This window comes from Sciscionella sediminilitoris (assembly GCF_000737195.2).
GTDB classification, from domain to species: domain Bacteria; phylum Actinomycetota; class Actinomycetes; order Mycobacteriales; family Pseudonocardiaceae; genus Sciscionella; species Sciscionella sediminilitoris.
Genome location: NZ_JALM01000003.1, coordinates 56,614 through 111,947 on the forward strand (window position 1 = coordinate 56,614; position 55,334 = coordinate 111,947).

Below are 55,334 nucleotides of genomic sequence, written 5' to 3' on the forward strand. Positions count from 1 at the left end.
GCTCGACGCGCTGGAAGCGTTCTACGTCCGGATCTCGGGCATCCTCGCCGCGGTCCAGGCCGACCCCCAGCTGCACGCCGAGTTCGCCGGCCGCCAGTCCGGGCCGCAGCGCGCGCTCGGTCCGCTGATCGACTATCTGAGCGAGGAACGCGCCCGCGGGCGGGTGCGCGCCGGGCTCGACGTGGATTCGGCCGCGCTGCTGCTGCTCGGTGCCGCGCACCAGCGGGCGCTGCTGGGCCATCTCGGCGGCACCCGGCTCGACGCGCTGCCCAGCACCGCCTCGATCGCGGACACCCTCGCCGCCTCGATCACCCCGTGATCCCTGTGTATGCTGGCCACATATTTACTGAGTCCGTGCTCAGTAAAACCGTTCCGAACGAAAGACCACCATGCGCAAACTGTTCTTCGCCGCCCTGACCTACACCGTTCTCGGCCTGCTCGCCGGAATCTACTACCGCGAGCTCACCAAGGCCTATGACTTCACCGGGGACACCCAGCTCAGCACCCTGCACACGCATCTGCTCGCGCTGGGCATGCTCGCTTTCCTGATCGTGCTGGCCCTGGAGAAGGTCTTCACCCTGAGCGCCAGCCGCTGGTTCCGGTACTTCTTCTGGTTCTACAACGCCGGACTGCTGATCACCGTGGCACTGATGACCGTGCACGGCACCCTCACGGTGGTCGGTTCCACCTCCGGTGCGGCCATCGCGGGAATCGCCGGGCTCGGCCACATCGTGATCACCGTGGGCATCGCATTCCTGTTCGCCTGCCTGTACGCCCGGCTGCGGCACGCCGGATCGGATACCGGCGCGAAGAAGAACTGAGCATTACGCCACAGCGGCCCGGATCACGCCAGCCAGCCGTGGTAGTCGGGAAGTTTGACCGTGTGTTCGGCATGACCACCGGCCAGATCGCCGGCCGAGTTCCCGATATTGGCCACGATCGTATAGCCGCGGTTTTCCAGGCCTTCCCTCGCGTGCTGTTTGAACGCCTGGAGTGATTCGGTGCTGAGCAAGGGATGCAGCACCAGCCCGTCGACCGGATACCCCACCGCGCGCAGGTTGTTCCGGGTGGCCTCGCGCAGTGGTTCCGGGCGCCCGGTGATGAAGAAAACGCCGAATCCGCGATGCTTCGCGGCTTCGACCAGCCGCTGGACCGGTTCGATCGCCGGAATGTCCGGCAGCCGGAAGTGGTACTGCGTCTCCAGGCTCGTGTTGTCGATGTCGAGCACGATCGCGGGTTTCTCGCCGGGCTCGATCGGCACCGATCCGAGATAGCCCGTGGCGGGTGCGGTGGCTTTCGTCACGTCGCCGATCCAGGTCCGGTAGTCCGGCAGCCACGGCGGCACCGCACCCGCCGTCCGCGCGGAAGCGGGCGCGGGATCGGGTGCCGCCGTCGCCGTGGTTCCGGCGAGCAGCGTGCCGGAAACGGCAAGCGAGAGAGCCAAAGCGGTGGATTTCGCCCAGCCGCGCGGAAGACGAGGATGCATTGACGCGGAACCTCCTTGCTGTCCGCGCAGCACTCTGCTGCAGAACCACCGCGCTGGCAACCACCGGATCGGTTCCGTAGCGGGAAACTCCCCTCAGCCGGCGGTCGCCGCCCGCAGCACCGGGGCGCGCGGATTCAGTTTCCGGTCGAGGGCGAACCGCCCGCCGCAGAATCCGAGTGCGAGCGAGGTGAGCGCGAGCACCAGGACGTATTCGAAACCGCCGTCGGTGGCGAAGAAACCCGAACCGATGTGCGCGATCAGCCCGGCACCGACCATGTCCGCGGCGAGCAGCACACCGAACACCGGAAGCAGCAGCCCGAGGATCAGCGAGACCCCGCCGAGCAGTTCGATCAGCGCGGCCACCCAGGCCGAAAGGGTCGGCAGCGGAACACCCATCTCCACGAATCCGGCCGCCGTCGCACTCATTCCGTCGATGGCCAGCTTCTGCAGTCCGTGCGCGATGAACACCACGCCGATGCCGATTCTCGCGATGAGCAGCAGTACATCTCTGGTCTTTGTCATGGTTTCTCCCCTCGTGAGGTCGATGTCGCCCATGACTGTACCTGATGATTGAACGCTCAACCACTTTACCGGGAGCTCACAGCCGATCGAGCACCATGCCGCTCAGGTGTAGAGGCTGAATTCGGGGACGGCGCCGGTGAGGTAGTGGGCGCCGAGTTCACGCCGCTTGTAGGCGACCGGGTCGTGCAGCGTGTGCGTGCGCACGTTGCGCCAGAACCGATCGAAGCCGTGTTTGCTCGCGGTGGCCCGCGCCCCGGTCACCTCGAAGACCCGTTCGGTCACCTCGAGCGCGGTCTCGGTGGCCACGATCTTGAGCGCGGTGATCTGCTCGGCGAGTTCCCCGCGCCCGGCCCAGGTGAGCGCGGAACCTTCCGCGTCCACCGCGACGAGCGCCGCCGCGGCCCGGTCCGCGAGCGCGCCGAGCGCGGCCAGCTTCGCCGCGAGTTCCCCGTAGGTGGCCAGCACGTACGGATCCGCGGTCACCGAGTCCAGTCCGGAGTGGATCCACGGCCGGGAGGTGGTTCTGGTGTACTCCCGCGCGGTCCGCAGTGCGCCCTCGGCGATCCCCAGGTACAGGTGCCCGAACACCGCCTGGATGGCCGGGGTGAGCAGGGTGGCGCGCGGGGTTATCCGTTCCGGGGCAAGGGATCCGAGCACGTTCTCGGTCGCGACCGGTGCCCGCTCGAAGGTCACGCTCCCGCTCGCGGACAGCCGCTGGCCGATGTTGTCCCAGTCCCCGCCGAAGCTGATTCCCTCGCCGGTGCTGGGAATCGCGGCCAGCAGTGGTTCCCCGGTCGTGGTCAGGCTGGCTCCGATGACGATGATGTCCCCGGAACTCGTCCCGGTGGCGAAGCGCTTGGTGCCGTCCAGCAGATAACCCTCGCCGTCCGGGGTCAACAGCAGCTCGGGATCGGTCGGATTGACCGCGTCACCCCAGAGCCACTGCCGCCGCGCGCTTTCCCCGCCGAGCCGTGCGGCGACCTCTTCCGGTGCGGTGAACCAGAGGTTGTACTGGTTCACGTAGTGGTACCCGATCAGCTGGGCGACCGAACCGTCCGCGGCGGCGATCTCGCGCACCACGGCGAGCGCGGTGCCCCAGTCCTGCCCGGCACCGCCCTGTGCGGCGGGTACGAGCAGGGCCGGGAGTTCGGCCTTGCGCAACAGTTCCGCCTCGGCGAGCGGTTCGGCCCCGGCCGCGTCCCGCTCGACCGCGTCCACGGCCAGGGTTTCGGCGACCTCGCGGGCGCGTTCGATCCAGTCGGTCATGCTCGGGCTCCTTGTCCTGCGTACCGGTACGCGGCACCGGGATGGTCGGCGCGCAGCTGCCGCTGTCCGGCGCCGTAGAGGGTTTCGCGCAGTGTGCTGCCCGGATATCCGGTGCGCACCAGTCCCCTGCCGCGCAGTTCGGGGACCACGTACTCGACGATGTCGGCGAAGGTGCCCGGTGTGATGGCGTAGGCGAGATTGAATCCGTCCACATCGGACTCTTCGACCCAGCGCTCCAGTTCATCGGCCACCGTGTGCGGCCCGCCGACCAGAACCGGTCCCATCCCGCCGATTCCCACCCAGTCGGCGATCTCCCTCGGGGTCCATTCCCGATCCGGGTCCGCGCTGGAGAACGCCTCGACCGCGCTGCGCACCGCCTCGGTCTCCACATAGCGCAGCGGGGTGTCCGGGTCGTAGCTGGACAGGTCGAGACCACTCCAGCCACCGTAGAGGCTCAGCGCACCGTCATAGCTGGCGTACCGCGCCAGATCCCGGTATTTCACCTGCGCGTGCTCATCGTTCTCCCCGGTGATGATCGTCAGCAGCGCGAAGAACTTCAGGCTGCGCGGATCACGCCCGTACTCCTCGGCGCGCCGCCTGGTGTCCGCGACCAGCGGAGCCAGTACCTCCGGGCGGGTGCCGGTGACGAAGACGGCCTCGGCGTGCCGGGCGGCGAAATCCCTTCCCCGCGGCGAGGCACCCGCCTGGAACAGCACCGGGGTGCGCTGCGGCGAGGGTTCGGCGAGGAAGATCCCGGGTACCTCGAAGTGCTCTCCCTTGTGCGCGACGGGATGCACCTTCGCCGGATCGGTGTACAGGCCGCGCTCCGGATCGCGCAGCACGGCGCCGGGTTCCCAGGAGTACTCCCAGAGTTTGTACACCACCTCCATGAACTCCTCGCCGAGTTCGTAGCGGCTGTCGTGGCCGATCTGGCCCGCCCGCCCGAGATTGCGCGCCGCACTGTCCAAATAGGAGGTCACGATGTTCCACGCGACCCGGCCCTTGGTCAGGTGATCCAGGGTGGTCATGGTGCGCGCGAAGGAGTACGGCTGCTCGTAGGTCGCGGACACGGTGATCCCGAACCCGAGATGCTCGGTCACCGCGCCCATGGCGGCGACCGCGGGCAGCGGATCGGTGAGCGGAACCTGGGCGCCTTCGGTGATGGCCGGTTCCGCACCGCCCCGGTACACGTCGTAGACCCCGAGCACATCGGCGATGAACAGGCTGTCGAACCCACCGCGTTCCAGCAATCGCGCGAGATCGGTCCAGTAGTCGAGATCGGTGTAGCGGTGCGACTGGTCCTCGGGATGCCGCCACAGTCCGGGCGACTGGTGCCCGGAACAGCTCATGTCGAAAGCGTTCAGGTGAATCTGCTTGGTCATCGAACCTCCTGGCTCACCGGATCGGGATGGGCGGATTCCGCGTCGGCGTCGTGCCCGACCGGTTCCCAGCGGCCGATCAGCAACGCCGCGCCGCCGAGCACCGGGGCGATCGCGATCACCCAGAACACGCCCGTGGACAGTGCCGAGGACAGCACCGGGAACAGGAACAGCGTCACCGCGGTCGCGATCGCATCGCTGCCCCTGCTGAACCCGACACCGGTGCCGCGCAGCGAGGTCGGGTAACTCAGTGCCGCGAAGGTCATCAGGTTCGCGCCGGGCCCACTGCCTTGCGCGAACAGATACAGCCCGAGCATGGCCAGGGCCGCGACGATGGCCACCGTGCTCGTCGGGGTGCCGATCAGCGCGAGCGTGACGAAAGCCAGCAGCTGTGCGGTGAACCCGATCAGGGTCATCGGCCAGGCACCGAGCCGCCGGGAGAACGTGATACCGAACAATCCGCCGGTGAACGCGAACGCCACGTTCAGCAGCAGCGAGGCGATGATCGTCGTCAGGCTGCCCTGGGCGAGAAAGGTCGAGATGATCACCGGGAGCCCGAAGGCCACCGAGTTGTAGCCGAAGTTCTGCGCCGCGCAGACGATCAGGTTCTGCACGGTTCGCCTGCGGTACACCCCGCGGAACAGTTCCCGGTAGCCGCGCGGTGCCGCGGTAGTGCCCGCGGACGCGCCCGGCCGCACCTCGACGGCGAGCCCGTAGGTCTCCCGCAGAATCCGCGCCGCACCCTCCAGATCGCCCTGATTCGCCGCCCAGGACGGCGATTCGCTGATGTAGCGCTTCCGGACCAGGATGATCAGCAGCGCGGGTACCGCGCCGAACCCGACCGCGAACCGCCACAACAGGCCGTGCTGCTCGCCCGGAAGTATCGCGTACAACCCGAGAATGAGCAGATAACAGGCACTCGTCGCGGCGTACCAAGCTGGGCACCAGGCCGCGGTGCGGTCGCTTTTCCCGCGCCTGCCCCGCAATCGGGAGAACTCCGCGAGAAACGCCATCGCGACCGGGAGATCCATGCCCACTCCGATCCCCATCACGAACCGGAAGAACACCAGCATCTCCGCGTTCACCGCGCAGGCGGCACCGATCGCGGCGAACACGAAGAAGAACATGTCCGCCATGAACACCCGGTACCGGCCGATCCGGTCGACGAGCCAGCCGCCGAAGAAAGAACCGAACAGCACCCCGAAGGAGATCGAGGCCACCACGATCCCCAGTCCGGCCGGGCCGAGCCCGAATTCCCGCGCCACATCGGTTTCCCCGTAGGCGAGCGAGGTCAGATCATAGGCGTCCAGGAACACCCCGCCGAGCGCGATGAACACGATCATCCTGGCATGCCTGGTGTTCGCGCCGAGCCGGTTCACCACGCCCGCGACATCCGCCGCCGAGCCGACGATGGTGGAGATCTGCGCTGCCATGGGCTCAGCTAAGCGGTGCGACCGCGGCCCTGTCAGTATCTCCCGTGCGGTGAGAACATCGCGGACACCGAACTTGTCGATGTGCGGCGCTTGCTGGTACCAGCCTTCGGCCCGGTTCTGGAGCCTCCGTACCGGGCCACGCATCGGTACCCTGGCCCGCGTGCCGGGAACCGTATGGGAACTGTCGTGGTTGCCGCTGGCCGAAGTGGTGGCGGCGATACTCGTCGGCGGGTTCGTGCGGGGTTTCGGCGGTTTCGGGGCGTCCATGGTGTGGGTTGTCGGAATGTCGCTGGTGCTACCGCCCGCCACGGCGATTCCCACCTCGCTGATGCTGGAGGTTCTCGCCAGCCTGCAGCTGCTCCCCCGGATCTGGCGGGACACGCACTGGCGCTCACTGCGCTGGCTGCTCGCCGGTGTCGTGCTCGGGCTCCCGCTCGGGACCTGGGCGCTGACCGCGGTCGCCGAACGTCCGATGCGGCTACTGATCGGGATTGTCGTCCTGGCGACGGCGATCATCATGGCGTGCGGGTGGCACCTCGAAGACCTTCCCGGCCCGGTGGGGGCGACGACGACGGGAGTGGTGTCCGGCGCCCTCAACGGCGCGTTCGCGATGGGTGGCCCACCGGCGATCCTGATGTACTTCTCCGCACCACAGCACGTGGCCGTCGGCCGCGCCTCGCTGATCGCCTTCTTTCTGTGCACCGACCTGCTGGGGACCGGTTCGGCTGCCGTCGGCGGACTGGTGACGTGGCCCTTGCTGGCTCAGGTCGCGGTGCTCTTACCGGTGTCCCTGGCCGGCGTCGGCCTCGGCGCTCTGTGGTTCCGCCGCACCCGTGCCACCGACTTTCGCCGCTATGTGCTGTGGCTGCTCGCCGCGCTGTCCTGCCTGACGTTGACGCAGACCATCTTCAGCTAACTTGCCGGGCCGTTGTTTGCCGCCCTTGGGCGTGATCCTCCGATCAGGCGATTTTCCATGAAGTAGCGGGAATTCGGCCTGCGTCTTGGTAAGATAGATGTTATGAGCACTGGGGAATTCGGTGCGATATTGTCGAGTCGGGGGCGGTTGGACCGGTTCATCGAGCAGGCTGTTGTGGTGCGGCGTGCGGAGGCGGAGTTGTTGTCTCAGCTTGCCGAGTTGGATAAGGAGGGTGCGCCGGTCGAGTTCGGGTACTGTGGTTCGGCGGTGACTTTGGTCCAGGATGTGTTGCGGATCCCTCGTGCCGAGGCGCGCCGGATGGCCGAGCGGGCGCGGGTGTTGTTTGGTGCGCTGAGGGTTTAGTGGGGAACCGTTGTTCCCGGATTTGCCGAATATCGCGGAGGCGTATTCGTGTGGTGAGGTCGCTGTTGAGCAGGTGGATCGGATTCGTACATTTGCCGCTGAGTTTCCGGCGGAGGTGCTGATCGGGGGTGCGTGGCCGGTCGCGGAGCAATGCGCTTGCCGAGATCGCTGGTGAGGTGGGTCCGCGTGGGCTCGTTCGGCCTATTCGGGAACTGTGGGCGCGCCTCGATCCGGAGGGGCACCCACCGACCGCTCGTGAACCATCACGCCAACGGCGGCTACACCACCCAAAACAACATGGTGCTGCTCTGCGCCCACCACCACCGCCTCATCCACCACACCGAATGGCAAGTCCACATCCACCACGGAAAGCCCGAATTCACCCCACCCGAATACCGGCCATCGATCCGCTGCTAAGCCGTCACGGTTCTCGGGCCGATCCGTCACAGCGCGGCGGGCGGGTTCAGTTCGGATTCCCGCACCCCGCCGCCGACACCCCACTTGCGCAGAATCCGACCGTATTGGCCGGTGGTGATCAGGTGGTTCACCGCGTCCCGCAGCGCGGGGGCGAGCGGGGACCCTTTGGCGGTCACGAAACCGACCGGGGTGGAACTGTACTCACCGGCCAGCCGGGTGCCCGGGATGTGCGCGGCGTCGTACCGCAAACTCAGGCTCGGCCCGAAGTAGACATCGACCTTTCCGTTGGCCAGCCCGAGAAAGATCGGTCCGGTGTCCGGAAAGTACTGCGCGGTATAAGGTTCCTTGCCGTGCGCCGCGCAGACACCTGTGCCCCGGTCCAGGATCTGCTGGAAAGTGGAGCCCGGACTGGTCGCCACGGTGTACCCGCACAGGTCAGCCAGGCCCCGGATCCGCGCGGCCCGGACCCCGGCACTGACCAGGAAGGACTGGCCGTCGTGCAGATAGGTCGCGAAGTCGACCGCGCGCTCGCGCGCCCTGGTCACGGCGAAATTTCCTTGCCCCACATCGTATTTCCCGTTCTGCACCCCGGGCACGATGGTGGCGAAGGTGCCACGGGCGACGGTGAGCCGCACACCGAGCACCTTCGCCACGGCCATCCGCAGATCCACGTCGAGCCCGACATCGCGGCCGTGCACCCGACCTCCGTGCGGCAGTGAGGAGGTGCCCGGCGTCGGCGGGGTGCCGAGCAGCAGGGTGCCCCGGGCACGCAGCCCGGCGGGCAGTTCCGCGTGCAGCGCGGGAACGGCGCGGACCGCGGTGAGCACGTCCTCGTCCGGGACCGCGGCGGTGCGGCTGTCCGGGGTGACCGCGCAACCGGCCAGCAGCAGGAGCACGGCCAGCAGACCGAGGCTTCGCGGCATCAGTGGTCCTCCGGTTCAGCGGACCGCGGCGAGAAAGGCGCGCGCCCGTTCGTGGCGTGGATTGGCCAGGGTCTCGGCGGGCGGCCCGGCCTCGAGGATCCGGCCGCCGTCCAGGAACACGGTGGTATCGGCGACTTCCCTGGCGAATCCCATCTCGTGGGTGACCACGATCATCGTCATCCCGGAGTCGGCGAGATCCTTCAGCACCGCGAGCACCTCCCCGACCAGTTCCGGATCGAGTGCCGAGGTGGGCTCGTCGAACAGCAGCAGCCGGGGCCGCATCGCCATGGCCCGCGCGATGGCGACCCGCTGTTGCTGGCCGCCGGACAGCTCGCGCGGATAGGCGTTCTCCCGACCGGCGAGCCCCACCCGGTCGAGCAGTTCGCGCGCATGTGCCACGACAGTCTCCCGCCCGCTGCCGTGCGTGATCGGCGCCTCGATCAGGTTCTCCAGCACGGTGAACTGCCCGAACAGGTTGAACTGCTGGAACACCATGCCGATCCGGGCCCGCTGCGCCGCGATCGTTTTCGGCCCGAGCTCGTGCAGCGTGCCCCGCCGATACCGGTAGCCGATCAGCTCGCCGCCGATCTCCACGAACCCGGTATCCGGTTTCTCCAGATGGTTGACGCAGCGCAGCAGCGTGGACTTGCCCGCGCCGGACGGGCCCAGCAGCACCGTAACCTCGCCCTCGGCCACGTCCAGATCGATCCCGTCCAATACCGGGCGCACCGAATCCCTTGCGCAACCCGCGAATCCGCACCAGTGGCGCGGTCATGACAGCCTCGCGAGGTCGGTGCGCAACCTGCCGAACAGCGGCAGGTTCTCCCTGGCGAGCTGCACCAGGCCACGGGCCCGTCTGCCCCGGCCGCGGGCATAGTGGCGTTCGATGTAGTACTGGCCGATCGAGAGCAGCGTGGTGAGCACGATGTACCAGATGGTCGCCACCAGCAGCAGCGGCATGATCAGATAGTTCTGGTTGTAGACCAGCTGCACCGAATAGAGCAGATCCTGCACGGCGATCACGCTGACGATCGAGGTCGCCTTCAGCATCCCGATGAGCATGTTCCCCGAGGCCGGGATGATCGCGGGCATCGCCTGCGGTAGCACGATCCGCCGCAGGATCCGCGCCCGGGAAAGCCCGAGTGCGTTCGCCGCCTCGGTCTGTCCCGCGTCGACCGAGAGGATCCCGCCGCGCACGATCTCGGCGGAGAACGCGGCCACGTCGATGGTGAGCGCGATGAACGCGGCGAGCACCCCGTTGAACAGATGCGCGGTGTTGAAGCTCAGGAATTCCGGGCCGAACGGGATCCCCAGGGACAGCCGCGGATACAGCGAGGCGAGCTCGTACCAGAACAGAAGCTGCACCAGCGGGGGCACCGACCGCACCAGCCACACGTAGCCGAAGCTCAGCGAACGCAGGATCACGTTGCCGGACAACCGCAGCACCGCGAGCACGATCCCCAGCAGGTACCCGCACACCAGGACCGCGGCGGTCAGCCACAGGGTCAGCCCGAGCCCGCCGAGGATGTCGATCCGCAGGAAATACCGGGCGACCACATCCCATTGGAATCGCGGATTCGCGATCAGGGTGTGCACGAGCATCGCGAACAGCACCAGGATCACCGCCGCGGCGACCCACTGGCCCGGCCGCCTGCGCGGGCTCAGCCGCGCGGCGAGCAGATCGGCATCGCGTGCGGTTTCCGAATCAGTCAGGAACACGGATCCAGGCTAGGACAGCCGGAACCTCGGCCGCCGAGATTTGCCCGGTCACTGGGAAACCGGAAAATTCCCGGGTTTTCCGCCGTAATCTGATCCGGTGCGATTCCTCATCATGACCCTGATCCCGCACACCGGCGAGACCCCGGCCGCAGACCGGTTCCGGCAGGTGGTCGAGCGCGCCGAGACGGCCGAACGGCTGGGTTTCGACGGATTCGGGGTCGGCGAACGGCATGAGCGGCCGTTCCTCTCCTCCGCTCCCCCGGTGGTACTGAGCCATATCGCCGCGCGCACCGGCCGGATCCGGCTGTTCACCACGGTGACCACGCTCAGCCTGCTCGATCCGGTACGCGCCTACGAGGACTACGCGACCCTGGACAACCTGTCCCGGGGCCGCCTGGAACTGGTCATCGGCAAGGGGAACGGGTCCGCGCAACGGGAACTGTTCCAGGTGACACCCGAGGACCAGTGGGACCGCAACGCGGAATCCTATGCGCTGCTGCGCCGGTTCTGGCGTGAGGAACGGGTGAGCGCGAATCCGCGGTTCCGTCCGGCGCTGCACGAGGCGGAGGTGCTGCCCCGGCCGTTCCAGCTGCCCGTCCGGGTCTGGCACGGCAGCGCCACGAGCGAAGCCTCCGCCGATCTGGCCGCACGCTACGGGGATCCGCTGTTCTCCGCGAACGTCACCAATCCGATCGAGCCCTACGCCGCGCTGGTGCGCCACTACCGGGAGCGCTTCGCGGCCTACGGGCACGATCCGGCACTGGCCGCGGTCGGCGCGGGCACCGCGGGGTTTCATGTGCGGCGCAACTCCCAGGACGCGATCGCCGACTACCGGCCCGCGTTCGCCGCGCACCTCGCGTTGCAGCAACGACTCGGAGTGTCACCGGTATTCCCGACCCTGGAGGACTTCGCGGCCCGCAGTTCGGCACTGATCGGCAGCCCGGAACAGATCCTCGACAAGGTGCACCGCTACCACGAACAGCTCGGGCACACCGTACTGCACCTGCCCGCCGAGACCAGCGGAATCGGGGAAGCCGCTCAACTCGAGGCGCTGGAACTCTTCCAGGACGCGATCGCCCCGGCACTGCGCCGGGACATTCCCGATCCGCCCTGGGAATGGGGACCGGCGCAGCCGGAAAACCTCGGATCCGGATCAGCTCGGAAACCCTGACATATTCCCGAGCGCGCGGCGTTCCCGATTCCTGGGACGGCGGAAACGCACCGCCCCGCGCGCGGCTACCGTGATTTCAACGGCTCTGGCGAAAGGAACCCACCATGGCCGAACCACCACTGCATCTCGGCGTCGCGCTCGATCGGGCCGGTCATCATCCCGCCGCGTGGCGGGAACCGGATGCCCGCCCGGCGGAACTGTTCTCCCCCGATTACTGGGCCGGGCAACTCGCCGAGGCCGAACGCGGGCTGCTCGATCTGGTCACGATCGAGGACTCGTTCGGCGAGGACGGCGCGGGCGAGGTGACCGGAAGGCTGGACGCGGTGCTCATCGCCTCCCGGGTAGCGCCACTGACCCGGAACATCGGGATCGTGCCCACGGCGGTGGTGACCCACACCGAACCGTTCCACCTCTCGAAGGCGATCGCCACGCTCGACTACGTGAGCGGCGGGCGCGCCGGGATCCAGGTACAGATCTCCGCGGGGACCGAGGAGGCCGCACTGTTCGGCCGCCGCGCCGGAACCGAGAGCACCGCGCGACTGTTGGCCGAGGCCGCCGACTACGTCGAGGTGGTGCGCCGGTTGTGGGATTCCTGGGAGGACGGGGCCGAGATCCGGGACGCGGCAACCGGGCGGTTCATCGACCGGGACCGGCTGCACTACATCGATTTCACCGGGGAATGGTTCAGCGTGCGGGGACCCTCGATCACCCCGCGCCCGCCCCAGGGCCAGCCCCTCGTGGCGAGCCGGACCGGATCCCTCGGCGCGGCAACGGATCTGGCCTTTCTCACCCCCGCCGATCGCGCGGAGGCCGAACAGTGGATCGCCGGACTCGGCGCCGAGCGACCGGCCCACGTGTTCGCCGATCTGCTGGTGTTCCTCGACGAGGACGCGGAAACGGCCCGGGAACGGCGGTCCCGGCTGGACGCGCTCGCCGGGCCCGCGCACACCGAGGCGGCCACGTTCACCGGAACCCCGGCGGAACTGGCCGGGCTGCTGCTCGACTGGCGCACCGCCGGGCTGTCCGGGTTCCGGCTGCTGCCGGCGAGCATCCCGCACGATCTGCACCGGATCACCCGGGAGCTCGTCCCGGAACTGCAGCGGCGCGGGGCGTTCCGCACCGCCTACGAAGCGAGCACGCTGCGCGGGCTGCTCGGCCTGTCCCGCCCGGCGAACCGGTACGCGGCCTGAATCCCACCAAGGAGCGAGCATGCCGAAACAGATCCATCTCGCCGCGCATTTCCCCGGCGTGAACAACACGACCGTGTGGAGCGATCCCGCATCGGGCAGCCACATCGAGTTCGATTCCTTCGCCCGGTTCGCGAAAACGGCGGAACGGGCCAAGTTCGATTTCCTGTTCCTCGCCGAGGGATTGCGGCTGCGCGAGCATCACGGCCGGATCCACGACCTCGATGTGGTCGGGCGCCCGGACACGTTCACCGTGCTCGCCGCGCTGGCCGCGGTGACCGAACGGCTTGGCCTCGCGGGCACCATCAATTCCACGTTCAACGAGCCCTACGAGGTGGCCCGCCAGTTCGCCTCGCTCGATCACCTCTCCGCGGGCCGGGCCGCGTGGAACGTCGTCACCTCCTGGGACGCGTTCACCGGGGAGAACTTCCGGCGCGGTGGTTACCTTCCCTATGAACAACGGTATGCCCGCGCCGAGCTGTTCCTGCGCACCGCATGGGAGCTGTTCGACTCCTGGCGGGACGGGGATGTGCTGGCGGACAAGGCAAGCGGCCGGTTCCTGCGCCGACCCGATGCGGGAACCTTCGCGCACACCGATGAGCAGTTCGAGATCTCCGGACGGTTCCCGGTCCCCCGCGGCCCACAGGGGAGGCCGGTGATCTTCCAGGCCGGTGATTCCGAGCAGGGCAGGGAATTCGCCGCGGCGACCGCGGACGCGATCTTCTCCCGGCACGGCGAATTCGCGCAGGGCAAGGCCTTCTACGCCGATGTGAAGGCGCGGCTGGCCAACTACGGCCGCCGCCCGGAGCAGCTGCTGATCCTGCCCGCGGCCACGTTCGCGCTCGGGGACACCGACGCCGAGGCACGCGAACTCGCCCACGAAGTGCGGCAGGCCCAGGTCAGCGGGGCCACCGCGATCCACTTCCTGGAACAGCTGTGGAACCGGGACCTTTCCGGCTACGACCCGGACGGCCCGCTCCCGGCGATCGATCCGGACCCGGGGGAACCCAAGATCAGCAAGGGCAGCGCGGCCGCGCGGCGGTTCACCGACCGGCTGGAGACGGCACGGCAGTGGCGGGAACTCGCCGAGGCCAAGGGATTCTCCATCCGGGAACTGATCATCGAGGTCACCGGGCGGCAGAGCTTCATCGGCTCCCCCGCCACGGTGGCCACCGAGATCGACCGCTTCGTGCAGGCCGACGCCAGTGACGGGTTCATCCTCGTCCCGCACCTCACTCCGGGCGGGCTGGACGAGTTCGCCGACAAGGTGGTGCCGCTGCTGCAGGAACGCGGCGTGTTCCGCACCGAGTACCAGGGAACCACGCTGCGCGAACACCTCGGTATCGACGCCCCGGTGGCGGTGCGGTCGTGAACACTCCGCTGACGGTGCTGGATCTGGTGCCGATCCCCTCCGGTGGTACTGCGGCACAGGCGCTGCGGAACAGCATCGACCTCGCCCGGCAGGCCGAACGCCTCGGCTACGCGCGGTACTGGTTCGCCGAGCACCACCTCAATCCCGGGGTCGCGGGCACCTCACCGGCCGTGGTGCTCGCCCTCACCGCCTCGGCGACCAGCAGCATCCGCCTCGGTGCCGGTGCGGTGCAGCTCGGCCACCGCACCGCACTGTCCACAGTGGAGGAGTTCGGCCTGCTGGACGCGCTGCATCCGGGCCGGTTCGATCTCGGGCTCGGCCGCTCCGGGGGCAAGCCGAGCGGAACCACCGCGCAGACGCCACCGGAACCCGCACCGAACGGGCTGCTCATCCCAGCCCGGTTCGATCCGGCGCCACTGCTGGGATCGCCGCGGTTCGCTGTGCAGCGCGCCCTGTTGCGTCAGCCGGGCGCCGAAGCACAGGACTACGGCGAGCAGATCGACGACATCCTCGCCCTGCTCGCCGGGACCTACCGGGGCCCCGACGGCACCGAGGTGCACGCGATCCCCGGGCAGGACGCCGATGTGCAGCTGTGGATCCTGGGCAGCAGCGGCGGGCAGAGCGCGGAAGTGGCCGGGCGCAACGGTTTGCGATTCGCCGCCAACTATCACGTCAGCCCGGCCACGGTGCTCGAGGCGACACACGGTTACCGCGCGGCCTTCCGCCCTTCCGCGGAGCTGGATCGCCCGCACGTCAGTGTTTCCGCCGATGTGGTGGTCGCCGAGGACGAGGACACCGCGCGCGAGCTCGCCGCCGGGTATGGCCTGTGGGTGCGCGGCATCCGGGACGGCAGCGGGGCGATCCCCTACCCGAGCGCGAAGGAGGCGGCCGCGCACCGGTGGACCGAGCAGGATCGGGCGCTGGTCGCCGACCGGGTGGACACCCAGTTCGTCGGCACCCCGGGGCAGGTCGCCGACCAGCTCGAGCTGCTGCGGGAGGCCACCTGGGCCGATGAGCTGATCATCACGACGATCACCCACGAGCACACCGACCGGGTGCGCTCCTACGAACTGCTCGCCGCGGAGTGGCACCGGCGCTGAACGGCTATCCTGGGGTTTCATGGAACCCGTGGAGAACCGGCCGCCCCTGTCCGAGGTCCGCACCGCACAGCACCGGTTCGTCCGGGAATGCGCGAACCTGGACGAGACACGGATCCGGGAGCCTTCGGAGCTGCCGGGCTGGACCCGCGCACACGTCATCGCCCACGTCACGGACAACGCGCGCGCCTTCGCCCGGCTGGCCGAGCGCGCGCTGCTGCGCGAACGGGTCGACCTGTACGAGGGCGGCCAGCGGGAACGCGACGCGATCATCGAGGAGCTCGCACTGCTGCCCGGCGCCGAACTGCTCGAGCGGCTGCGCACCGAATGCGCGCGGTTCGAACAGGTGTACTCCCGGGCGAGCACCGCGGACCTGGCATTCCCGGTGCGGTTCCGCAATCGCGAACTCGGCTTCACCGTGTACACCCGCTGGCGCGAGGTGTGGATCCACCTGGTCGACGCCCGACTCGGGGTCACCCCCGCGGACTGGCCCGCCGCACTCGCCGCGCACATCGTGGATTTCCTGCTGGAACGCGTCCCCGCGGGCACCGAGCTGTGGGCGAGCGACACCGGGCAGCGCTGGCGCAGCGGGGATCCGGACCACCTGGTGCGCGGGGATCTGCGCGATCTGGCCGCGTGGATCTCCGGGCGCGCCCCGCTCGGCGAACTGAGCGGGGCGGACCTGGAGCTCGGCGGCTGGCCCCGGCACCCGGAGCCGATCCGCTGAGTCACTCCGTGGCCAGCACCGCCTCGATCCGTTCGGTGAGCCGGTCGAGCTGGGCACGGTACGCGCCGGGCATTCCCGGGGCAGTGCGAGCGGCGACGGCCTGTTCGGCGCTCGGTGCCTCGAACCGTTCCCCGGCGGCGACCCGCGCTGCCACGGCATGGTGCGCGTCGCGGAAGGTGGCGCCCGCGGTGACCATGCCTTCGGCGACATCGGTGGCCACGGTGCGCCCGTCATCGGCGGCCGCGCCCATGGCCTCCGCGTCGAAGCCGAGCGTGGCATAGGCCAGCGCCATGACCGCGGCGGCCTCGGTGACCGCGTCGAACTGTTCGTAGGCCTGCGGCCGGGTGTCCTGCAGATCCCGGTTGTAGGCCAGCGGAATCCCCTTGATCAGGCTGAGCAGACCGGTCAGCCGGCCGATCGCGATACCGGCCCTGCCACGCACCAGTTCGGCGACATCCGGGTTCTTCTTCTGCGGCATCATGCTCGATCCGGTGGCCACCGCATCGGAGAGTTCCGCGAAACCGAACTCCTGCGAGGTCCACAGCACCAGTTCCTCGGCCATCCGGGAAAGGTGCACCATGGTCACCGTGGCCGCGTAGCAGAAGTCCAGCAGGAAATCCCGGTCGGACACCGCGTCGATGCTGTTCTCGAACGCCGCGTCCATACCCAGTTCGGCGGCGCTGTACCCGGGATCGAGGCCGAGGCTGCTTCCCGCGAGCGCACCCGCACCGAGCGGGGACACGTTCGCGGCCTCCCGCGCGGCGGCGAACCGCCCGGCATCCCGCAGCAGGGCCGTGGCGTGCGCGGCCAGATGATGCCCGAGCGGAACCGGTTGCGCGCGCTGCAGATGCGTGTACCCGGGCAGCAGCAGATCGCCGTCCACCCGGGCCCGGTCCACCAGGGCGCGCGCCAGCTCGGCCACCGAACGGGCCGCTTGGCTGGCGGCATCCCGGGCCCACAACCGGGTGGCGATGGCGGTCTGGTCGTTACGGGAGCGGCCCGCGTGCACCCGTTTCCCGAGTTCGCCGAGGTGTTCGGTGAGGACGCGCTCGATCATGGAGTGGATGTCCTCGTCCCCGTCCGGCGCGAACTCCACCTCGGCCAGTGCCTCCCGCAGCCGCCGGGCATCGGTCTCCCCCAGCAATCCCTGACGCTCGAGCATCCGCACGTGCACGATCGAGGCCTCCAGATCGTAGGGCAGCAGCCGCCGATCCCGGTCCACGAGCACACTGAACTCGAACACCCGTTGGTCCAGGCCGGTTTCCAGCCGTCCGCTCCACAGTGGACTCATTCGCGTTCCCCTTCTCCGGTGGCCGACAGCGCGGCGATGGCATGGCCGAGCACACCCGTCGGCCAGATGACCGGCAGGCCGGTCCGCGCGGCGGCATCCCGGTCCGCCGCGGTGAATCCCATGCAGTCCAGCAGCAACAGCTCCGCCCCTTCGGCGGCGAGGGTGGCACCGGCCCGCGCGGCATCCGGGCCTTCGCCGTACGGATCCGCCGCGGCGCAGCACACCTCGCCCGCGTACGGCGACCAGCAGTCCCGCGCCGTACCCAGATCCGAGGGCAGGCTGAGCACTCCGAGGCGGCGCCGGTGCGCCAGCGCGCCGACGGTGCCCCGCAGCAGCGCCCCGGAATCCAGCAGCAGCAAGCCTTTCCGGCCGATCGGGGGCATGCTGCCGGTACACAGATAGGCGGCGACCCGGACCCGCGCGGGCAGCCGGTCGACCGCGGCCTGCAGCAACGGGCCGAGCGCGTCGTGGCGCACCAGCACGGTGCTGCCATCCGCCAGCCGGGTTTCGATGCCCGGTTCGCCGGTGACCGCATCGACATCCACTCCGTCGAGGGCCCCGACGCACACCGCGGGAGCGCCGAGGATCGTGGCCAGTCCGGGTTCGATGTCCGGGCGCGGGCTCTGCCCGATGGTCAGCAAGCCGATCACGGGCCCAGCGTCCTTCGCCCGCCGATGACCACCTCGCCGACCCGTGCGGTGCCCATGCTCACGCAGATCTCGTTGGGGTGCGCGCAATCCACGATGGTCAGGTCGCCGCGTTTGCCGGGATCAAGGGAACCGCGGTCGTGTCCGAGCGCGCAGGCGTACGCGGCGTTCAGCGTGGTGGCGGTGATCGCCTCCGCCGGGGTCATCCGGAACCAGCTGGTGCCCAGTGCCAGGCTCAGCAGCGTGGATGTCGGGTGCAGCGCGGAGCAGTAGTCGGTGCCGAGCGCGACCGGGACCTCCTGCTCGATGAACAGGCGGGCGTTGGCCTTGCGCTCGTCGAGGTAGAGCTGTTCGGCGACGGGCAGCAGCACGGCGACCGTCTCGGTGCCGCCTACCGCGCGGATTTCCTCGTCCGGGGTGTAGGTGAGGTGGTCCGCCCCGATCGCGCCCCCGGCCACCGCGGTGGACCAGCCACGTGAGGCCGCGTTCGCATCGGCGTGCACCCGCGCGGGAATCCCGGCCCGCCGGGAGGCTTCGAGTAGTCCGGCCGCGGTCTCCGGTTCGAAAACCCCGCGTTCGCAGACCAGATCGTGCAGCCGCGCGTGCCCCTGGCGCAGCGCGGCGGGCAGCAGTTCGGTGCGCACGAGTTCGGCGTACTCCCCCGCATCCCGCGCCTCCGGCGGGATCACGTGCGCGCCGAGCAGGGTGAGCACCAGTTCCTGCGGGGTGTCCGCGCGGGACCGGTGCAGCAGTTCGAGCGCGCGCAGTTCCTCGGCGACCGACTGCCCGTAACCGGTCTTGACCTCCACGGTGCTCGCCCCGCCACGCAGCAGCGCGCGATAGGTGTCCGCGAGCCCGGCGAGCAGTTCCCCGTCACCCGCCTGCCTGGTGTGTCGCACCGCGGCCGGGATCCCGTGCGGCCCTTCGGATTCGGTGCCCGCGAGCTTGGCCGCGTACTCCTGGTGGCGCTGCCCGCCGAACAGCGGATGGGTGTGCGATTCCACCAGTCCGGGCAGCACGGTGCGCCCGCGCGCGTCGAGTTCCGGTGCCTCACCCGCCACGCGCAGCACCTCCTCCGTGGTGCCGACCGCGGTGATGCGCCCGCCCCGGATCGCCACCGCGCCGTCGGCGAGGATTCGCAGCTCGCCCTGGGCCCGGCCGCGCCGCGGTCCGCCTTCGTCACGCACGAGAGCAAGCGCGCTCGCGTGCGTGACGTTGAGGTCGCTCATTGCCTTCCCTTCAGGTTCAGTTCGGGTCTCGGCAGCGCCGACCCCTGCAGATTCCAGGTCTTCAGCAGCTTCCGGTAGGTTCCGTCGGCGAACAGCTTCCGCGCGGCGGCGAGCACGGCCGCGGTCAGGCGCTTCTTCTGTTTCGCGATCGCCATCGCATACGGCGCGGGGTTGAGCGGTTTGCCGAGCCGGACGAAGGTGCCCGGGGCCTGGGCCATGACGTAGGCGAGGGTTTCCGGTTCCTGTACCGAGGCCTCCACCCGGCCCTGCTGCAGCTGCAGCCGTGCGCTCGCCGAGGAGTCCACGCCGACGATCTCGATGGGGCGCTCCCCGCATTCGGTCGCGCTGTAGTTCTTGATGGTCTCGAAGTTGTCGGTGACCTTGCTCAGCCCGATGGAGTGCCCGCACAGCTGATGCAGGTCCGCGATCGTGCCCGCCTTGCGCGCGGTGGTGAACACCTGTGCCCCGGACTGGAAATAGTCCACCATGTCCAGGGTTTTCTCCCTGGTCACCGAATCCGAGAGCCCGGAGATCACCACATCCACCCGGTTCGTGCTCAGCGAGTTGATCAGCTGGTCGAACGGCGAGACCGAGATGCGCAGCCGCACCCCGAAGGTTTTCGCCAGTGCCCGCGCGAAATCCAGATCGAAGCCGTGGATCTCCTCGGATCCGGGCGGACGGAACTCCATCGGCGCGAAGATCGGGTTCAGCCCCAGCACGAGCTCGCCACGGCCGCGGATGTCCTCCGGCAGCAGGCCGCGCAGTTCCGGATCGGTGCGCACGGCGTCGAGCACCGCCCGGTTCGACGGCGGATGCAGGGCGGCGGTATCGCGCGGGCCGGCGCAGCCACCGAGCAGCAGCGCGGCCACGAGTACCAGGATCACGGGTTTGCCCATCACAGCACCTTCGACAGGAAGGCTTGGCAGCGCTCGGTCTTCGGGTTCCCGAGCACCTCCTCGGGCGCGCCGGACTCGACGACGAGTCCGGCGTCCATGAAGGCCACGGTGTCCGCGACCTCGCGGGCGAAGCCCATCTCGTGGGTCACCACGATCATCGTCATCCGCTGCTCGGCGAGCGTGCGCATCACGTCCAGCACCTCGCCGACCAGTTCCGGATCCAGGGCCGAGGTCGGCTCGTCGAACAGCAGCACGGCCGGTTCCATGGCCAGTGCCCGCGCGATCGCCACCCGCTGCTGCTGTCCGCCGGAGAGCTGGGAGGGATAGTTCCGCTCCTTGCCCGCGAGCCCGACCTGGGCGAGCAGTTCGCGCCCGCGTTCGGCGGCCTCGGTCTTGGGGCGGCCGAGCACCTGGACCGGGCCCTCCATCACGTTCTCCAGCGCGCTCATGTGGCCGAACAGGTTGAAGTGCTGGAAAACCATGCCCACCCGGGCCCGGAACGAGGCCACATCCCGCTCGCGCAACTGGTAGAGCTTGCCGTCGCGTTTGCGGTAACCGACGAATTCCCCCTCCACTTCGAGGATCCCGCCGTCGATCGCCTCGAGCCGGTTGAGGCAGCGCAGAAACGTCGACTTGCCCGAGCCGGACGGACCGATCAGGCAGCACACCTCACCGGCTTCGACCGAGAGCGAGACCCCGCGCAGCACCTCGACGTGCCCGAAGCGCTTGTGCACCCCTTCCGCGAAAACGAGTGGTTCAGCCATTCCGGCCTCCGATCGGGTTGCGGCGCCTGCTGCTGCGCATCGTGGCCCACAGCGTCTCGAGCAGCGTGGCGCGCGATCCCGTGCTGCCCCGGTTGAACCGCCGCTCCAGGAAGTACTGCCCGATGCTGAACACCGAGACCACGACCAGGTACCAGAACGCGGCCACGATCAGCAGTTCCATCACCTTGCTGTTCACGAAATAGATCTGCTGGGCCCGGTTGAGCAGTTCGGTGTAGGAGATCGCGCTGGCCATCGCCGAGGTCTTGAGCAGGTTCACGAAATCGTTGCCCAACGGGGGAACCACCACGCGCATCGCCTGCGGCAGCACGATCCGGCGCATGATCCGCATCGGGCGCATCCCGATCGCCATGGCCGCCTCACGCTGGCCACGGTCCACCGAGGCGATCCCGCCGCGCACGATCTCGGCCACATAGGCGCCCTCGTTGATCCCGAGCCCGAGCACCGCGGCCACGAACGGCGTGATCAGCTCGATCGTCGGCATACTCCCGATTCCGGGGATACCGATCGTGGGCAGCACGATCGCCAGGTTGAACCACATCAGCAGCTGCAGATAGACCGGGGTGCCGCGGAACAGCCACACGTACAGCCAGGCGATGGTCCGGGTCACCGGATTGGCCGAGAGCCGCATCAGCGCGAACAGGACGCCGAGCAGGATCCCGAGCAGCATCGCCACGATCGAGACGAGCACCGTGTTGCCGAGCCCGCTGAGCATCACGCCGACGGTCAGGAACGAGCCGACGGTGCGCCAGTCGATCGCGCTGTCGGTGAACAGCCAGACGATATAGCCGAGCACGAGGAGCGCGACCACGCCGTAGATCCAGCGCCCATAGTGCCGAAGGGGCACCAGCTCCGGTTCCGTGCGCGTGACCGTCTCCGGGGATGCCTGCGACATTGGGGTCCCCTCGGTCGAAGTCGATCTGTCGAAAAGTGATCCGTTCCGGACACTCTCTATCACCCCACGCCGTCCGCGCATGCTCACGCACGAGCGAGACCGGAAGCCGTATTGCTCGTATGCGAGCATGATGTGCGTGATCACGCTCGCCACGCTGGTGCGCCAGCTCGGCCCGGGACGGCTGCGCCCACTCACCGGAGCCACCGATCGCGAGGTGGCCGAACCGGTGTTCGTCTACGAACCGGGACAGACCCCCTCCGGTGGGATCGCGCTGCTCACCGGCCCGCTGCCGGGCGAGGAGGCGATCGGGGAACTGGCCGCTGCCGGGGTCGGCGCGGCCATCGTGCGTGCGCCCGAGGCCGAGGCGGAAGCCCTCGCCGCGCGGCTCGGCGCCGAGGACATCGCGCTACTGCTGCTCACCGGAACGGTCGGCTGGCTCGAACTGGCCGGGCAGTTGCACGCCGTGCTCGCCGGATCACCCGCCCCGGAGGCGAACGGCGGCGGCGACCTGTTCGCGCTGGCGGACATGATCGCGGCCACCGTCGGCGGCGCGGTCACCATCGAGGACCCGCACGAGCGGGTACTCGCCTACTCCAGCCTCGCCGGGCAACCCACCGACCAGGTACGCCGAGCCGCCATCCTGGGCAGGCAGGTGCCCGATCTGCCGTACAACCCGAACTCCTACGAGCGGCTGCTCCAGTCGGCTTCGGTGGTCCGGTTCGCCGGGGCCGAACCAGATCTGTTGCCCCGCCTGGCCGTTGCCGTGCGCGCCGAGGGCGAACTGCTCGGCTCGCTGTGGGCGATCGACGCGCACACCGAACTCGGCAGCCCGGCCGAGGACGCCCTGCTGCGCGCGGCGAACCTCACCGCGGTGCACCTCGTACGCGCACGCCAGGCAAAGGACGCCGAACAACGCAGGCGGACCAGGATGCTCGCCGATATGCTCGGCGGCGCCTATTCCCCCGTGGCCAGCGCGGCACAGCTCGGCGCCGACCCGCGGGACACCGCGGTCGTTCTCGCCTTCGGCCAGGATCAGCCGGCCATCGCGGGCAAGCTCGCCGAAGTGGTGCGCGGCTACTTCGAGGTCTACCACCGGCCCGCGCTCTGCGGTGTCGTGGCGGACCGCGCCTACGCCGTGCTCGCCGAACCGGCCGCGGGCGGCGAACTTCCCGGTCTCGTCCGGCGCACCGTGGCCAGCGCCTCGGCCGCACTCGGCACGACGGTGCGCGCCGGGCTCGGTCACGAGGCGGGCGCCTGGACCGAACTGCCCCGGGCGCGGCGCGACGCCGAACGGGCGCTGCGGGCGATCACCAGCCGCCCGGAACTGGGCCCGGTGGCCAGCCGCACCGAGGTCGCCGATCTGGTCGTGCTCGGCGAACTGGCCGCCGAGCCGGGCGAGGTGCTCGGCGAGCCGGTGCCCGCCGTGGCCGCGATGCTCGAACACGACCGCCGATACGGCACGCACTACGCGCAGACCGTGCGCACCGTGCTCGCCGAGGGACCGCGCGGGGGCACCGCCGCGGAACGGCTCGCCGTGCATCCGACGACTCTGCGCTATCGGCTGCGCCGTGCCGAGCAGCTATTCGGGCTGCGGCTCGACGACGCCGACGCCAGGCTGGTCACCTGGCTGCAACTGCGCCTGCGCTGAGTTCCTCCGCCGGAAAGATCCCCGCCACAGCAGGAATCCGGCCCCGGCGAGCGCGGCGACGAGTACCGCCGCAACGTAGGCGGTCCCGGCGAACGGCCGGGTGAGCACCGCACTCGCGGCGGCGAGCCAGACCGCGGAGCCGAGGTTGAACGCGGTCTCCTGCAGCGCGCCGATCTCCCCGGACCGCGCGAGCCCGGCGTGCGCGAGCACCGTGCCGGTGCACACCGACATCACCACGCCCGACCCGAATCCGAGCAGCACCAGCGCCGGATAGTTCCCCGCGGCCCCGGCGATTCCGAACAGCAGCAGCCCGCACACCAGTAGCGCGAGGGCGAGCCCGGCAACCGTCCGCTCACCCCGGCGCCGGACGAGGACCGGGGCGAGCGCGGAACCGAGCGCGTTCGCCAGCGCGGCGGGAATGAGCTCGAAACCGGCCGTCTGCGGATCCGTCCCACCGCGCTGCCACTGTTGCGCGACAAGGAAAAGGAAGGCCATATAACTGCCGAAGGCGAGCACGATGAACAGCATCGCGGCACTGAACGCTCCGTTGGCGAACACCCGCAACCGAACCAGTGGAACCCGCGCTTTCCGTTGCCGGACAAGGAAAACCACCCCGCCCAGCAGTACGATCCCGAGCAGCGCCACGGTCAGCTGCCACGGGTTCCCGGTGAGGTGGTTGAGCGTGTACAGCAGCAGCCCGAGCACCGCGACCGACAGCAGCGAGCCGGGGACATCCCAGCTCCGGGGCGCCGCCGGGGGCACCCGAACGATCAGCACCGCGCCGAACACGGCTGCCAGTGCCACGACCGGAACGTTGAGCAGGAAGGCGGAACGCCAGCCGAACTGTTCGATCAGCACCCCGCCGAGTACGGGTCCGCAGGCCGCGCCGAGGCTGGAACTGGCGGTCCACAACCCGATCGCGGTGCCGCGGCGCGCCGGATCGGGGAAGCTCGCGCGCAGGATGGTCACCGTGGAGGCGAGCAACAGCGCCTCTCCGATCCCCTGACCGAACCGGGCCAGCACCAGCAGCGCGGATGATCCGGCGAACACGGCGAGCAACGAGGCGAGCCCGAACACCGCCAATCCGCCGCACCACAAGTGTTTGCGGTCCACCCGGTCGGCGAGGGTGCCGATGGTGAGCAGCAGCGCGGCGATCGTCATCGGATAGCTGTCCAGGATCCAGCCACGCGTGCTCGGCGCGGGCGCGAGATCCGCGTCGATCGCGGGCAGCGCGAGGTTGAGCACGGTGAAGTCCACGGCACCGACGAACAGCGTCGCGCACAGCACGGCGAGCGTCAGCCAGGGATGACGAGTGGGCATGTCCCGAAGATCGCGGGCCGCGGCGGGGAATACAAGTACGGTCAATCTTGTCACCGGTGACAGAACCGTCACCACCGAAAGGGAGGCCATGGCGCGCGAACCGATCGCCGAACTGGCACCGTACTGCGCGATCGAGGCCGCGATGTCGGTACTCGGCGGGAAATGGAAGATGGTGATCGTCGAGTACCTGTTACGGGAAACACACCGGTTCGGCGAGCTGCGCAGGCGGTTGCCCGGGATCACCCAGCGCGGACTGGCCAGGGCGCTGCGCGAACTCGAGGAGGACGGCATCGTGGTGCGCACCGACTACGGGGAGAACCCGCCCCGGGTGGAGTACTCGCTGACCGAGGCGGGGCAGCGGCTCGCCCCCGCGGCCGCGCGGCTGCAGGAATGGGGCCGCTGGTACCGGGAGCTGGTCACCGCGCAGGTCCGGGCCCAGTGACTCAGCGCATGAACACCCCGCCGTTGATGTCCATCGTGGCGCCGGTGACATAGCCCGCGTCGGGGCCGCACAGGTAACCGACGAGCCCGGCCACCTCCCCGGCCCGCCCGAAGCGGCCGACCGGGATCGACTCGACCGCCTTGTCCAGCTGGTCCTGCGGCATGTCCGCCATGACCGGGGTGTGCACCGCGGCCGGGGCGACCGCGTTCACCGTGACCCCGGACGCGGCGAGCTCGCGCGCGAAGATCTTGGTGAGCACGATGATCCCGGCCTTGGAGGAGGCGTAGTGCGCCCCCGCGACGAGCCCGCCCTGCTGCCCGGCGAGCGAGGTCAGGTTCACCACCCGGCCCCAGCCGCGCTCGGCCATGGCCGGGGCCAGTTCCCTGGTCAGCAACAGCACGCTGCGCAGATTGGTGGCCAGCACGTCGTCCCATTCGTCGAGTTCGATGTCCCACACCAATTTCGGCACGGTCCGCCCGGCATTGTTGACGAGCACATCCGGGCTGCCGAGCCGTTCGCGCACCTGCTCGAGCGCGGTGCGCACGGCCGCCGGTTCGCGTACATCCGCGGCGACCCCGATCGCGGTCCGCTCCCGAGAATCGAGCCGGGCCGCGGCCGCACTCGCCGCGGCGTGGTCGATGTCGAGCAGCGCCACCCGGAATCCGTTCGCGTGCAGGCGTTCGGCGATCGCGGCACCGATCCCCTGACCAGCCCCGGTCACCAGCGCGATCCCGTGCGACATGGGCACTTGCGACATGGGAGCCCCTACTCGTTACCGAAGAACAGGGCCCTGCCGAGCCGGGCCTCGATGGTGAAGTACTTCCACAGCCGGGCATCGCCGACCGGGTGCTCTCGCAGGATCGAGCAGATCCGGGTGACCGTCTCGTAGTCCGGCACATCCGCGAGGATGTAGGCGGTCCACGGGAATCGGGTGGACGGTCCGACCATCGTCTCGTCATCATCCATGGTGCCGAGCACCCGGACCCCGAACCGTCCGGCGAGATCGGCGAACCCGTTCCGGGATTCCTCGATGACCGAGGCGCGTTCCTCCTCCGCGGCCGCGAAGAACGGATCGCGCACCCCGATGCAGAACAGGGTGCGGATGGCGTCCCGCCCGCCCGAGCGGTAGTCCTCAGTCATCTGCCGTCTCCTTCGCTTTGCTGTCCGGGCCCGTCTCCTCGGGACCGATCGTGGGTGCCAGCTCGATACCGACCGCGGTCGAGCCGATGATCTCGCGCGCGGCGTGATTGGCGAACGGCATGAAGGTGCCCGCCTGCGCATCCCGCCACATCCGCTGGAACGGCAGCTTACGCACGTACGCGGCGCCGCCGACCACTTCCACGAGTTTCTGCAGTACCGCGACGGCATTGTTGGTGCACACGTATTTCACCAGTGCGCAGCGCGCGATCCCCTCCTGCACGTTCAGCTCGGTGAGCAGTGCCCGCGAGTCGACCTCGGCAGCGTGCCGGTAGAGCACCGCACGGGACTGTTCGATCAGGATCTCGGCGTGTGCCAGGGTGTCCACGATCAGCGGCTGCCCGGCGATCCCGCGCCGGATCGCCTGCCGTTTCGCCCAGTCCAGCGCGCCGGCGGCGATCCCGTTGTACACCGCGCCGAAGGCGGGCATCGCCCAGGAGAACACGGTTTCGAGCACCCGCGCGTCCAGGTGCCCGACCGGCAGCGAGTGCACGACCGCCTCGTCCGGCACGAACAGCTCGGCGAACTCGACGTCGTTGCTCTGCGTGCCACGCATGCCGAGCATGTCCCAGGTCTGGTGGATGGTCACGGCCGGATCGTCCAGCGCGATCCGCATCAGCAGCAGCCGCGGCCCGCCCTCGGCTTCCTCGTACCGCGCCGTCGTGGAACAGTGTGTGGCGACCGCGGTGTTGGTGCCGAAGTTCTTGCGCCCGCTGACCAGGAAACCGCCCTCGGTGCGGCGCGCGGTGGTGCGCGCGTCGGTCATCAGGTTCGGGCTGCCGATCTCACTGGTCACCGCGGCCCAGACGAGTTTGTCCTCGGCCGCCTGGGCGAGAAAGCCCGCGAGCCGGGGATCCTTTGTCCTGCGCCAGATCGACGACCACTGGCCGAGCGGGGAAAGGTGCATGTTCACCGCGAGGGCGGTCGCCCCGTCGCCCATCGCCAGCCGCTCGATCACCGGGATCAGTTCCGCCTGGGTCGCCCCGGATCCGCCCAGTTCGGTGGGCAGGGTCAACCGCAGCAGCCCGGCACTGCGCATATCGGTGTAGTTCTCGTACGGGAAGGTGTTCTGCTCATCGTGCTCGGCGGCGCGCTCGGCGAACACATCCGCGAGGCGCCCGGCGAGCTCCACGAACTCCCGCTGCCGTTCGGTATAGCACTGCTTCATGCCGGCCTTCCAATCTCCGGATGGTGTCGCCCGTAACCGCGGTCGCGGTAGGTCAGTCCCTCGGTCTCGCCCGCCCGCGCGGCCCGCACCCGGCCGAACAGCACCAGATGCGTTCCCACGAGCACCGAATCGCTCAGCGCGCAGTCGAACACCGCCGCGCCGTCCCTGCGCACCGGAGCCCCGGTGCACAGGGTCCGCCACGCATCGTCGAACACATAGCGCCGCCCGATGGGTTCACCGCCCGCGAAGATCCGGGACAGCGCACGCTGCTCCGGGGCGAGCACGTTCACCGCGAAGCAGCCGTTGGCCAGCACGGCCTCGGCGATCGCGGTGCGCCGGTAGAGGCAGGCGAGCATGGTCGGCGGATCGGCGGTCACCGAGGTCGCCGCGCTGACCGTCTGCCCGAACCGGCCGGCCAGCCCCGCGGTGGTCACCACGGTCACCGCGGCGGCCGTGCGGGCCATCGCCTCGATGTAGTCGGCTCGCAGTTCGCTCGTGTCCACCGGGTACCTCGCCGTCGGGGTCGTCGCCTGCGCTGGATTCTGGCGAACCGGTGAACCGGCCGACAATCGGAGTTTCTCGCTACTGTGTATCGCATCGTTCGATACAAGGAGGTCGGAACGTGTTCCAGCGGGCCGAATTCACCCTCGCTCAATGGCAGTGTTTCGTGGCGGCCGCGGAGACCGGGAGCATCTCGGCAGCCGCCGGGGAACTGCACATGTCCCAGTCCGCGCTCTCCTCGGCCGTCCAGCGCCTGGAGAAGCAGCTGGGCACCGCCCTGTTCATCCGCCAGCACGCCCGCGGGATCACGCTGAGCTCGGCAGGCGAGCAGCTGCTGGACAAGGCGCGGAACCTGTTGCGGGACGCCGCGGAGCTGGCCGATGCCGGGCGGAATCTGCGGCACGGGGTGAACGGGGAGCTGCGGATCGGCTGCTTCGTCACCCTGGCCCCGTTCTATGTTCCGCCGGTGCTGACCGGCCTGCGGGAGCGGCACCCGGAACTGCGGGTGAATGTGCTCGAATCGGACGGTGCCGGGCTCGCCGCGGCCCTGCGTTCCGCGCGCTGCGATATCGCGCTCGGTTACGGGCTCGAGGTGCCCGAGGACATCCGGTTCCGGCATCTGCTCTCGGTGCGCCCCTACGCCCTCGTCGCCACCGGTCATCCGGCGGCCGGATCGGACTCGGCGAGCCTGCGCGAACTGGCGCGCACCCCGATGGTGCTGCTCGACCTGCCCGAGACCGGGCGGTTCATCCTCGGCATGCTCGAACACGCCGGGGTACCGATTCCGGAGGTCGTGCGCACCACGAACTTCGAGACCATGCGCGGGCTCGTCGCCTCGACCGGCGGGTTCGCGATCCTCAACCAGCGCACCCGGCCCGCACAGGGATCACGCGCGGTGCACATCACCGACGCGGAACCGGTCTCGATCGGCATGCTGTACGCGGGCGGGGTGCCCGCGAATCGGCGGATGGCCGCGTTCACCGAACAGTGCCGCAAGGTGGCCGGGGAACTGCGGTCCGGGTGATCCGGTACCACCGAACGGGTCTTGCCCTCGCAACAACCGCGCAGTTGGATGACATCCATGCGCATCGCCCTGGCACTCGCCGCCCTGCTCGCCGCCGGTTCGCTCACCTCGATCGGCCCGGCACACGGCGAACCGCTCGGCGTGCACCTGGACACGGCGACCATTCCGCAGCTGCAGCGGCGGATGGCGCACGGCTCGCTGACCTCCACCGCGCTCACCGCGGCCTACCTGGAGCGGATCCGTACCGTGGATCCGAAGGTGCATGCCGTGCTGCGCCTCGATCCCACCGCGATGACCCAGGCCGCGGCCAGCGATGCGCGGCACCGTGCGGGAACCGCGATCGGTCCACTGGACGGGATTCCGGTACTCGTCAAGGACAATGTGGACACTCGCGACCTCCCGACCACGGCGGGATCACTCGCGCTTTCCGGACAACCGCCCGCGAAGGACGCGGTGCTGATGGCCAGGCTGCGCGCGGCGGGCGCGGTCCTGCTCGGCAAGGCGAACCTCTCGGAATGGGCCAATTTCCGCGCCGACAAACCGACCTCGGGCTGGTCCGCGGTCGGCGGCCAGACCAACAATCCCTATGTGCTCGACCGGAATCCCTGCGGGTCCTCCGCGGGTTCGGCCGCCGGACTCGCCGCCTCACTCGCCCAGGTCGCGATCGGAAGCGAAACGGACGGATCGATCGTGTGCCCCGCCGGGATGAACGGCGTCGTCGGGCTCAAACCGAGCCTCGGCCTGGTCAGCCGCACCGGAGTGGTGCCGATCTCCGCCGAGCAGGACACCGCGGGACCGATGGCGCGCAACGTCACCGATGTGGCGATCACCCTCTCGGCACTGCAGGGCCGCGATCCAGCCGATCCGGCGACCGCGGGCTATCCGGCGGACCAGCCGAGCGACTACGCCGCGCTGCTGGACCCGAATGCCTTGCGCGGAAAGCGAATCGGCCTGTGGCGGCTGTCCGAACTCGGCCCCGAGGTGGACGCCCTGCTGCGGCGCGCCGCCGGGAAACTCGAAGCCGCGGGCGCCACGGTGGTCGAGGTCGAGCCGCCCTACCAGGACCGCATCGCCGAACTGGAGATTCCCGCGCTGTTGAGCGAATTCCACCGGAACATCGACACCTACCTGAAAACCAGGCAGGCCGGGCCGCGCGATCTCGCGGACCTGATCGAGTTCAACCGGACCCACCCGGCCGAGCGGACCTGTTTCGCCGGACAGGAACTGTTCGAGCGGGCACTCGCCGCCCCGCCGACCACGGATCCCGGCTACCGCGCCCATCGGGAGGAGCTGCGCGAGCTCTCCCGGCGTTCCATCGACGAAACCATGCGCGAGCACCGGCTGGACGCGATCGCCGCGCCGACCAACCCGCCTGCGTGGACGACCGACTGCCGGCGGGGCGACAACGACATCGTGCCGTCCTCCACTCCCGCGGCCGTCGCCGGTTATCCCTCGGTGTCCGTTCCCGCGGGCACCGTCGGCGAACTCCCGGTCGGCATGCTGCTGATGGCCGGGCACTGGCAGGACGGGCAGCTGCTCTCCCTCGCCGGGGCCGCCGAACACCACCTGCACGCCTGGCGCGCGCCACGGTATCTGCCCTCGAGCTGAGCGCTGTTGCGCACACCCCGCCCGGTCACACCAGGAGATCCGCGTCCAGGGCGGCCAGATTCGGCGCCCCGCACAACGCCATGGTCATCGCGAGTTCGTAGCGCAACCGGCGCACGACGTGCCCGACCCCCTGCGCCCCGGCGAGCACCAGACCGTGCAGCGCGGGACGGCCGAGCAGCACCGCGTCCGCGCCGAGGGCAAGCGCTTTCGCGATATCGGCGCCCCGGCGCAGTCCCCCGTCGACGAGTACCGCGGCCCGCCCCCGCACCGCCTCGGCCACCCGGGGCAGCGCCTCGGCGGTACTGAGCACGGAATCGAGATTGCGCGCACCGTGGTTGGACACGATGATCCCGTCCGCACCGGCATCGAGGCAGCGCAGCGCGTCATCGGCGCGCAGGATTCCCTTGACCAGCAATGGAATCCGGGTACTCGACCGCAGCCCGGCCAGGCGTTCCCAGGTGAACGAGGCGTCCAGGGCGGGCCGGTGGATCTCGTACGGCGAGGACGGCGGGCGCACGGGATACGGCGCGGATTCGGTCAGCGCGAAGGAAAGCCCGTCCGGCAGGCTCACCCCGTCCCAGCCCTGGCGTTCCCGTGCCCCGGCGACCGGGGTGTCCACGGTCAGCACGATCCCGGCCGCACCACGTTCGGTGGCCTCGGCGATCAGCTCCCGGGTGAACCCGTCGTCCGGCGCGGCGTTGTACTGCAGCCACCAGGGGCCGCTCGCCGCGCGCTGGACCGCGGCCATCCCGGTGGTGCTGTACCCGCTCAGGCAGAACACCGCGCCCGCCTCCCCCGCACCCCGCGCGGTGGCTTCCTCACCGTCCGGGTGGAACATCCGGTGGCAGGCGGTCGGGCCGATCAGCACCGGATGCGGCAGATCCAGGCCGAGCAGCCGCAGCTCGGTGTCCACTTCGGACACATCCGTGCACACCCGCGGGGCGAACCGGATCCGCCGGAACGCGGCCAGGTTCTCCCGCAGCGCGTCCTCGGTCCCCGCCCCGGAGACCAGATAGTTCCACGCCGCGGGATCGGCCACCCGTTCGGCGAGCCGCTCGACCTCCGCGAGCGGCAGGCTCTCCAGCTCGGGCTTCACACGGACTCCAGGCCCGCATCCGCGAGCGCCGCGGAGATCTCGGCGAGCGAGCGCGTGTCGGTGATCGGCAGCTTCGGTTTCCTCGGGAACCCGCCCGGCTGGCCGAGCAGGTTCATCGCCGCCTTGAGCGAGGCCTGCATGCCGCCATAGCGCCAGTTGTAGCCATCGGTGCCCGGTCCGCGCAGCCGGTGCATCAGCGCATCGGAACGTTCGGCGATGCGCAGCGGCTCCGCGGTCTCCCCGGCCCAGGCCAGCTCGAAAAAGGCCGAGTACCGGGAACCGAGCAGCATGCCGGAACCGAAATGCCCGTCCCCGCCGAACCCGCCGCGCAGCAGCGAGAGCCCGAGCGGGGAGAGCAGGTGCCCGAACACCACCAGCCGGTCACCGACCGCGCGGATGGTGGCCAGCAGATCGTCCAGGCTCGCGGTGCTCTGCTTGACCCCGACCACGTTCGGCAGATCGGCGAGCTCGGCGAACCGCTCGGGCCGGATGTCGGTGGCCGCGTCCTGCGGGAAGTTGTACACCCAGGCCGGGAGGGTGACCGCGCCGAACACGGTCTCGTAGTACCAGCGCAGCTCCTCCGGTGTGGGCCGGGTCGCGGGCGGTGGGGCCGCCATCACCGAATCCGCACCCGCCCGCTCGGCGTGCCTGGCCAGCCGGGCCGCCTCGTGCGGGCGGGAACTGGTCACCCCGATCACCACCGGCACCCGGCCGTTCGACCTGCGCACCGCGGCCTCGGCGAGCCGTTCCCGTTCCTCGAGGCTCTGCGCGGCCCACTCCCCCGTGCTGCCGTTGACCAGCAGCCCGTGCACCCCATCGGCGATGTAGCGCTCGACGATCTCCTCGAACGCGGCGAGATCCAGTTCCCCGGCCTCGGTGAACGGGGTCGGCAAGGCGCTCCAGTATCCACGCCACGTCACGTCCCGGCGATCCATCGGCCACGCACCCTTCGCTGTAGTTCTTGGCTCGCCGATCACCGTAGGCCGCGTTCGATAGTTATCCGTTGCGAAAACCAGGCAGACCGATACCCGATCAGGCATCTTCGGGGCCGAGCTCCAGCAACAGCTCGGAGAGCCTGCGCATCGCGGGCGAGTCCTCACCGCGGCGCCAGGCCAGCATCAGCTCGGAACGCGCGGGCGAACCGGTGAGCGCGGCGAAGTGCACCCCCGGCCGGGGCACCTGCGCGATGGGGCTGGACACCAGCGCGACCCCCTCCCCCGCGGCAACCAGGGTCAGCAGCATCGGCGTGCTCTGCGCCTGGTGCGCGATGTGCGGGCTGAACCCCGCGGCCGCGCAACCGGAAAGGGTCGCGGTGATCATGCCCTGGCCGATCTCGCGGGCGTAGACGATGAAGTCCTCCTCGGCCAGTTCGGCGAGCCCGATCTCCGCGCGCGCCGCCGGGTGCCCGGGCGGTACCGCGGCCACCAGCGGATCCGCGAACAGCGGGGCGAACTCCAGGTCCGGGTCCACATTGGCTGGTGCGCGCAGCACGGCGATATCGATCGCATTGCTGTGCAGCGCCTCGATCTGTTCGTGGGTGTGCAGTTCGTGCAGCCGCAGATCGACATCGGGAAAGGCTTCGCGGAACCGCATCAGCACCCGCGGCAGCAGCTCGATCGCCAGCGGTTCGACGTACCCGAGCGAGATCCGGCCCGCGTGCCCCTCGGCGATCCGGCGGGCGAGTTCCCCGGCCCGGTCCAGCCGCGCCAGCGCCACCGTCGCCTCGGCGAGAAAGGCCGCGCCTGCCTTGGTCAGCGCCACCTTGCGCGAACTGCGCTCCAGCAACTTCGCCCCCACCGCCTGCTCGAGCCCCTGGATGTGCCTGGTCAGCGGCGGCTGGCTCATGATCAGCCGCTCCGCGGCCCTGCCGAAGTGCAGCTCCTCGGCGACGACGCGGAACACCCGCAGTTGCTGGACCGTAGGATCGTTACCCATAACAGCATGGATACCGCGAAAACGGGCAATGAACAACTATCGTTCGAGGATTAGCGTTTCGTCCACGACCTCATCCTGCCAACCGAAGGGACTCCCCGTGGCCGACACCGCTGTCGCCTCCCGCACCGAGATCCGGCGCGCCGTCGCCGCCGGTGCGATCGGCAACTTCGTGGAGTGGTTCGACTTCGGGGTGTACGGCTACCTCGCGCCGATCATCTCCGCGAAGTTCTTCCCCTCCGAGGACGCCACCGCCGGACTGCTGTCCACCTTCGCGGTGTTCGGTGTCGCGTTCTTCGTGCGCCCGCTCGGCGCGGTCATCTTCGGCCGGATCGGCGACCGGTTCGGGCGGCGGCGCTCGCTGTCCATCGTGGTGATCACCATGTCCTCGGCGACCGCGCTGTGCGGGGCCCTGCCCGGTTACGCCCAGGTCGGCGTGCTGGCTCCGGTGCTGTTACTGATCCTGCGACTGGTGCAGGGACTCTCCGCGGGCGGGGAGTACGCGGGCGCGGCCACCATGGTCGTCGAGTTCGCCCCGCGCGAGCGCCGCGGCTTCTACGTCAGCGCGCTGTCGGTCACCACGTTCCTGGCCTCGATCGCCGGGGTCGCGCTCACCGCACTGCTGACCACCTCCACGGGCACCGAGGCCATGGCCTCCTGGGGCTGGCGGGTGCTGTTCGCGGTCTCGCTCCCGCTCGGGCTTGTCGGGCTCTACCTGCGCACCAAGGTCACCGAAACCCCGGAGTTCGTGGCGCTTTCCGAACGCAGGCAGGTGGACAACGCCCCGATCCGGGACGCGCTGCGCACCCAGCGCAAACCGATCGCCACGCTGTTCGGGCTGATCATGATCAACGCCGTCGCCTACTACGTGCTCGGCACCTACTGGCCCAACTTCCTCTCCGAGGACGCGGGCGTTCCCCGGGTGACCGCGCTGTGGTCCTCGGCGGCCGCTTACGGGGTGCTGGTGATACTCGCCCCGCTGTTCGGCACCATGGCCGACCGTTTCGGGCGCAAGGCGATGATGCTCTACTCGGTCATCGGCATGATGGTGCTGACCGTGCCCGCCTTCCTGCTCTCCACCCAGGGCGGATTCCTCGCCGCGTTCGGCGGGCAGGTGCTCTTCGTGCTCGTCGCGGGCCCGACCAGTCTGGTCTCCAGCCTGGTCACCGCCGAACTGTTCCCCGCGCGGGTGCGCTACAGCGCCTCCGCGATCGGCTACAACCTCGCGTTCATGCTCTTCGGCGGCACCGCGCCCTATGTGGCCACCTTCCTGATCGGGCAGACCGGTTCCAAGCTCGCGCCCGCCATCTACATCGTGGTGATCGCGTTCCTCTCGCTGCTGGTCACCCTCGGCATGCTGAAGGAGACCGCGCCGCGCAAACTCGACCGCGCCGGTGCCCCGAAGGTGAAGGAGTCAGTGTGACCGAGCTCGCCGAACCACGCGCCCTGCTCGGTCCGGCCGGGTTGCTCGAACCAGGCACCGAGCTGAGCCGCTACGAGCAGGCCCCGAACCTGCTGACCGGGACCGCGGCCTTCGTCGCCCGGCCCGCCACCGAAGGCGAACTGACCGCGCTGCTCGACTGGGCACATCGGGAACGGGTCCGGCTCATCCCGCAGGGCGCCAACTCCGGACTGGTCGGCGGGGCTCTCCCGGACGATTCCGGCACCCAGGGGGTGCTCTCCGGCGAACGGCTGCGCGAACGGTTCGAACTCGACACCGCGAGCCGGACGCTGACCGTGAGCGCGGGCTGGCAGCTCGACGAGATCAACGAACGGCTCGCCCCGCACGGGCTCCAGCTGCCCGTCGAGGTCGGTTCCAGTCCCTCCGTCGGCGGCATGCTCAGCACCAATACCGCGGGTTCGCACCTGATCAAGTACGGCGATGTGCGCCACCGGGTGCTCGGGCTGCGCGCCGCCGTCCCCGACGGCGCGGGCACCGTGCTGGACCTGTCCAGGCCACTGCGCAAACGCAACGAGGGCCTCGACCTCAAACAGGCGTTCATCGGCACCGGCGGCACCCTCGGCGTGCTCACCGAGGCGAGCCTCGAGCTCGCGCCCCTGCCCCGTTCCCGGGCGACCGCCTGGCTGGCCGTGCCGGAATCCGGGCTGCTGGACGTGCTCACCACCTTCGAACGGCACTGCGCCGATTCCCTCGCCGCGTTCGAGGTGGTCTCCCCCGCGGCTGCCGCCCTGCTCACCGAACGGCACGAGCACCTGCTCAACCGCATCCCGCGGGGCGAACACTTCCTGGTGCTCGCCGAGATCGCCGCCGACGACGAGCGCGCCGAAGACAAGCTCACCGAGGCACTGGAGGCCGCGGCCGGACAGGATCTGCTGCACGACGCCCGGATCGGGGCGCCCCAGCGGATGTGGGAGGTGCGGCACGCCATCCCGGAGATCACCGAACGGATGCATCCGGTGCTCAGCCTCGACCTCGCCACCCCGCGCTCGGCCATCACCCGGTTCCGCGCCGAGGTGCACACCCGGCTCGCCGAAACCTGCCCCGATATCCGCCCCATCGAGCTCGGCCACTACGGCGACGGCGGGATCCACCTGATTCTTCCGCTGCCCCAACGGATCGCCGCCGACCGTGACCGCGTCGACGAGCTGCGCATGCTCGTCTACGACATCGCCGTGCACCGCTACGCGGGCAGTTTCAGCGCCGAACACGGAATCGGCCCGAAGAATCACGACGCGTATCTGCGCTATGTCCCCGAAGCCGTGCGGGCCACCGCCGCGCTGTTGAAACAACACTTCGATCCGCACACGGTGCTCGCGCCCCTGCCGCGGGAGCGCTAGGCGGAACGGTTGCCGCGGGACCGGATGTGGACCGCGATGACGGCGACCGTGCCGAGCAGGAACACCGCAGCGGCCAGGAGTGTCTGCCAGGGTTCCCGTGCGGACATGAGTCCCAGGAACGCCACCGCCACGACGAGGACCTCGGCCAGGAACAGCGATGCGGGCTTGGTCGTCATCGGTCCATGGTAGGCGAGAACTGCCGGGGATCGATCAGCCGACGGTGATGAGCCGCTCGGCGACCCAGGCGGCGACCCCTTCGGGATAGGGCGCGTCCAGCCCGAGGACGATGTGCCCGAATCCGGCCTCGACCGCCTCGCCGATCGCATCCCGGGTGCGACCGGGATCCTCGTAGGAGACCGGCAGGTGGATCGAGCGGGTGATCGAGGCGGGATCCCGGCCGATCTCGGTGCAGTAACGGTCGAGCAAGGCGCTGCGGTCGCGGACATCCGCGATGTCCCCGCCGGGAATGTTCCACAGGTCGGCGTGCTCGGCGGTCACCCGCAGCGTCGCGGCGGCCCGCCCGCCGATCAGCAACGGTGGATGGGGCCGCTGCACGGGTTTGGGATTACCGAACGCACCGGTGAGTTCGTGATACTCGCCGTGGAAATCGAACGGTTCCGTGGAGGTCCACAACCGCCGGATGACCGTGCACGCCTCGGCGAGACTGGCGACGGCCTCCGCGGCCCCGTGATAGGGCAGGCCGTGCCCGTCGTACTCCCGCCGTGCCAAGGGATGACTGGGGCGCGAACCGGCGCCGATACCGAAATCCAGCCGCCCGCCAGAGACGATGTCCACGGTCGTGGCGATCTTGGCCAGCATGGCGGGCGGGCGAAAGCGATTGCTGGTCACGAGCAGGCCAAGGCGGAGCCGCCGGGTCTGCGCGGCGAGCGCGGAGAGCAGCGTCCAGCCCTCCAGGATCGGCCCGTCCGGGTCTCCCCCGATGGGCATGAGGTGATCGAACAGCCAGGCGTGCTCGATCTCCGGGATCGCGTCGGCTTCGCGCCAGACCCGCAGCACGTCCTGGTAGTCGACCTGCATGGGGGCGGTGAGGATCCCGAACCGGGTACCGGATGCGTGCGGCATCGAGGGCCGTCCTTCCTTGCCGGGTTCGCCGATCTGGCATCATCGACGAAACGGAACATTGCTCCGTTAACGATACGGAACATTGTTCCGGTTAGCAACGAGGAGGGCGCGGCGCCATGCCGGACGAGGGCACGCGGGCGAAACGGGCGGATGCCCGGCGCAACAAGGAGACCCTGCTCGACGCGGCCGCCGCGGTCTTCGTCGCCTCGGGCGTGGAGGCTCCGGTGCGCGATATCGCGGCCAGGGCCGGGGTCGGGGTGGGCACGATCTACCGCCATTTCCCGACCCGGGCGGACCTGATCATCGCGGTCTACCGGCATCAGGTCGAGGCCTGCGCCGAGGCAGGCCCGAGACTGCTGGCCGATATGGCGAGCCCGCACGCCGCGCTCGCCCAGTGGACGGATCTCTTCGTCGATTTCCTGGTCGCCAAACACGGGCTGGCCGCCGTGCTGCAGTCCGGCGATCCGGGCTTCGAGGCCCTGCACGCCTATTTCCTGGACCGCCTCCTCCCGGTGTGCGGCCGGTTGCTCGAAGCCGCGGCCGCGGCCGGTGAGATCCGCCCCGATCTCGAACCCTACGAACTCATGCGCGGTATCGGGAACCTCTGCATCGGTGCGGAGAACGACACGCACTACGACGCGCGTCGGCTGGTCGGTCTCTTGGTCGAGGGGCTGCGCCTGCCGGGGCCGGGGTGAGCGGGTTCAGCCGGAGGCGATCCCGAGACGGCGGGACATGTCGGAGCAGAAGATCCCGTCCGGGTCGGCGGCATCGCGGATCCGGCGCCACTGCGCCAATCGCGGATACATCCGGGCGATCATCGCGGGCGTGGTCCGGGAGTCCTTCGCGAAGTACAGCCGCCCTCCCGCATCGAGCACCTGTTCGTCGAGCCGTGCGCAGAACCGGCCGAGCCCGCTTCTCATCGGGAAATCGAGGCTGAGCATATAACCGGGATGCGGCCAGGAAAGCGGGGCCGGGCTCGCGGTTCCCATGCGCTTGAACACGTTCAGGAAGGACAGGTGCCCGGAACGCGCGATGGTGCGCACCAGATCGGCCATCCGCTGCTCGGCCCCGTAGGGCACGGAGAACTGGTACTGGAGGAAACCCGCGCGCCCATAGGCCCGGTTCCACTCGCCGAGCGCGTCCAAGGGGTGCAGGAACTGGGAAATATTGGCGATCCTGCCGCGCGCGTGCTCGGGGAACATCCGGTGCGCCACCGCGCCCGCCACCCGCGAGGTGAGCCGGTTGACCATTCCGTTCGGGAAGATGTCCGGCAGCGTGGCCAGCTGCGGTGCGTTGAGCCGCAACGGTTCCCGGCGCAGTTTCGGCGGCAGCTCGTCCAGCCGGGCCAGCGATCCGCGGGAGAACGTGGCACGGCCGAGCCGGGCCCCGGTGGAGATCGTGTCCGGCACCGCCGCCGAGTACTCATAGGCCTCGTCGGAGCCGTCGGTCAGCAGCTCCATGGTCTCGTCGAGGTCCATCGTGCGGTCGTAGTCGGCGAGGAAGTACGCGGTCTCCGTACGTTTCAGCCGCAGTCGCGCGCCCACGATGATCCCGGTGAGCCCGATCCCGCCCACGGTGGCCCAGAACAGTTCGCTTTCCGGTCCCTCCGGGGTGAGCGTGCGCACCTGTCCATCGGCGGTGAGCAGGTCCAGGGACAGCACGTGATTGCCGAAACTTCCCGCGCTGTGGTGATTCTTGCCGTGGATGTCATTGGCGATCGCGCCGCCGACCGTGACCTGCCGGGTGCCGGGGAGCACGGGCACCCACAGCCCATGCGCCAAGGCCGCGCGCATCAGGCGGTCCAGGCTCACTCCGGCGTCCACCTCGGCGAACGCCTCGTCCTCGTCGATCCGGTGGATCCGGTTCAGCGCGGTCATGTCCACCACGAGGCCACCGGAATTCTGTGCCGGATCCCCGTACGAGCGCCCGAGACCGCGGGCGATCACCCCGCGCGGCCCCGCACCGCGCACCGCGTTCGCGAGCACGTCGAGCTCCGATGTGGACAGTACTTCGGCGACCGTGCCAGCGGCCCGCCCCCAACCGCTCAGTACCCGCCGCCGCGGCGCGATTCCGGAATGTGCCATGCGGGACAAGCTAACCGGTGCCCGGTTCGGTCCTGGTCAAACTCCGCGGCGCAAGCCGGTGAGGCGCGCCAGGGCCGCGAATCCGTCCTCGGTGCCCGGCCAGTGCGCACGCACGGCATCGAGACCGGCACGGCGGACGACCCCGCGCAGCACCACCGTGATGATGATGGCGTCGTCGGCGTACCCCAGCACGGGTACGAAATCCGGGATCAGGTCGATCGGCAGTGCGAGGTAGCCGAGCAACAGGATCAACCGGACGCGGATCCCGCGCGCCAGCGTGTCGTCCGCGGCGAGCCCGCGCAGCAACCGCAGCACATCCGGCAGCAGGCGCAGCGCCTCACGCAGTAGACCGCCGCGCGGACGGGCGATGAGCAGCGCGAGGACCAGGGCCAGCCAGGCCAGCAGCAGCGCGGCCACGATACCGAGGAGGAGGTCCCACCAGAACGAACCGGTCAGCACATCCGCAGACGGTACCGGGAAAAGCCCGTGACCGGCCCGGAGTGCGAGACCGGCCACGGACGGGAGATCAGTCCTGGGAGATGGCGGTGAACTGCGGGGAACCGCTCAGCTCGGTGCCCGGCCAGGCGACCCCGACCGGGGTGTTCGAGGCGTCCGATGGCAGGTGGAACCGCAGTCCGGTCACCTCCGCGGGGCCCGGCTCGGGGCTGTTCGGGATGAGCACCGCGGAGCTCGCCGAATGGTTCGCGTCGATGGTGACCTGTCCCGGCGTTCCCCCATCGGCCACGGAGCTCTGCACACCGACCGGGGAACCGAACCGGTCGTAGAAGGCCACACCGTAGGGGGCGCCGCTGAGCGTGCAGTACGTGTTCGCGTCCGCCGCGGTGTAGTGCAAGGTGACTGCGCGGTGCCCGGACGGTGAGTCCTGGGCCGGGGTCGCGGTGACCCGCACATCCAGGTCCTTGCACAGTTGCGGTTCGGTGCTCGCGCTCGCCGCGGTCGCGGCGATTCCGGTCACCCCGCCGACGGCGGCGAGCACGGCGGCAGCGGCGATGGTCCTGCGAACGGCGTTTCCGGTCATCGTGTCTTTCCCTCTCAGTCGCGCACCGGCCCCGAACCGGTGCGTGGTGAGGTTGGTGGGTAATTCACCGAACCTGATTTCACCCCGTCAGACGCTCGCCGTGGCGGGTTCGTGCATCCGCTATGGGCTACCGCACTGCCAAGCAACCACCGAAGCAACCACCACTGGCCGTGCTCACTGAAAGCTGCGCCGGTAGCTCTGCGGGCTGACTCCGGTGGTGCGCTTGAACCGGTCCCGGAACGCGGTCGGGGAACCGAATCCGACCTGTGCGCCGATGCGTTCGATGCCGTGCCCGGTGGTCTCCAGCAGGTGCTGGGCGCGCCGGATGCGGGCGCGGTGCAGCCATTGCAGCGGGCTGGTCCCGGTCTGCTCGCGGAATCGGCGGATGAGCGTACGGCTGCTGAGCCCGGCGTGTTCGGCGATGTCGGTGAGGGTGAGCGGGCGATGCAGGTTGTCCCGCAGCCAGTCGAGCAGCGGCTCGGTGGCCGATCCCTTGGGAGTCGGCACCAGGGTGTGGTCGTGCACGATGAACTGGGCCTGCCCGCCCTCGCGTTCGAGCGGCATGACGGCGAGCCGGGCCGCGTTGGCCGCCACCGCGGATCCGTAGTCCCGCCGGATCAGGTGCAGGCACAGATCGAGCCCGGCCGCGGCGCCCGCGGAGGCGAGGATCTGCCCGTTGTCCACGTAGAGCACATCCGGATCGAGCTCGACCTCCGGATAGGCCGCCGCGAACGCTTCGGCCGCGGCCCAGTGGGTGGTGGCGCGCAGCCCGTCGAGCAGCCCGGTCGCGGCGAGCGGGAAGGCACCGGTGCAGATCGAGGCGATCCGGGTGCCGTGCGCCGCGGCCGCGCGCAGTGCCCCGGAAACGGCAGGTGCGAGTGGTCCGGGCGCGGCGACCCCGGGCACGATCACCGTGTCGGCGTCCTCGAGTCCGTCGAGCCCCCACGGCGCGCGCAGGGCGAATGTCCCGGCGTCCACCTCGGGCCGTTCGGCGCAGATCCGCACCTGGTAGCCGGGCCGCCCATCGGGAAGCAGGGTGCGCCCGAAGGTCTCGATCGGCGTCGCGAGATCGAACGGGATCACCTGGTCGATGGCGAGAACGGCGACGGTGTGCATGTCCGGAATGTAGCGCATCGCACTCCGCGGATGCGGCCCGATAGCCCTATTGAGCTGGGATTTCACTGGCTGGCGATTTTCCGTTGACAGATGGCGATCACGCCACTGTCCTGGCCGGTCCGCGCGCCCTAGCGTTCCGGGCATGCACAGTCAGGTCATCTTGTTCGACGGCTTCGATCCGCTCGATGCCCTCGCTCCGTTCGAGGTGTTGTCCGCCGGAGCCACGGCCTCCGGCGGACTGCTCACCGTGGAACTGGTCTCCGCCGAGGGACCGCGGGAGGTGGTCAGCGGGGTCGGCGGGGTGTCGCTGCGCGCGAACGCCGCACTCGATCCGCACCGCGCCGGTCTGCTCGTGGTGCCCGGGGCAGCGGGCCGGATCGCAGACGACGACCACGACACCGCCGAGGAAACCGGGGACACGATTCCCGTGCTGCTCGGGCGAACCCTGAACACCGCGCTTCCCGGGCTGCTCGGCGAGGCGATGGCGGATCCGGAGCTGACCGTGACCACGGTCTGCGGTGGTTCGCTGCTGCTCGCCATGGCCGGCCTCCTCGAAGGCAGGCACGCCACCACCCATCACCTGGGCATGGATTTCCTGGACGCCACCGGTGCCGAGGCGGTGGCAGCCCGGGTGGTCGACGACGGGGATGTGGTCAGCGCCGCGGGGCTCACCTCCGGGCTCGATCTCGGACTGCACCTGCTGGAGCGCGAGCTCGGCCCGCGGGTGGCGCACGCGGTGGAGCAGCTGTTCGCCCACGAGCGCCGGGGCATCGTCTGGCGCGCCACCGGCCCCGTCCCGGCCACATTCTGAGCAACGACCGGAGGAAGGCAAACGCATGAATCCCACTGGTATCTGGGACCTGTCGATCAGCACCCCGATCGGGACACTCGAGCCCGTACTCGAACTGCGCGAGGAACAGGGCACCGTGGTCGGCACCGCGAGCGGGACCGGCGAGGAGATCCCGTTACGGGATCTCAGCGTCACGCAGAACCGGCTGACCTGGCACCAGTCCATCCGCAAACCCTTGCGGCTCAACCTGTTCTTCGACATGACCGTGGACGGCGATGTCATGACCGGCACCTCGAAGGCCGGACGGCTGCCCGCGAGCACGGTGACCGGGCGACGGCGGGGTGCCTGAGGTGTCGAAGGTGCTGCTCTCCCTGCACGTGCTCGCCGCGGTGCTGGCGGTCGGCCCGGTCGCGGTCGCGGCGAGCATGTTCCCCGCCGCGCTGCGCAAAGCCGACGGCGAGCTCGGCACGGTGCGGCTGCTGCACCGCATCTGCCGAGTCTACGCGGTGGTCGGCGTCGCGGTGCCGTTGTTCGGCCTGGCCACGGCGAGCAGCCTCGGCGTGCTCGGCGACACCTGGCTGATCGTCTCCATCGCCCTGACCGCCGTGGCCGCGGTGCTGCTCGCCTTCGTGATCCTGCCGGGGCAACAGGGACTGCTCGCCGGTACCGGGGCCGGGAAGCCACTGGCGATGACGACCGGACTGTTCAACCTGCTGTGGGCCGCGGTCACCGTGCTGATGATCGTGCGCCCCGGCTCGACCACGGGAGTGTGAAGTGGACGATCTGCGCCTGTTGCGCATCGCAGCGCTCGCCGAGCTGATCTCGCTCGCCCTGTTGCTGGCCAACCTCGTGACGATCCACCTGCCCGCGATCTCCTCGCTGACCGGGCCGGTGCACGGCTGCTGCTATCTGTTCGCGATCGGCGTCTGCTGGCGGCATCCGCGGGCGAGCAGCACGGACAAGGGGATCGTGCTGCTGCCCGCGGCAGGCGGGCTGCTGGTGCTGCGCAGGCTGGGCAGGCCCGCCGGGACGAGCGGTTAACCGGCCAGCATCCGCGCCGGGTTCTCCCGGAGGAACCGCTCCACGTGTTCGATGCCTTGTGCGGCAAGCATTTCGGCGAACACCGAGGGAACGAAGAGGAATCCGTTGCCGCCGTTGCCGGTCCACATCTGCTTGAGGAACAGGTCGTGGCTGAGCAGGATCCGTTCGCCGTGCCCGGCGCGCACGAGCTCGGCGATGGCCTCGGCGCTCGCCAGCGGACCGGGCGCGGTTCCCTCGTGCGGGAAGGTGATGTCCATCCCGAGCATGTCGAATTCGAGCCATACCCCGCGATCGGCGATCGCGCGCTGATAGGCGCGGTCCTGCCCGGAGGGGTCCATGTGCGCGAGCACGATCCGGTCCGGCGCCACCCCGACCTGGTCGATGAGCAGATCCAGCACCTCGTGCCCGCGGCGTTGCCAGCCGGGCAGGTGCACCATCAGCGGGATGCGCGGATGGTCGAGCTGGGCCAGGCCCGCCGCGCGCAGCGAGGCCGCCTCGGCCGCGGTGAAGTCCGGGGAAACCCCGATCTCACCGATGATCCCGGGCAGCACCCCGGCCACGCCCTCATCGAGTTCGGCACTGATCGCCGTGGCCTGTTCCTCGGCCGTGGCACCGATCCTGGCCCCCTCGAACTTCTCCAGGTAGGCGCCGCAGCCCATGACCACATGCACCCCGGAACGGCGGGAGACCTCCACCAGCCGCGCGGGATTGCGCCCGATGGCCGCGCTGGAGGTGACGTCCACGATGGTGCGCCCGCCGAGCGCGGCGAACGCGCCGACCTCGCCGAGCACCTCCCCGACCGGTTTGGCCGCGAGATTGTCCGCGCAGCAGTAGGGATCGTGGCGCAGCGCCCAGGCCCGCGCCGCGCTGACCGGTTCCCCGGCGAGCGGCGCGGAGAACGGATAGCTCGGCGCGTCGAGCACCCCGGAGAGGTCGTTGAACAGGTGCTCGTGCGGCAGCACGATCCCGAGTTCGCTCGCGGGCACCATCCCGGTGACGGTGCGCACCTCGTTCATGACGACTCCTTTCTGCGTGAGGGAAGCATGCCGATCCCGGCGGCGACGAGCGCGAGCACCGTGCCGAGCACGGTGACCAGGTGCACCGGCTGCCCCACCGAGGGAACGGCGAGGTCGAGCAGCAGCGAGCCGACGAGCTGACCGGCCACCGAGGCAAGGCCGAGCAACAGCAGCCCGAGCCCGCGCACCAGCAGGGCCATGAGCGCGATCGAGGCGAGCCCGAGCACCCCGCCGAGATACATCCACCAGGTCCCCGGCAGCGAGAACGTGGCCGATCCGGTGCCGATCCGGATCAGCAGCCCGATGCCGAGCACGATGAACCCGACCAGGAAGTTCACCCCGATCGAGACCAGCACCGAACCCGTGCCGCGCGCGACCGCGGCATTGCCCGCCGGTTGCCAGCCCGCGAGCAGGCCCGCGGCGAACGGCAGCACGGCCAGCGCGATCGCGCCCGGAACATGGAAACTCGGCGAGATCGCCACGGCGGTCGCGATGATCGCGAGCACGGCACCGCAGGCGCGGGCCACCGAGATCGGCTGCTGCACGGTCGCGGTCACCCCGATCCGGTCGCAGACCACACCCGAGATGATCATCCCGGAGATCAGGGCGATCTGGAACACGGCGACCCCGAGCGCGCCGACCGAGATGCCCTCGGAGAGCACCACGGCGGCCCCGCAGAGCCCGGCGAGGTAGTTCCACCAGCCGATTCCGCCGCTGCGGATCAGCGAGGGGATGCGCAGTGCCTGGCGGCGGGTGCTCGGCCGGGCGAAGATCACCACGATCATCAGCACCAGTCCGCTGCCGAAGGAGATCACGGCGGCACTGTTCCCGTCCCCGACGGCCTTGCCGAGCGCGCCGTTGACGGCCGACTGCATGGGACTGAGCATTCCGGCGAGCACGGTGGCCACCACGAGCAGCGCGGTGGTCGCCCCGCGGGCGAGCTTGCGCGGAGCAGGGGCAGGCACGGCAGCCGTTGACGTTGCCTTGGTCATGTCGCGCTCCCTAACCGCGTCCGCCGGCCAGCCAGCCGATGGCCCGGCCGAAGAGCTGACGGTAACCCTTCCAGGCCAGGAACTCCTCCGGCGCCCAGTGCGGGGAGATGTCCGAGGCGAAGGCCAGGGTCCGGCCCTGCCCCACGGTGCGCACCGCGAGCAGCGGGCGCGATTCGATCTCCGCGAGCACCGTGGCGTCCTGCTTCGCGGTCAGCCGCTGGTAGCCGAGCAGCGCGGGCCAGCGCCGGTCGAGGCCCTCGGTGATCTCGTGCCGCTGATCGGTGAGCTCCCCCTCGATGCCTTCCGGGCACTCCACCCGGTCGTCGTAAGCCAGGATGTCGACCGGAAGGATCTCCTCGATGGGCGTCGCGTGGTAGTTGGCCTTGGCGCCGAATCCCTGGAAGCTCAGGTATCCCCCGGCCATCGCGAGTCCGCCACCGGCCCGCACCCATTCGGCGAGCAGTTTCAGCCGGTTCGGGAAGCGCTTGCCCTTGGCGAACACATCGGGATGCAGCAGCAGTGAGTTCGCCCCGATATCGGAGAGCAGCACCACGTCGTAGGCGCCGAGCTCCTCGAGTGTCGCGGGGAACTCCGCGGCCACATCGTGCGAGAGCAGGTGGGTGACCTCGTGCCCCTCCGCCCGCAGTGCCTCGATGAGCGCTTCGGCCCCGATCTCGATCTGGGCGCGCTCGATGGCGTCGAACCCTTTGACGTCCGCGGTCCTGGCGACCCAGGACTCCCCCGCCAGCAGTACCCGGCTCATCCGACCCTCCCGTTGTTGCGCAATTTTGTGCTCTTTTGCGCAACGCTATGCCTCCGCGCTCTGGACGTCAACGGATGGTGTGCGGATAGACTGTGCGCACGCACGACCGCAGTACGGAGAGGAGTAGGCGGATGACGCTGACGCGAGTTGCGCAAATTGCGCAAGTGTCCGCCTCCACGGCCTCCCGTTACCTGCGCGGCCAGCTGAAGGTGAATCCGGAGACGGCGGCACGGATCGACGCCGCGGTCCGTGAACTGGACTACGAGGTCCCGGCCGCGGCCCCGCCCGCCCGGGAGCAGCCGGTGCTCGCGCTGGTCGTCCCGGAGATGGTGAACCCCTTCTTCGCGGGCCTCGCCGACGAGCTCGCCGAGGCCGCGGCGATGGACGGCGCCTCGCTCGTGGTCGGGATCACCGGGCAGCAGGCACGGCGGGAATCCAGCGTGAGCGATCTGGTCGCCTCCACCCCGGCGATCGACGGGCTGATCTATGTCGGCATGCATCGCGAGAATCCACGGCTGACCAGTGCCATCGCCGAGGGCCTCCCGGTGGTGGTGCTGGACGAGGAGATCGCGAGCACCCCGGAGGTGGACACGGTCGCCGTGGACAACTACGGCGGCGCTTACCAGGCGACCTCCTATCTGGCCCAGCTCGGGCACCGGCGGATCGCGCACATCGCGGGCCCGGAAGAGCTGTCCACCACGCGCGACCGGTGCCGTGGCTACCGGGACGCGATGCGCGGCGCCGGACTGCCCGTGGACGAGGATCTGGTGCTGCACGGCCCGTACACCGAACAGTTCGGCGCGAGCACCTTTCCCTATCTGGCCGGGGCCGAACACCGGCCGACCGCGGTGTTCTGCGGCAGTGACATCGCCGCGGTCGGCATGCTCGCCGCCGCCGAGCTGCACGGCCTGCGCATCCCGGAGGACCTGTCCGTCGTCGGCTGCGACGGGATCCGGGTCGGCGAATGGCTGCGCCCCAAGCTGACCACGCTGCAGCAGCCGATGACCGAGCTCGCCCGCGCCGCGCTCGAACTCATCCGGGCCCGCATCGAGGATCCCGCGCGCGCCCCGCAGACCCGCACTTTCCCGCTGCAGCTGGTGATCCGCGGCTCGGCGGTCGCCCCGGACACCCCGGAATCCCCGGAATAAGGAGGTTCGCCTTGCCCGATCCGATCGAGCTGACCCAGCGGCTGGTCCGGCTGGACACCCGCGGCGGCGGGGAGCTCGCCGCGGCGGAACTGCTCGCCGAACCCTTGCGCGCGGCCGGTTTCACGGTGCGGTTGAGCGAGCCCGAACCGGGAAGGGCCAACCTGATCGCCCGCCGCGGGACCGGCACCCCGATCACGCTCACCGGGCACCTGGACACCGTTCCCGCGGACCCCGCGGGCTGGTCGTTCGACCCGCACAGCGGCGAGATCGACGGGGATCGGTTGCGCGGCAGGGGAAGCAGCGATATGAAGGCCGGGGTCGCCGCGATCATGGCGGCCGCGGTCGACACCCCGGCATCCGTTCAGCTCGTGTTCACCTTCGGCGAGGAGACCGGCTGCGAGGGCGCGGCCCGGATCACCGGACTGGAGCCGAGCCCGCTGCTGCTGGTCGCCGAACCCACCGCGAACCGGATCGTGCTCGGCCACAAGGGTGCGCTGTGGCTGCGGCTTTCCGCGCGCGGGCGCAGCGCGCACGGATCCCGTCCGGAACTGGGCGAGAACGCGGTCGTCGCGCTCGCGCGGGCGTGCGAACGGATCCACCGGCATCCGGATTGGCCGAGCAGCCCGACCCACGGCGCGGCCACGGTCAACATCGGCACCTTCCACGCGGGCAGCCAGCCGAACCTGGTCCCGGATCACGCGGAAGCGCAGCTGGACATCCGTACCGTGCCCGGGTTCTCCGCGGACACCGCGCGCGCCGGGATCGCGGAACTCGCCGGGGCGGACACCGGGATCGAGACGCTGCTGGACCTGCCGAGTATCGACACCGATCCGGCCGACCCGCTGGTGGCCGAACTCGCCGGGACCCTGTGCCCGGACTGGACCCCGCAGTACGCCACCTTCTTCACCGACGCGGCCCGGCTCTCGGCCACGCTGGGTGATCCCGCGGTGCTCGTCTACGGCCCCGGCGAACCCGAACAGGCCCACGTCACCGACGAAACCTGCTCGGTAACGGCCATCGGGGAGACCACGGCCGCACTGCGCAGGTTGCTGAGCGCCTGGGCCGAACGCGGCTGAGGACCGTGACCGGGGGTCGTTTACCTCGGCCTGACCTCACGGGCGATACCCTCGCCCGCAATGGTGGGACTCGAGTCGACGAAACAGGTCGCGAAGGTCACCGGTGCCGATTCGATCAACCGCACCGATACCCGGTTCGGTATCCACGCCACGGATCTGGGCATCCTCTGGGCAGGCGGTGACGGGCGGCTGCGGGTGCTGTTCGGCGATACCTACGGCGCGGGCTGGTGCGGTGACGGCGCGGGCCCGGAACACGCCGACTGGCGCAGCAATGTCCTCGCCTATGCCGGTTCCGGTTCGCTCGAGGAGGGGCTGCGGCTCGAGGAGGCGGTCACCCGCGAGGACGGCCGTGCCGCCCAGGTGCTACCCAGCGTTCCCGGCGAGCTCACGGTGATCCCGAACTCCGGGATCGCACTCGGCGACCGGGACTTCGTGCACTACATGTCGATCCGGCAGTGGGGCGAACCCGGTACCTGGCAGACGAACCACGCCGGGATCGCGGTTTCTGCCGACGGCGCCCGGACCTGGATCCGGCCCGATACCGCGGTCTGGCCGAACACCGCGGCCTTCGACCAGAAGTTCCAGATCGGCGCGTTCGCTTATGCCGCCGGGTACGTCTACCTGTTCGGCACCAGCAACGGCCGGTTCTCCGATGCCTTCCTCGCCCGGGTACCGGAGGCGGAGATCCTGGACACCGGGGCCTACGAGTACCGCACCGCGAACGGCTGGTCCGGGCAGGACACCGCCGCGGTCGGGGTGATCCCCGGTCCCATCGGCGAACTTTCCGTTGGCTACAACGATTTCCTCGGCGCCTGGGTGGCGCTGCACCTCGACGAGCACCGCGCGGCGATCGTGCTGCGTACCGCGCCGGAGCTGGACGGACCGTGGTCGGCGGGCACCGTTCTGGTCAGCGGCGCGGACTATCCGGCGCTGTACGGCGGCTATCTGCACCCGGGCTCGCTCGGCGGGCCGGAGCTGCACTATCTGATCTCGCAGTGGAGACCGTACAACGTCTTCCACCTGTGCAGCAGACTGACGAGATCCGCCTGATCATGCACCGGCACGGGATTCCCGTTCCCCGTGGGACATCCGTGCGCCCGAACTCCCCCTGACCCCGTACTTGGAGCCGAGCCATGTCCGTGCGGCCTGACCTGCCCGATGCCCGCCGCTGGGGCCGTACCTGCGCCACCATGGTGCTCGGGCTGCTGCTCGCCGCCGTGGTGAGCCTCGTGATCCAGTGGATCGCCAACAAGGGCAACGCGCCGTGGCCGTCCTCGGTCCGGAAGAACTACGTGGGGCTGACCATGGCCGTGGTCATGCTCGGCTGCCTCGGCTTGCTGTGGTGGAACCGGTGGACCCGCACCGCCTCCTGGGTGCTGCTCTCCGCCTCGGTGACCCTGCCGCTCTCGCTCGCCCTGATGGGAACCCGGTACTACCTGGGCGGTCTCGCGGTGGACCAGAACTTCCGCACCGCGTACCTGACCCGGATGACCTCGTCCCCGGCCCTGGCCGATTTCACCTATCACGGCCTCGCGCCGTACTACCCGAGCGGCTGGTTCTGGCTGGGCGGGCGGTTCGCGAATCTGCTCGGACTCCCCGGCTGGGCCGCCTTCAAACCGTGGTCGATTCTCACCCTCGCGCTCATCACGATCATCGTCTACGAACTGTGGGCGCTGTTCACGAGCAAGCGGCTGGCATTCCTGCTGAGCCTGTCCACCGCGATCATCGGCATCCTGCAGGGTGCCGAGGAACCGTATTCCTGGCTCGCCACCGCGACCATCGCCCCGCTTTCGGTGCTCGCCTGGAACTGGGTCCACGCACTGGCGCGGCACCGTTCGGCATCGGTCACCGGCGGCCTGTCCACCGCGATCGTGCTCGGGATCGCGCTCGGCGTCTTCGGGGACTTCTACACCCTGCACATGGTTTTCTTCGCGTTCACCCTGATCGTGCTCGCGGTGCTCGGCTGCTGGCAGTCCCGCAGGACCGCGGAGGACCCGATTCCGCTCTCCCGCGCCCTCGCCGCGCTGGTGCGCCACGGCCTGCTGCTGGCCGTGGTCGCGGTGCTGGTGCTGCTGCCGGTGTGGTGGCCCTACCTGTCCGCGATCCTGGGCGGCGGGCACGGTTCGAACATCGCGCTGCGGTACCTGCCGCCCGGTGGCGCCGAGGTGCCGACCCTGATGCTGCAGTTCTCCCTCGTCGGTGTTGCCTGCCTGCTCGGCCTCGGCTGGCTGGTGTGGCGGTTCCGGCACAGCGCGGTGGCCAGCGCCCTGTCCGTGGTCACGCTGAGCTGCTACGCCTGGTACCTGCTCTCCATGCTGGCCCTGGTCTTCGGCACCACCCTGCTGGCCTTCCGGGTCTACAACGTGCTCACCGTGGTGCTGGTGTGTGCCGGGGTGTTCGGGGCGGTGGCGCTCACCCGGTTCCTCGGCGAGCGGCTGAGCGCGCACCGCACGCGGATCCGGTTGCTGGCCGCGGTTCTCGGCCTCGGCTCGCTGATCGGGATACTGCAGGGGGTGCCCGCGATCGCCTCCGGGGACAAGCAGGCCTTCGGCAACTACTACCCGGACGGTGCCACCCCGGTCGGGCGTTCGGATCCGGGCGACAAGGACTACTGGGTGCCCCGGCTCAACACGGCCATCCGGGAGATGACCGGGCGGGAACCCGAGCAGAACATCCTTCTGGCCAACCAGCCCATCCTGATCACCACCTCGCCGTACTGGTCCTATCAGGCCTCCAGCCCGCAGTACGCGGACCCGCTCGGCCGGTTCGCCGAACGCAACGACCAGATCCGGCAGTGGGCGCAGGCCCGCGATTCGGCGCAGCTGGACAACGAACTCCGGCGCAACGACAAGGAATCGCCCGATGTGTTCGTGCTCGAACGCGGCGCCAAGGGGCTGACCTATTCGATGAAGAACGACGCCTTCCCCGCGGATCCGAACATCACCGTGGAGAAGGTCGACTTCGACCCGAAACTGTTCGACTCCCCCGCCTTCCACCGCCGCGATGTCGGGCCCTACGCGGTGATCACCCGCAATCCGTAGCGGAGTTCAGCCGGTCCGCGCCAGTCCCGGGTCACCGCGCGGATCGGCGCCGGGCACCAGCCGCCCGGACCGGTCCCGCCCGATCGCCTGCACCCGGGACATGTAGCCGGACACCCGGACATCGTTGCCCAGGGCGCGCAATTCCTCGGCACCGTCCAGCGCGGGTTCCACGAGCACGGTGCGGTCCTGCTCGCTGTGCAGCCGCGGCAGGGTCACCGCGGTGTCCGTTGCCGTGCCACCGAACAGCACCTCGTGGGCGACCTGGAACACGGAGGTGACAAGGCGGCTGCCCCCGGGTGCTCCGGCGGCGAACCGGAAACCGTTGCCGTCGAAGGCGATCAGCGGCGCTCCGGTGCCGATCCGGGCACCGGGACGGATGGAGTCGGGCTGCTCCGGGCGCGGGTCGTAGTGGCCGAGGAAATTGTTCAGCAGGTAGCCGAGTTCGGGCACCAGATAGCCGCTGCCGCCGACCGAACCCGCCGAGTGCGTGATGCACACGGCGTGCTCGGAGTCCACGGCGGTGACATGGGTGGTCCCGTCGCCCGGTTGCGCGCCGCGCACCCGCACCGGATCGCCGCCGCGGATGCGTTCCACCCAGGCGCCGAGCGCATCCGCGTCCAGTGCCGCGCGCACGGTGTCCGCGATGTCCTGCTGCCGGGTTGCCTTGATGTACCGGTTGTCCGCGAAGCTCGCCCGCATCACCGCGGCCAGCCGGTCCCACCGGTGCGGTCCCCGAGGTTCCCCGGCCAGCCGCAGTCCGTGCGCGAGGCCGAGCATCTGCAGCACCTGCAGGCCGGGGCTCGGCGGCGGCGCGGTGTGCAAGGAATTCCCGGCGATCCGGTGCGTGGTGGCCGGGGCCGGTTCGGCGCGGTATCCGGCCACATCCTCGGCGGTGATCAGCGAACCGTCCCGCTCGAGCGCGGCGGCCAGGATTGCGCCGAGGCTGCCGTGCAGGAAATCCGGCAGTCCCGCCGTGGCAAGGTGATCGAGGATGTCGGCGATCCACGGCTGCGCGAACCGGTCACCGGCCCGGTAACCGGATCCGTCCGCGCGCAGATAACGGGCGGCGCTTTCCGGCTGGGCGGCCATCTTGTCCGCGAGCGTGGGGTACCCGGGGCGGCTGGCGTGCGAGTCACCCGCGGATCCGGCGTCCCACCAGCGGCCCAGATACGGGGTCAGCACGAATCCCTCGCGGGCCAGCCGGGTGGCACCGGCCAGGATGCCGTCGAGCCCGATCCGCCCGGATCCGTGCCCGGCAAGCAGGGCGTCCATGGCGTCCACGAATCCGGGCACCATCACCGCACCCGGACCGATCTGGTTGGGTTCCCCGCGCACCGCGTAGCGGCCGAAGGTCTCCACCCTGCCGAGCAGCCGCCGCGCCCAGGATCCGGGCACCGGACCGCTTCCGGTCGCGGCCTCGCCGTTGATCGCGGTGACCGTTCCGGTGCGCAGATCGGCGTGCAGCACCAGCGCGGAACCGCCGAGCCCGCACAGCAGCGGGTTCACCACCGCCTGCGCGAAGGCGGCGCCGACCGCGGCGTCCACCGCCGAGCCCCCGGCGCGCAGCAGCTGCCCGCCGACCTCGGCCGCGTGTCGTTCACAGGCCACGAGTACGGCCATGCGAGGCACTCCTTCTAGTCGAGTTCCCAGTCCCGGGTTTCCGGCAGCAGCCAGATGAGCACCACGGTCAGCACGGTGCACAGGCCGAGCGCCATCGCGATGGCATTGCCGAGGCCGAGCTGTCCGGAGGTCCAGCCGATGACCGCGGAGATCAGTCCGGTGAACAGCGCGCCGAACTCGTAACAGATGCCCGCGCCGGAGGCACGTACCCGGGCCGGGAACAGTTCGGTGAACAGTGCGCCCTTTCCGGAGGCCTGCGCGGCCATGAAGAATCCGACGAGCGCGGCAAGCAACAGGTTGAACCACAGGGCATCCACGGCGACCCCGAGGAACAGCAGCCCGAACACCGCGGTGCCCAGATAGAACGCGGTGAACGCCCAGCGCCTGCCGATCGCGTCGTGCAGCTGCCCGCCGAGCACGTAGCCGAGCCAGTTTCCGGCGATCATGAACCACAGATAGATGGCGGCCCCGCTGATACTCAGCCCGCGCTCCTGCGCCAGATACAACGGGATCCAGGTCTGGATCGCCTGGGTGCTGCCCAGTCCGGCGGCACCGAACAGGGCGCCGACGATGGTGCGCCTGCGCAGCCCCGCGCCGAACAGTTCCCGGTAGACCCCGCGTTCCCGGGGCTGCGCGCCCGCCGTCGCGGTGGTGTTGGGTGCCTCGCGCAGTGCGCGCCGCACGATCAGGGCGACGATGGCCGGGAGCAGTCCGACGAGGAACATCACCCGCCAGGCCGTGGCCGGGGCGAACACCAGGTTGGTGATGAGAAAGGACAGGTTCGCCAGCGCCCAGCCGACCGACCAGGCCGACTGCACCCAGGCCAGGGTCCGGCCGCGGCGCTGCTGATCCGCGTACTCGGCCATCAGTGCCGCGCCCACCGGCCATTCCGCGCCGAGGAACAACCCGGCGAGCGAGACCCACAGCATCAGCTGCGGCAGATCCTGCGCGGTGGCCACCAGCGCGGTGGCGATGCTGTAGCCGATCATGATCGCCACCAGCACGCGCACCCGGCCGAACTTGTCGGCCACCCGCCCGCCGATGATCCCGCCGACCGCGGTGACCACCGCGACGGTACCGGTGACCACCCCCGCATCGGCCTTGGTCAGCCCGAGCGCGACCAGGATCCCGGCCATGGCCAGTGGCAGGATCTGTTTGTTGAACCCGTCGAGCCCCCAGCCCGACCAGGTCGCCCACAGCGCCCTGCGGGCCAGCGACCGTTTCGCGGGTGCGGTGGTCACCGGAGTCGACATCCTTGTCCTCCTTGGGTTTTCGGGAATGTTCAGTCGGTTCCGCGGTAGGTCCGGCGCGCCGCCGATTCGGAGACCCGGCCCGCGCGCACGTCCTCGGCGAGGCGTTCCGGATCGCGTTCACGCGGATCACCGGCACCACCGGAGCCCGGGCTCTCCACCCGGAGCACATCGCCCTCGCGCAGTTCCACCCCGGAGATGCGCCCCGAGGCCAGCACCCGTTCGCCGGGACGCCCGGGATTGAACACGAACCGTCCGCTCGTGCCGTCCGCGCCGCCGCGGGTGCCCCACGGCCTGCTGTGCTGCCGGTCGGCGTGCGCGGAGAACTCGGCCCGTTCGGCGCGCACCCGGATGTCGCGGCGCACCCCGAGCCCTCCCCGGTGTTCACCCGTGCCACCGGAATCGGTGATCAGCTCGTAGGTGTCCACCAGCAGCGGGTACTCCTGTTCCAGTGCCTCGATCGGCAGGTTGGAGGAGTTGGTGATGTGCACCTGGACCGCGTCCATCCCGTCCTTGTGCTGCCGGGCGCCACCGCCACCGGCCACGACCTCCGGGTAGACGAAGAATTCCCCTTCGTGTTCCCCGGAGAAGGTCACATAGGTGACGGTGCTGTGGCTGGCGGCGGGCACCCGGTCCGGGACGGCCTCGGCCAGTGCGCCGAGCACGGTGTCGGCCACCCGCTGGCAGGTGTCGGTGCGCGCGGTGACCGGGGCGGGCTCGGCCGGGTTCACGATGCTGCCCTTCGGGGCGCTGATCCGCACCGCACCGTAGAATCCGCCGTTCGGTGGGATCCCCGGATCCAGCACGGCCTTGAGCGCGTAG

57 protein-coding genes and 1 pseudogene (2 of these 58 only partly in view) are annotated in these 55,334 nt (G+C 69.9%); 24 read left to right on the forward strand and 34 right to left on the reverse strand.

The window, feature by feature from the left end; translation table 11 throughout:
* On the forward strand, window positions 1-319 hold the 3' portion of the coding sequence (locus AD72_RS00700) for a TetR/AcrR family transcriptional regulator (RefSeq protein ID WP_231644697.1). Its footprint begins 281 nt before the window's first position; only the last 319 of its 600 coding nucleotides appear in the window; the start codon falls outside the window, past its left edge; its stop codon occupies window positions 317-319.
* 70 nt (window positions 320-389) lie between these two features.
* Entirely contained in the window at window positions 390-821 is a 432-nt protein-coding gene (locus tag AD72_RS00705) for a DUF2871 domain-containing protein (protein WP_031464358.1), read from the forward strand.
* Window positions 822-844: 23 nt separating this feature from the next.
* On the opposite strand, the gene AD72_RS00710 is transcribed toward AD72_RS00705, so the two are convergent.
* The 5 genes from AD72_RS00710 to AD72_RS00730 all read right to left on the reverse strand — a co-directional run bounded on the left by AD72_RS00710 (window position 845) and on the right by AD72_RS00730 (window position 6,086).
* Window positions 845-1,486 carry an HAD family acid phosphatase gene (locus tag AD72_RS00710; RefSeq protein ID WP_051897645.1) on the reverse strand — a complete coding sequence of 214 codons (642 nt, stop codon included), beginning with the start codon at window positions 1,484-1,486 and terminating at the stop codon, window positions 845-847.
* A gap of 93 nt (window positions 1,487-1,579) precedes the next feature.
* Window positions 1,580-2,008, reverse strand: a complete 429-nt coding sequence (locus AD72_RS00715; protein ID WP_031464360.1) for a DoxX family protein — start codon at window positions 2,006-2,008, stop codon at window positions 1,580-1,582.
* Window positions 2,009-2,110: 102 nt separating this feature from the next.
* Window positions 2,111-3,274, reverse strand: a complete 1,164-nt coding sequence (locus AD72_RS00720) for an acyl-CoA dehydrogenase family protein (protein WP_037344455.1) — start codon at window positions 3,272-3,274, stop codon at window positions 2,111-2,113.
* The gene (locus tag AD72_RS00725; RefSeq protein ID WP_031464362.1) at window positions 3,271-4,656 is read right to left on the reverse strand and encodes an LLM class flavin-dependent oxidoreductase; all 1,386 of its coding nucleotides are present in this window, start codon (window positions 4,654-4,656) and stop codon (window positions 3,271-3,273) included. Before AD72_RS00725 ends, AD72_RS00720 begins: the two co-directional genes overlap by 4 nt.
* Complete coding sequence (locus AD72_RS00730; protein WP_031464363.1) at window positions 4,653-6,086, reverse strand: MFS transporter; 1,434 nt, start codon at window positions 6,084-6,086, stop codon at window positions 4,653-4,655. Before AD72_RS00730 ends, AD72_RS00725 begins: the two co-directional genes overlap by 4 nt.
* Window positions 6,087-6,246: 160 nt before the next feature.
* Here AD72_RS00730 and AD72_RS00735 point away from each other — a divergent pair, with 160 nt between their 5' ends.
* Entirely contained in the window at window positions 6,247-7,002 is a 756-nt protein-coding gene (locus AD72_RS00735) for a sulfite exporter TauE/SafE family protein (protein ID WP_031464364.1), read from the forward strand.
* Window positions 7,003-7,104: 102 nt separating this feature from the next.
* On the forward strand, window positions 7,105-7,365 hold the full coding sequence (locus AD72_RS37455) for a hypothetical protein (RefSeq protein ID WP_031464365.1): 261 nt from the start codon (window positions 7,105-7,107) through the stop codon (window positions 7,363-7,365).
* A 443-nt stretch (window positions 7,366-7,808) separates the two neighbouring features.
* On the opposite strand, the gene AD72_RS00745 is transcribed toward AD72_RS37455, so the two are convergent.
* The 3 genes and pseudogenes from AD72_RS00745 to AD72_RS00755 all read right to left on the reverse strand — a co-directional run bounded on the left by AD72_RS00745 (window position 7,809) and on the right by AD72_RS00755 (window position 10,424).
* Window positions 7,809-8,705, reverse strand: coding sequence for an ABC transporter substrate-binding protein (locus AD72_RS00745; protein ID WP_031464366.1), 897 nt, complete (start codon window positions 8,703-8,705; stop codon window positions 7,809-7,811).
* 15 nt (window positions 8,706-8,720) lie between these two features.
* Window positions 8,721-9,480: pseudogene (locus AD72_RS00750) on the reverse strand (amino acid ABC transporter ATP-binding protein).
* On the reverse strand, window positions 9,477-10,424 hold the full coding sequence (locus AD72_RS00755; protein ID WP_031464367.1) for an amino acid ABC transporter permease: 948 nt from the start codon (window positions 10,422-10,424) through the stop codon (window positions 9,477-9,479). Before AD72_RS00755 ends, AD72_RS00750 begins: the two are co-directional and overlap by 4 nt.
* Window positions 10,425-10,521: 97 nt before the next feature.
* Between AD72_RS00755 and AD72_RS00760 the strand changes: the two genes are divergently transcribed.
* The 5 genes from AD72_RS00760 (at window position 10,522) to AD72_RS00780 (ending at window position 15,978) form a co-directional block, all read left to right on the forward strand.
* The gene (locus AD72_RS00760) at window positions 10,522-11,595 is read left to right on the forward strand and encodes an LLM class flavin-dependent oxidoreductase (protein WP_031464368.1); all 1,074 of its coding nucleotides are present in this window, start codon (window positions 10,522-10,524) and stop codon (window positions 11,593-11,595) included.
* A 104-nt stretch (window positions 11,596-11,699) separates the two neighbouring features.
* Entirely contained in the window at window positions 11,700-12,785 is a 1,086-nt protein-coding gene (locus AD72_RS00765; protein ID WP_031464369.1) for an LLM class flavin-dependent oxidoreductase, read from the forward strand.
* A gap of 19 nt (window positions 12,786-12,804) precedes the next feature.
* Complete coding sequence (locus AD72_RS00770) at window positions 12,805-14,154, forward strand: NtaA/DmoA family FMN-dependent monooxygenase (protein WP_031464370.1); 1,350 nt, start codon at window positions 12,805-12,807, stop codon at window positions 14,152-14,154.
* The gene (locus AD72_RS00775) at window positions 14,151-15,254 is read left to right on the forward strand and encodes an LLM class flavin-dependent oxidoreductase (RefSeq protein WP_031464371.1); all 1,104 of its coding nucleotides are present in this window, start codon (window positions 14,151-14,153) and stop codon (window positions 15,252-15,254) included. Before AD72_RS00770 ends, AD72_RS00775 begins: the two co-directional genes overlap by 4 nt.
* A 19-nt stretch (window positions 15,255-15,273) precedes the next feature.
* Entirely contained in the window at window positions 15,274-15,978 is a 705-nt protein-coding gene (locus AD72_RS00780; protein ID WP_051897649.1) for a maleylpyruvate isomerase family mycothiol-dependent enzyme, read from the forward strand.
* A gap of 1 nt (window position 15,979) precedes the next feature.
* Here the strand turns inward: AD72_RS00780 and argH are convergent, their stop codons facing one another.
* Genes argH through AD72_RS00810 form a run of 6 tightly spaced genes read right to left on the reverse strand, consistent with a single transcriptional unit; the run spans window position 15,980 to window position 21,718 of the window.
* Window positions 15,980-17,269 carry an argininosuccinate lyase gene (gene argH / locus AD72_RS00785; RefSeq protein WP_051897651.1) on the reverse strand — a complete coding sequence of 430 codons (1,290 nt, stop codon included), beginning with the start codon at window positions 17,267-17,269 and terminating at the stop codon, window positions 15,980-15,982.
* On the reverse strand, window positions 17,266-17,919 hold the full coding sequence (locus AD72_RS00790; protein ID WP_031464374.1) for an AroM family protein: 654 nt from the start codon (window positions 17,917-17,919) through the stop codon (window positions 17,266-17,268). Before AD72_RS00790 ends, argH begins: the two co-directional genes overlap by 4 nt.
* Window positions 17,916-19,145 (reverse strand): amidohydrolase family protein, encoded by a 1,230-nt coding sequence (locus AD72_RS00795; RefSeq protein WP_037344458.1) that lies wholly within the window; start codon window positions 19,143-19,145, stop codon window positions 17,916-17,918. The genes AD72_RS00790 and AD72_RS00795 overlap by 4 nt, the downstream gene beginning before the upstream one ends.
* Complete coding sequence (locus tag AD72_RS00800; protein ID WP_051897653.1) at window positions 19,142-20,041, reverse strand: ABC transporter substrate-binding protein; 900 nt, start codon at window positions 20,039-20,041, stop codon at window positions 19,142-19,144. Before AD72_RS00800 ends, AD72_RS00795 begins: the two co-directional genes overlap by 4 nt.
* Complete coding sequence (locus AD72_RS00805; protein WP_031464377.1) at window positions 20,041-20,805, reverse strand: amino acid ABC transporter ATP-binding protein; 765 nt, start codon at window positions 20,803-20,805, stop codon at window positions 20,041-20,043. Before AD72_RS00805 ends, AD72_RS00800 begins: the two co-directional genes overlap by 1 nt.
* A complete protein-coding gene (locus AD72_RS00810) occupies window positions 20,798-21,718 on the reverse strand; it encodes an amino acid ABC transporter permease (RefSeq protein WP_031464378.1) in 921 nt (306 codons plus the stop codon). Before AD72_RS00810 ends, AD72_RS00805 begins: the two co-directional genes overlap by 8 nt.
* Before the next feature lie 136 nt (window positions 21,719-21,854).
* Here AD72_RS00810 and AD72_RS00815 point away from each other — a divergent pair, with 136 nt between their 5' ends.
* Window positions 21,855-23,366, forward strand: a complete 1,512-nt coding sequence (locus tag AD72_RS00815; protein WP_156365002.1) for a PucR family transcriptional regulator — start codon at window positions 21,855-21,857, stop codon at window positions 23,364-23,366.
* Here AD72_RS00815 and AD72_RS00820 read toward each other — a convergent pair.
* Complete coding sequence (locus AD72_RS00820; RefSeq protein WP_197284843.1) at window positions 23,298-24,731, reverse strand: MFS transporter; 1,434 nt, start codon at window positions 24,729-24,731, stop codon at window positions 23,298-23,300. The two genes, AD72_RS00815 and AD72_RS00820, sit on opposite strands and share 69 nt — an antisense overlap.
* A gap of 43 nt (window positions 24,732-24,774) precedes the next feature.
* On the opposite strand from AD72_RS00820, the gene AD72_RS00825 reads away from it, so the two are divergent.
* Window positions 24,775-25,128, forward strand: coding sequence for a winged helix-turn-helix transcriptional regulator (locus AD72_RS00825; RefSeq protein ID WP_031464381.1), 354 nt, complete (start codon window positions 24,775-24,777; stop codon window positions 25,126-25,128).
* A 1-nt stretch (window position 25,129) separates the two neighbouring features.
* Here the strand turns inward: AD72_RS00825 and AD72_RS00830 are convergent, their stop codons facing one another.
* Genes AD72_RS00830 through AD72_RS00845 form a run of 4 tightly spaced genes read right to left on the reverse strand, consistent with a single transcriptional unit; the run spans window position 25,130 to window position 27,996 of the window.
* The gene (locus AD72_RS00830) at window positions 25,130-25,885 is read right to left on the reverse strand and encodes an SDR family NAD(P)-dependent oxidoreductase (protein ID WP_037344460.1); all 756 of its coding nucleotides are present in this window, start codon (window positions 25,883-25,885) and stop codon (window positions 25,130-25,132) included.
* Window positions 25,886-25,893: 8 nt separating this feature from the next.
* The gene (locus tag AD72_RS00835) at window positions 25,894-26,268 is read right to left on the reverse strand and encodes a hypothetical protein (protein ID WP_031464383.1); all 375 of its coding nucleotides are present in this window, start codon (window positions 26,266-26,268) and stop codon (window positions 25,894-25,896) included.
* Window positions 26,261-27,493: an acyl-CoA dehydrogenase family protein gene (locus AD72_RS00840; protein WP_031464384.1), complete on the reverse strand. Its 1,233-nt coding sequence runs from the start codon at window positions 27,491-27,493 to the stop codon at window positions 26,261-26,263. The genes AD72_RS00835 and AD72_RS00840 overlap by 8 nt, the downstream gene beginning before the upstream one ends.
* Window positions 27,490-27,996: a flavin reductase family protein gene (locus AD72_RS00845; protein WP_031464385.1), complete on the reverse strand. Its 507-nt coding sequence runs from the start codon at window positions 27,994-27,996 to the stop codon at window positions 27,490-27,492. The genes AD72_RS00840 and AD72_RS00845 overlap by 4 nt, the downstream gene beginning before the upstream one ends.
* Before the next feature lie 119 nt (window positions 27,997-28,115).
* Here AD72_RS00845 and AD72_RS00850 point away from each other — a divergent pair, with 119 nt between their 5' ends.
* Complete coding sequence (locus AD72_RS00850; protein WP_031464386.1) at window positions 28,116-29,018, forward strand: LysR family transcriptional regulator; 903 nt, start codon at window positions 28,116-28,118, stop codon at window positions 29,016-29,018.
* A 48-nt stretch (window positions 29,019-29,066) separates the two neighbouring features.
* Window positions 29,067-30,626 carry an amidase gene (locus AD72_RS00855; protein WP_031464387.1) on the forward strand — a complete coding sequence of 520 codons (1,560 nt, stop codon included), beginning with the start codon at window positions 29,067-29,069 and terminating at the stop codon, window positions 30,624-30,626.
* Between the two features lie 25 nt (window positions 30,627-30,651).
* Here AD72_RS00855 and AD72_RS00860 read toward each other — a convergent pair whose 3' ends face one another.
* The 3 genes from AD72_RS00860 to AD72_RS00870 form a co-directional block, all read right to left on the reverse strand.
* The gene (locus AD72_RS00860; RefSeq protein ID WP_031464388.1) at window positions 30,652-31,722 is read right to left on the reverse strand and encodes an alpha-hydroxy acid oxidase; all 1,071 of its coding nucleotides are present in this window, start codon (window positions 31,720-31,722) and stop codon (window positions 30,652-30,654) included.
* Complete coding sequence (locus AD72_RS00865) at window positions 31,719-32,657, reverse strand: dihydrodipicolinate synthase family protein (RefSeq protein ID WP_031464389.1); 939 nt, start codon at window positions 32,655-32,657, stop codon at window positions 31,719-31,721. The genes AD72_RS00860 and AD72_RS00865 overlap by 4 nt, the downstream gene beginning before the upstream one ends.
* A gap of 97 nt (window positions 32,658-32,754) precedes the next feature.
* A complete protein-coding gene (locus AD72_RS00870) occupies window positions 32,755-33,657 on the reverse strand; it encodes a LysR family transcriptional regulator (protein WP_031464390.1) in 903 nt (300 codons plus the stop codon).
* Window positions 33,658-33,754: 97 nt separating this feature from the next.
* On the opposite strand from AD72_RS00870, the gene AD72_RS00875 reads away from it, so the two are divergent.
* Complete coding sequence (locus AD72_RS00875; RefSeq protein ID WP_031464391.1) at window positions 33,755-35,077, forward strand: MFS transporter; 1,323 nt, start codon at window positions 33,755-33,757, stop codon at window positions 35,075-35,077.
* Window positions 35,074-36,453 carry an FAD-binding oxidoreductase gene (locus tag AD72_RS00880; RefSeq protein ID WP_031464392.1) on the forward strand — a complete coding sequence of 460 codons (1,380 nt, stop codon included), beginning with the start codon at window positions 35,074-35,076 and terminating at the stop codon, window positions 36,451-36,453. The genes AD72_RS00875 and AD72_RS00880 overlap by 4 nt, the downstream gene beginning before the upstream one ends.
* Here the strand turns inward: AD72_RS00880 and AD72_RS00885 are convergent.
* Together AD72_RS00885 and AD72_RS00890 are read right to left on the reverse strand one after the other, a co-directional pair.
* On the reverse strand, window positions 36,450-36,629 hold the full coding sequence (locus AD72_RS00885; RefSeq protein ID WP_031464393.1) for a hypothetical protein: 180 nt from the start codon (window positions 36,627-36,629) through the stop codon (window positions 36,450-36,452). The two genes, AD72_RS00880 and AD72_RS00885, sit on opposite strands and share 4 nt — an antisense overlap.
* A gap of 34 nt (window positions 36,630-36,663) precedes the next feature.
* Window positions 36,664-37,536 (reverse strand): LLM class flavin-dependent oxidoreductase, encoded by an 873-nt coding sequence (locus AD72_RS00890; protein WP_031464394.1) that lies wholly within the window; start codon window positions 37,534-37,536, stop codon window positions 36,664-36,666.
* A gap of 116 nt (window positions 37,537-37,652) precedes the next feature.
* Here AD72_RS00890 and AD72_RS00895 point away from each other — a divergent pair, with 116 nt between their 5' ends.
* Window positions 37,653-38,231 carry a TetR/AcrR family transcriptional regulator gene (locus AD72_RS00895; RefSeq protein ID WP_031464395.1) on the forward strand — a complete coding sequence of 193 codons (579 nt, stop codon included), beginning with the start codon at window positions 37,653-37,655 and terminating at the stop codon, window positions 38,229-38,231.
* Between the two features lie 6 nt (window positions 38,232-38,237).
* Here AD72_RS00895 and dprE1 read toward each other — a convergent pair whose 3' ends face one another.
* The 4 genes from dprE1 to AD72_RS00915 all read right to left on the reverse strand — a co-directional run bounded on the left by dprE1 (window position 38,238) and on the right by AD72_RS00915 (window position 41,775).
* The gene (gene dprE1 / locus AD72_RS00900; RefSeq protein WP_031464396.1) at window positions 38,238-39,620 is read right to left on the reverse strand and encodes a decaprenylphosphoryl-beta-D-ribose oxidase; all 1,383 of its coding nucleotides are present in this window, start codon (window positions 39,618-39,620) and stop codon (window positions 38,238-38,240) included.
* Between the two features lie 36 nt (window positions 39,621-39,656).
* On the reverse strand, window positions 39,657-40,076 hold the full coding sequence (locus AD72_RS00905; RefSeq protein WP_031464397.1) for a YkvA family protein: 420 nt from the start codon (window positions 40,074-40,076) through the stop codon (window positions 39,657-39,659).
* Between the two features lie 70 nt (window positions 40,077-40,146).
* Window positions 40,147-40,659 (reverse strand): DUF4232 domain-containing protein, encoded by a 513-nt coding sequence (locus AD72_RS00910; protein WP_031464398.1) that lies wholly within the window; start codon window positions 40,657-40,659, stop codon window positions 40,147-40,149.
* A 174-nt stretch (window positions 40,660-40,833) separates the two neighbouring features.
* Window positions 40,834-41,775 carry a GlxA family transcriptional regulator gene (locus AD72_RS00915; RefSeq protein ID WP_031464399.1) on the reverse strand — a complete coding sequence of 314 codons (942 nt, stop codon included), beginning with the start codon at window positions 41,773-41,775 and terminating at the stop codon, window positions 40,834-40,836.
* Window positions 41,776-41,917: 142 nt separating this feature from the next.
* On the opposite strand from AD72_RS00915, the gene AD72_RS00920 reads away from it, so the two are divergent.
* The 4 genes from AD72_RS00920 to AD72_RS00935 are packed head-to-tail and all read left to right on the forward strand — an operon-like array spanning window position 41,918 to window position 43,606.
* Window positions 41,918-42,586, forward strand: a complete 669-nt coding sequence (locus AD72_RS00920) for a DJ-1/PfpI family protein (RefSeq protein ID WP_031464400.1) — start codon at window positions 41,918-41,920, stop codon at window positions 42,584-42,586.
* 25 nt (window positions 42,587-42,611) lie between these two features.
* The gene (locus AD72_RS00925; RefSeq protein ID WP_031464401.1) at window positions 42,612-42,914 is read left to right on the forward strand and encodes a hypothetical protein; all 303 of its coding nucleotides are present in this window, start codon (window positions 42,612-42,614) and stop codon (window positions 42,912-42,914) included.
* A 1-nt stretch (window position 42,915) separates the two neighbouring features.
* The gene (locus AD72_RS00930; protein ID WP_031464402.1) at window positions 42,916-43,338 is read left to right on the forward strand and encodes a hypothetical protein; all 423 of its coding nucleotides are present in this window, start codon (window positions 42,916-42,918) and stop codon (window positions 43,336-43,338) included.
* A 1-nt stretch (window position 43,339) separates the two neighbouring features.
* Window positions 43,340-43,606: a hypothetical protein gene (locus AD72_RS00935; protein ID WP_031464403.1), complete on the forward strand. Its 267-nt coding sequence runs from the start codon at window positions 43,340-43,342 to the stop codon at window positions 43,604-43,606.
* Here the strand turns inward: AD72_RS00935 and AD72_RS00940 are convergent.
* From AD72_RS00940 to AD72_RS00950, 3 genes are read right to left on the reverse strand one after another with little or no spacing between them, the layout of a single operon-like run.
* Window positions 43,603-44,622 (reverse strand): phosphotriesterase family protein, encoded by a 1,020-nt coding sequence (locus AD72_RS00940; protein WP_031464404.1) that lies wholly within the window; start codon window positions 44,620-44,622, stop codon window positions 43,603-43,605. The genes AD72_RS00935 and AD72_RS00940 overlap by 4 nt on opposite strands.
* Window positions 44,619-45,614 (reverse strand): DMT family transporter, encoded by a 996-nt coding sequence (locus AD72_RS00945; RefSeq protein WP_231644698.1) that lies wholly within the window; start codon window positions 45,612-45,614, stop codon window positions 44,619-44,621. The genes AD72_RS00940 and AD72_RS00945 overlap by 4 nt, the downstream gene beginning before the upstream one ends.
* Before the next feature lie 10 nt (window positions 45,615-45,624).
* Window positions 45,625-46,377 (reverse strand): glutamine amidotransferase, encoded by a 753-nt coding sequence (locus AD72_RS00950; protein ID WP_031464406.1) that lies wholly within the window; start codon window positions 46,375-46,377, stop codon window positions 45,625-45,627.
* A gap of 131 nt (window positions 46,378-46,508) precedes the next feature.
* On the opposite strand from AD72_RS00950, the gene AD72_RS00955 reads away from it, so the two are divergent.
* The 4 genes from AD72_RS00955 to AD72_RS00970 all read left to right on the forward strand — a co-directional run bounded on the left by AD72_RS00955 (window position 46,509) and on the right by AD72_RS00970 (window position 51,642).
* Window positions 46,509-47,525 (forward strand): LacI family DNA-binding transcriptional regulator, encoded by a 1,017-nt coding sequence (locus AD72_RS00955; RefSeq protein ID WP_031464407.1) that lies wholly within the window; start codon window positions 46,509-46,511, stop codon window positions 47,523-47,525.
* An 11-nt stretch (window positions 47,526-47,536) separates the two neighbouring features.
* Complete coding sequence (locus tag AD72_RS00960) at window positions 47,537-48,601, forward strand: M20 family metallopeptidase (RefSeq protein WP_031464408.1); 1,065 nt, start codon at window positions 47,537-47,539, stop codon at window positions 48,599-48,601.
* 60 nt (window positions 48,602-48,661) lie between these two features.
* Window positions 48,662-49,651: a glycoside hydrolase family 183 protein gene (locus AD72_RS00965; protein WP_031464409.1), complete on the forward strand. Its 990-nt coding sequence runs from the start codon at window positions 48,662-48,664 to the stop codon at window positions 49,649-49,651.
* Between the two features lie 83 nt (window positions 49,652-49,734).
* Window positions 49,735-51,642, forward strand: coding sequence for an arabinofuranosyltransferase (locus AD72_RS00970; RefSeq protein ID WP_082468705.1), 1,908 nt, complete (start codon window positions 49,735-49,737; stop codon window positions 51,640-51,642).
* A 6-nt stretch (window positions 51,643-51,648) separates the two neighbouring features.
* On the opposite strand, the gene AD72_RS00975 is transcribed toward AD72_RS00970, so the two are convergent.
* The 3 genes in view from AD72_RS00975 to AD72_RS00985 are tightly spaced (at most 29 nt apart) and all read right to left on the reverse strand, a layout consistent with a single transcriptional unit that may run on beyond the window.
* Window positions 51,649-53,262: a gamma-glutamyltransferase gene (locus AD72_RS00975; RefSeq protein ID WP_031464411.1), complete on the reverse strand. Its 1,614-nt coding sequence runs from the start codon at window positions 53,260-53,262 to the stop codon at window positions 51,649-51,651.
* Window positions 53,263-53,276: 14 nt separating this feature from the next.
* The gene (locus AD72_RS00980) at window positions 53,277-54,515 is read right to left on the reverse strand and encodes an MFS transporter (RefSeq protein ID WP_031464412.1); all 1,239 of its coding nucleotides are present in this window, start codon (window positions 54,513-54,515) and stop codon (window positions 53,277-53,279) included.
* A 29-nt stretch (window positions 54,516-54,544) separates the two neighbouring features.
* Window positions 54,545-55,334 carry the end of a hydantoinase B/oxoprolinase family protein gene (locus AD72_RS00985; protein ID WP_031464413.1) on the reverse strand. The gene runs 863 nt beyond the window's last position, so the window shows 790 of its 1,653 coding nt (coding positions 864-1,653); its start codon lies beyond the right edge, outside the window; its stop codon occupies window positions 54,545-54,547.

Coding starts and splice junctions, on each gene's coding strand:
- AD72_RS00705 (WP_031464358.1), top strand. CDS start 390: ATGCGCAAACTGTTCTTCGCCGCCCTGACCTACACCGTTCTCGGCCTG.
- AD72_RS00710 (WP_051897645.1), bottom strand. CDS start 1,486: ATGCATCCTCGTCTTCCGCGCGGCTGGGCGAAATCCACCGCTTTGGCT.
- AD72_RS00715 (WP_031464360.1), bottom strand. CDS start 2,008: ATGACAAAGACCAGAGATGTACTGCTGCTCATCGCGAGAATCGGCATC.
- AD72_RS00720 (WP_037344455.1), bottom strand. CDS start 3,274: ATGACCGACTGGATCGAACGCGCCCGCGAGGTCGCCGAAACCCTGGCC.
- AD72_RS00725 (WP_031464362.1), bottom strand. CDS start 4,656: ATGACCAAGCAGATTCACCTGAACGCTTTCGACATGAGCTGTTCCGGG.
- AD72_RS00730 (WP_031464363.1), bottom strand. CDS start 6,086: ATGGCAGCGCAGATCTCCACCATCGTCGGCTCGGCGGCGGATGTCGCG.
- AD72_RS37455 (WP_031464365.1), top strand. CDS start 7,105: ATGAGCACTGGGGAATTCGGTGCGATATTGTCGAGTCGGGGGCGGTTG.
- AD72_RS00745 (WP_031464366.1), bottom strand. CDS start 8,705: ATGCCGCGAAGCCTCGGTCTGCTGGCCGTGCTCCTGCTGCTGGCCGGT.
- AD72_RS00765 (WP_031464369.1), top strand. CDS start 11,700: ATGGCCGAACCACCACTGCATCTCGGCGTCGCGCTCGATCGGGCCGGT.
- AD72_RS00770 (WP_031464370.1), top strand. CDS start 12,805: ATGCCGAAACAGATCCATCTCGCCGCGCATTTCCCCGGCGTGAACAAC.
- AD72_RS00780 (WP_051897649.1), top strand. CDS start 15,274: ATGGAACCCGTGGAGAACCGGCCGCCCCTGTCCGAGGTCCGCACCGCA.
- argH (WP_051897651.1), bottom strand. CDS start 17,269: ATGAGTCCACTGTGGAGCGGACGGCTGGAAACCGGCCTGGACCAACGG.
- AD72_RS00795 (WP_037344458.1), bottom strand. CDS start 19,145: ATGAGCGACCTCAACGTCACGCACGCGAGCGCGCTTGCTCTCGTGCGT.
- AD72_RS00800 (WP_051897653.1), bottom strand. CDS start 20,041: ATGGGCAAACCCGTGATCCTGGTACTCGTGGCCGCGCTGCTGCTCGGT.
- AD72_RS00805 (WP_031464377.1), bottom strand. CDS start 20,805: ATGGCTGAACCACTCGTTTTCGCGGAAGGGGTGCACAAGCGCTTCGGG.
- AD72_RS00810 (WP_031464378.1), bottom strand. CDS start 21,718: ATGTCGCAGGCATCCCCGGAGACGGTCACGCGCACGGAACCGGAGCTG.
- AD72_RS00825 (WP_031464381.1), top strand. CDS start 24,775: ATGGCGCGCGAACCGATCGCCGAACTGGCACCGTACTGCGCGATCGAG.
- AD72_RS00830 (WP_037344460.1), bottom strand. CDS start 25,885: ATGTCGCAAGTGCCCATGTCGCACGGGATCGCGCTGGTGACCGGGGCT.
- AD72_RS00835 (WP_031464383.1), bottom strand. CDS start 26,268: ATGACTGAGGACTACCGCTCGGGCGGGCGGGACGCCATCCGCACCCTG.
- AD72_RS00840 (WP_031464384.1), bottom strand. CDS start 27,493: ATGAAGCAGTGCTATACCGAACGGCAGCGGGAGTTCGTGGAGCTCGCC.
- AD72_RS00855 (WP_031464387.1), top strand. CDS start 29,067: ATGACATCCATGCGCATCGCCCTGGCACTCGCCGCCCTGCTCGCCGCC.
- AD72_RS00865 (WP_031464389.1), bottom strand. CDS start 32,657: ATGGATCGCCGGGACGTGACGTGGCGTGGATACTGGAGCGCCTTGCCG.
- AD72_RS00870 (WP_031464390.1), bottom strand. CDS start 33,657: ATGGGTAACGATCCTACGGTCCAGCAACTGCGGGTGTTCCGCGTCGTC.
- AD72_RS00885 (WP_031464393.1), bottom strand. CDS start 36,629: ATGACGACCAAGCCCGCATCGCTGTTCCTGGCCGAGGTCCTCGTCGTG.
- AD72_RS00890 (WP_031464394.1), bottom strand. CDS start 37,536: ATGCCGCACGCATCCGGTACCCGGTTCGGGATCCTCACCGCCCCCATG.
- AD72_RS00895 (WP_031464395.1), top strand. CDS start 37,653: ATGCCGGACGAGGGCACGCGGGCGAAACGGGCGGATGCCCGGCGCAAC.
- dprE1 (WP_031464396.1), bottom strand. CDS start 39,620: ATGGCACATTCCGGAATCGCGCCGCGGCGGCGGGTACTGAGCGGTTGG.
- AD72_RS00910 (WP_031464398.1), bottom strand. CDS start 40,659: ATGACCGGAAACGCCGTTCGCAGGACCATCGCCGCTGCCGCCGTGCTC.
- AD72_RS00915 (WP_031464399.1), bottom strand. CDS start 41,775: ATGCACACCGTCGCCGTTCTCGCCATCGACCAGGTGATCCCGTTCGAT.
- AD72_RS00920 (WP_031464400.1), top strand. CDS start 41,918: ATGCACAGTCAGGTCATCTTGTTCGACGGCTTCGATCCGCTCGATGCC.
- AD72_RS00925 (WP_031464401.1), top strand. CDS start 42,612: ATGAATCCCACTGGTATCTGGGACCTGTCGATCAGCACCCCGATCGGG.
- AD72_RS00940 (WP_031464404.1), bottom strand. CDS start 44,622: ATGAACGAGGTGCGCACCGTCACCGGGATGGTGCCCGCGAGCGAACTC.
- AD72_RS00945 (WP_231644698.1), bottom strand. CDS start 45,614: ATGACCAAGGCAACGTCAACGGCTGCCGTGCCTGCCCCTGCTCCGCGC.
- AD72_RS00950 (WP_031464406.1), bottom strand. CDS start 46,377: ATGAGCCGGGTACTGCTGGCGGGGGAGTCCTGGGTCGCCAGGACCGCG.
- AD72_RS00955 (WP_031464407.1), top strand. CDS start 46,509: ATGACGCTGACGCGAGTTGCGCAAATTGCGCAAGTGTCCGCCTCCACG.
- AD72_RS00965 (WP_031464409.1), top strand. CDS start 48,662: ATGGTGGGACTCGAGTCGACGAAACAGGTCGCGAAGGTCACCGGTGCC.
- AD72_RS00970 (WP_082468705.1), top strand. CDS start 49,735: ATGTCCGTGCGGCCTGACCTGCCCGATGCCCGCCGCTGGGGCCGTACC.
- AD72_RS00975 (WP_031464411.1), bottom strand. CDS start 53,262: ATGGCCGTACTCGTGGCCTGTGAACGACACGCGGCCGAGGTCGGCGGG.
- AD72_RS00980 (WP_031464412.1), bottom strand. CDS start 54,515: ATGTCGACTCCGGTGACCACCGCACCCGCGAAACGGTCGCTGGCCCGC.